General features: G+C 70.5%; 50 protein-coding genes and 4 pseudogenes (2 of these 54 cut by a window edge). 24 read left to right on the top strand and 30 right to left on the bottom strand.

The genetic code is table 11. The features are described from left to right. Positions 1-1,287: the 3' portion of a class I SAM-dependent RNA methyltransferase gene (locus ACWDAG_RS19340; RefSeq protein WP_450696799.1), read on the top strand. 42 nt of this gene lie to the left of the window's left edge; 1,287 of the gene's 1,329 nt are visible here — the last part of the coding sequence; its start codon lies beyond the left edge, outside the window; its stop codon occupies positions 1,285-1,287. 1,226 nt (positions 1,288-2,513) lie between these two features. Here ACWDAG_RS19340 and ACWDAG_RS19335 read toward each other — a convergent pair. After that, positions 2,514-3,852: pseudogene (locus tag ACWDAG_RS19335) on the bottom strand (MFS transporter). Further along, the gene (locus ACWDAG_RS19330) at positions 3,849-4,298 is read right to left on the bottom strand and encodes a hypothetical protein (protein ID WP_450696798.1); all 450 of its coding nucleotides are present in this window, start codon (positions 4,296-4,298) and stop codon (positions 3,849-3,851) included. Before ACWDAG_RS19330 ends, ACWDAG_RS19335 begins: the two are co-directional and overlap by 4 nt. Before the next feature lie 412 nt (positions 4,299-4,710). Between ACWDAG_RS19330 and ACWDAG_RS19325 the strand changes: the two genes are divergently transcribed. The 3 genes from ACWDAG_RS19325 to ACWDAG_RS19315 all read left to right on the top strand — a co-directional run bounded on the left by ACWDAG_RS19325 (position 4,711) and on the right by ACWDAG_RS19315 (position 8,516). Further along, positions 4,711-5,922 (top strand): sensor histidine kinase, encoded by a 1,212-nt coding sequence (locus tag ACWDAG_RS19325; protein WP_450696797.1) that lies wholly within the window; start codon positions 4,711-4,713, stop codon positions 5,920-5,922. Beyond that, positions 5,919-6,617: a response regulator gene (locus ACWDAG_RS19320; protein WP_450696796.1), complete on the top strand. Its 699-nt coding sequence runs from the start codon at positions 5,919-5,921 to the stop codon at positions 6,615-6,617. Before ACWDAG_RS19325 ends, ACWDAG_RS19320 begins: the two co-directional genes overlap by 4 nt. A 294-nt stretch (positions 6,618-6,911) precedes the next feature. Beyond that, the gene (locus ACWDAG_RS19315; protein ID WP_450696795.1) at positions 6,912-8,516 is read left to right on the top strand and encodes an alpha/beta fold hydrolase; all 1,605 of its coding nucleotides are present in this window, start codon (positions 6,912-6,914) and stop codon (positions 8,514-8,516) included. Here ACWDAG_RS19315 and ACWDAG_RS19310 read toward each other — a convergent pair. Next, positions 8,503-8,664 carry a hypothetical protein gene (locus tag ACWDAG_RS19310; protein ID WP_450696794.1) on the bottom strand — a complete coding sequence of 54 codons (162 nt, stop codon included), beginning with the start codon at positions 8,662-8,664 and terminating at the stop codon, positions 8,503-8,505. The genes ACWDAG_RS19315 and ACWDAG_RS19310 overlap by 14 nt on opposite strands. A gap of 256 nt (positions 8,665-8,920) precedes the next feature. Here ACWDAG_RS19310 and ACWDAG_RS19305 point away from each other — a divergent pair, with 256 nt between their 5' ends. Then, positions 8,921-9,451 (top strand): TerD family protein, encoded by a 531-nt coding sequence (locus ACWDAG_RS19305; protein WP_450696793.1) that lies wholly within the window; start codon positions 8,921-8,923, stop codon positions 9,449-9,451. A gap of 1,095 nt (positions 9,452-10,546) precedes the next feature. Here the strand turns inward: ACWDAG_RS19305 and ACWDAG_RS19300 are convergent. Next, positions 10,547-11,221: a hypothetical protein gene (locus ACWDAG_RS19300; RefSeq protein ID WP_450696792.1), complete on the bottom strand. Its 675-nt coding sequence runs from the start codon at positions 11,219-11,221 to the stop codon at positions 10,547-10,549. Positions 11,222-11,801: 580 nt separating this feature from the next. Here ACWDAG_RS19300 and ACWDAG_RS19295 point away from each other — a divergent pair. Both ACWDAG_RS19295 and ACWDAG_RS19290 read left to right on the top strand, forming a co-directional pair. Next, on the top strand, positions 11,802-12,164 hold the full coding sequence (locus ACWDAG_RS19295; RefSeq protein WP_450696791.1) for an ArsR/SmtB family transcription factor: 363 nt from the start codon (positions 11,802-11,804) through the stop codon (positions 12,162-12,164). Between the two features lie 227 nt (positions 12,165-12,391). Beyond that, entirely contained in the window at positions 12,392-12,742 is a 351-nt protein-coding gene (locus tag ACWDAG_RS19290; protein ID WP_450696790.1) for a hypothetical protein, read from the top strand. 40 nt (positions 12,743-12,782) lie between these two features. On the opposite strand, the gene ACWDAG_RS19285 is transcribed toward ACWDAG_RS19290, so the two are convergent. After that, the gene (locus ACWDAG_RS19285; protein ID WP_450696789.1) at positions 12,783-13,442 is read right to left on the bottom strand and encodes a zinc ribbon domain-containing protein; all 660 of its coding nucleotides are present in this window, start codon (positions 13,440-13,442) and stop codon (positions 12,783-12,785) included. A 440-nt stretch (positions 13,443-13,882) separates the two neighbouring features. Here ACWDAG_RS19285 and ACWDAG_RS19280 point away from each other — a divergent pair, with 440 nt between their 5' ends. The 3 genes from ACWDAG_RS19280 to ACWDAG_RS19270 all read left to right on the top strand — a co-directional run bounded on the left by ACWDAG_RS19280 (position 13,883) and on the right by ACWDAG_RS19270 (position 16,579). Then, entirely contained in the window at positions 13,883-14,458 is a 576-nt protein-coding gene (locus ACWDAG_RS19280) for a TerD family protein (RefSeq protein ID WP_450696788.1), read from the top strand. A gap of 529 nt (positions 14,459-14,987) precedes the next feature. After that, entirely contained in the window at positions 14,988-15,731 is a 744-nt protein-coding gene (locus tag ACWDAG_RS19275; RefSeq protein ID WP_450696787.1) for a hypothetical protein, read from the top strand. 152 nt (positions 15,732-15,883) lie between these two features. Further along, positions 15,884-16,579, top strand: a complete 696-nt coding sequence (locus tag ACWDAG_RS19270; protein ID WP_450696854.1) for a sigma-70 family RNA polymerase sigma factor — start codon at positions 15,884-15,886, stop codon at positions 16,577-16,579. Between the two features lie 301 nt (positions 16,580-16,880). On the opposite strand, the gene ACWDAG_RS19265 is transcribed toward ACWDAG_RS19270, so the two are convergent. The 11 genes from ACWDAG_RS19265 to ACWDAG_RS19215 form a co-directional block, all read right to left on the bottom strand. Continuing rightward, a complete protein-coding gene (locus ACWDAG_RS19265; protein ID WP_450696786.1) occupies positions 16,881-17,684 on the bottom strand; it encodes an ABC transporter ATP-binding protein in 804 nt (267 codons plus the stop codon). Beyond that, a complete protein-coding gene (locus ACWDAG_RS19260; protein ID WP_450696853.1) occupies positions 17,681-18,646 on the bottom strand; it encodes a FecCD family ABC transporter permease in 966 nt (321 codons plus the stop codon). Before ACWDAG_RS19260 ends, ACWDAG_RS19265 begins: the two co-directional genes overlap by 4 nt. Positions 18,647-18,720: 74 nt before the next feature. Continuing rightward, positions 18,721-19,749, bottom strand: coding sequence for an ABC transporter substrate-binding protein (locus ACWDAG_RS19255; RefSeq protein ID WP_450696785.1), 1,029 nt, complete (start codon positions 19,747-19,749; stop codon positions 18,721-18,723). Positions 19,750-19,819: 70 nt separating this feature from the next. Then, positions 19,820-24,076 (bottom strand): amino acid adenylation domain-containing protein, encoded by a 4,257-nt coding sequence (locus ACWDAG_RS19250; RefSeq protein ID WP_450696784.1) that lies wholly within the window; start codon positions 24,074-24,076, stop codon positions 19,820-19,822. Beyond that, on the bottom strand, positions 24,063-24,320 hold the full coding sequence (locus ACWDAG_RS19245; RefSeq protein WP_450696783.1) for a phosphopantetheine-binding protein: 258 nt from the start codon (positions 24,318-24,320) through the stop codon (positions 24,063-24,065). Before ACWDAG_RS19245 ends, ACWDAG_RS19250 begins: the two co-directional genes overlap by 14 nt. A 41-nt stretch (positions 24,321-24,361) precedes the next feature. Further along, a complete protein-coding gene (locus tag ACWDAG_RS19240; protein WP_450696782.1) occupies positions 24,362-25,954 on the bottom strand; it encodes a long-chain-fatty-acid--CoA ligase in 1,593 nt (530 codons plus the stop codon). Positions 25,955-26,047: 93 nt separating this feature from the next. Then, complete coding sequence (gene scoD / locus ACWDAG_RS19235; RefSeq protein ID WP_450696852.1) at positions 26,048-26,584, bottom strand: (2E)-enoyl-ACP glycyltransferase; 537 nt, start codon at positions 26,582-26,584, stop codon at positions 26,048-26,050. Between the two features lie 2 nt (positions 26,585-26,586). Further along, positions 26,587-27,471, bottom strand: a complete 885-nt coding sequence (gene scoE / locus ACWDAG_RS19230; RefSeq protein ID WP_450696781.1) for a (3R)-3-[(carboxymethyl)amino]fatty acid oxygenase/decarboxylase — start codon at positions 27,469-27,471, stop codon at positions 26,587-26,589. A 45-nt stretch (positions 27,472-27,516) separates the two neighbouring features. Then, positions 27,517-27,753, bottom strand: a complete 237-nt coding sequence (locus tag ACWDAG_RS19225) for an acyl carrier protein (RefSeq protein WP_450696780.1) — start codon at positions 27,751-27,753, stop codon at positions 27,517-27,519. Continuing rightward, complete coding sequence (locus ACWDAG_RS19220; RefSeq protein WP_450696851.1) at positions 27,750-28,811, bottom strand: beta-ketoacyl-ACP synthase III; 1,062 nt, start codon at positions 28,809-28,811, stop codon at positions 27,750-27,752. The genes ACWDAG_RS19225 and ACWDAG_RS19220 overlap by 4 nt, the downstream gene beginning before the upstream one ends. 108 nt (positions 28,812-28,919) lie before the next feature. Then, complete coding sequence (locus ACWDAG_RS19215; RefSeq protein WP_450696779.1) at positions 28,920-30,275, bottom strand: MFS transporter; 1,356 nt, start codon at positions 30,273-30,275, stop codon at positions 28,920-28,922. A gap of 601 nt (positions 30,276-30,876) precedes the next feature. Between ACWDAG_RS19215 and ACWDAG_RS19210 the strand changes: the two genes are divergently transcribed. From ACWDAG_RS19210 to ACWDAG_RS19200, 3 genes are read left to right on the top strand one after another with little or no spacing between them, the layout of a single operon-like run. Beyond that, positions 30,877-31,101, top strand: coding sequence for a hypothetical protein (locus tag ACWDAG_RS19210; protein ID WP_450696778.1), 225 nt, complete (start codon positions 30,877-30,879; stop codon positions 31,099-31,101). Then, a complete protein-coding gene (locus ACWDAG_RS19205; RefSeq protein WP_450696777.1) occupies positions 31,098-33,467 on the top strand; it encodes a heavy metal translocating P-type ATPase in 2,370 nt (789 codons plus the stop codon). The genes ACWDAG_RS19210 and ACWDAG_RS19205 overlap by 4 nt, the downstream gene beginning before the upstream one ends. After that, the gene (locus tag ACWDAG_RS19200) at positions 33,464-33,991 is read left to right on the top strand and encodes a copper chaperone PCu(A)C (RefSeq protein WP_450696776.1); all 528 of its coding nucleotides are present in this window, start codon (positions 33,464-33,466) and stop codon (positions 33,989-33,991) included. The genes ACWDAG_RS19205 and ACWDAG_RS19200 overlap by 4 nt, the downstream gene beginning before the upstream one ends. A gap of 25 nt (positions 33,992-34,016) precedes the next feature. Here the strand turns inward: ACWDAG_RS19200 and ACWDAG_RS19195 are convergent, their stop codons facing one another. Continuing rightward, a complete protein-coding gene (locus tag ACWDAG_RS19195; protein ID WP_450696775.1) occupies positions 34,017-34,769 on the bottom strand; it encodes an aspartyl/asparaginyl beta-hydroxylase domain-containing protein in 753 nt (250 codons plus the stop codon). A 478-nt stretch (positions 34,770-35,247) separates the two neighbouring features. On the opposite strand from ACWDAG_RS19195, the gene ACWDAG_RS19190 reads away from it, so the two are divergent. The 4 genes and pseudogenes from ACWDAG_RS19190 to ACWDAG_RS19175 form a co-directional block, all read left to right on the top strand. Next, the gene (locus tag ACWDAG_RS19190; protein WP_450696774.1) at positions 35,248-36,558 is read left to right on the top strand and encodes a beta-ketoacyl-ACP synthase 3; all 1,311 of its coding nucleotides are present in this window, start codon (positions 35,248-35,250) and stop codon (positions 36,556-36,558) included. Continuing rightward, on the top strand, positions 36,555-37,778 hold the full coding sequence (locus ACWDAG_RS19185) for a beta-ketoacyl-[acyl-carrier-protein] synthase family protein (RefSeq protein ID WP_450696773.1): 1,224 nt from the start codon (positions 36,555-36,557) through the stop codon (positions 37,776-37,778). The genes ACWDAG_RS19190 and ACWDAG_RS19185 overlap by 4 nt, the downstream gene beginning before the upstream one ends. Positions 37,779-37,813: 35 nt before the next feature. After that, positions 37,814-38,914: an SDR family oxidoreductase gene (locus tag ACWDAG_RS19180; protein ID WP_450696772.1), complete on the top strand. Its 1,101-nt coding sequence runs from the start codon at positions 37,814-37,816 to the stop codon at positions 38,912-38,914. Positions 38,915-38,956: 42 nt separating this feature from the next. Beyond that, a pseudogene (locus ACWDAG_RS19175) lies at positions 38,957-39,275 on the top strand (class I SAM-dependent methyltransferase); the annotation flags it as partial. A 191-nt stretch (positions 39,276-39,466) separates the two neighbouring features. On the opposite strand, the gene ACWDAG_RS19170 reads toward ACWDAG_RS19175, so the two are convergent. Together ACWDAG_RS19170 and ACWDAG_RS19165 are read right to left on the bottom strand one after the other, a co-directional pair. Beyond that, complete coding sequence (locus ACWDAG_RS19170; protein WP_450696771.1) at positions 39,467-40,387, bottom strand: hypothetical protein; 921 nt, start codon at positions 40,385-40,387, stop codon at positions 39,467-39,469. 96 nt (positions 40,388-40,483) lie between these two features. Further along, positions 40,484-40,939: a hypothetical protein gene (locus ACWDAG_RS19165; RefSeq protein WP_450696855.1), complete on the bottom strand. Its 456-nt coding sequence runs from the start codon at positions 40,937-40,939 to the stop codon at positions 40,484-40,486. A 30-nt stretch (positions 40,940-40,969) separates the two neighbouring features. On the opposite strand from ACWDAG_RS19165, the pseudogene ACWDAG_RS19160 reads away from it, so the two are divergent. Further along, positions 40,970-41,693 (top strand): annotated as a pseudogene (locus ACWDAG_RS19160) (HAD-IC family P-type ATPase); the annotation flags it as partial. A gap of 92 nt (positions 41,694-41,785) precedes the next feature. Next, the gene (locus ACWDAG_RS19155) at positions 41,786-42,550 is read left to right on the top strand and encodes a restriction endonuclease (protein ID WP_450696770.1); all 765 of its coding nucleotides are present in this window, start codon (positions 41,786-41,788) and stop codon (positions 42,548-42,550) included. 22 nt (positions 42,551-42,572) lie between these two features. On the opposite strand, the gene katG is transcribed toward ACWDAG_RS19155, so the two are convergent. Both katG and ACWDAG_RS19145 read right to left on the bottom strand, forming a co-directional pair. Then, on the bottom strand, positions 42,573-44,768 hold the full coding sequence (gene katG / locus ACWDAG_RS19150; RefSeq protein ID WP_450696769.1) for a catalase/peroxidase HPI: 2,196 nt from the start codon (positions 44,766-44,768) through the stop codon (positions 42,573-42,575). Between the two features lie 23 nt (positions 44,769-44,791). After that, positions 44,792-45,229, bottom strand: a complete 438-nt coding sequence (locus ACWDAG_RS19145) for a Fur family transcriptional regulator (RefSeq protein WP_351467940.1) — start codon at positions 45,227-45,229, stop codon at positions 44,792-44,794. Between the two features lie 194 nt (positions 45,230-45,423). Here ACWDAG_RS19145 and ACWDAG_RS19140 point away from each other — a divergent pair, with 194 nt between their 5' ends. Then, positions 45,424-45,834, top strand: coding sequence for a hypothetical protein (locus tag ACWDAG_RS19140; RefSeq protein ID WP_450696768.1), 411 nt, complete (start codon positions 45,424-45,426; stop codon positions 45,832-45,834). Positions 45,835-45,848: 14 nt separating this feature from the next. Here ACWDAG_RS19140 and ACWDAG_RS19135 read toward each other — a convergent pair whose 3' ends face one another. The 5 genes from ACWDAG_RS19135 to ACWDAG_RS19115 all read right to left on the bottom strand — a co-directional run bounded on the left by ACWDAG_RS19135 (position 45,849) and on the right by ACWDAG_RS19115 (position 50,156). Next, positions 45,849-46,532: a cupredoxin domain-containing protein gene (locus tag ACWDAG_RS19135; protein ID WP_450696767.1), complete on the bottom strand. Its 684-nt coding sequence runs from the start codon at positions 46,530-46,532 to the stop codon at positions 45,849-45,851. Next, on the bottom strand, positions 46,520-47,035 hold the full coding sequence (locus ACWDAG_RS19130) for a hypothetical protein (RefSeq protein WP_450696766.1): 516 nt from the start codon (positions 47,033-47,035) through the stop codon (positions 46,520-46,522). The genes ACWDAG_RS19135 and ACWDAG_RS19130 overlap by 13 nt, the downstream gene beginning before the upstream one ends. Before the next feature lie 120 nt (positions 47,036-47,155). Beyond that, a complete protein-coding gene (locus tag ACWDAG_RS19125; protein WP_450696765.1) occupies positions 47,156-48,157 on the bottom strand; it encodes a cupredoxin domain-containing protein in 1,002 nt (333 codons plus the stop codon). A 59-nt stretch (positions 48,158-48,216) separates the two neighbouring features. Continuing rightward, the gene (locus tag ACWDAG_RS19120) at positions 48,217-49,548 is read right to left on the bottom strand and encodes a copper resistance CopC/CopD family protein (protein ID WP_450696764.1); all 1,332 of its coding nucleotides are present in this window, start codon (positions 49,546-49,548) and stop codon (positions 48,217-48,219) included. After that, on the bottom strand, positions 49,545-50,156 hold the full coding sequence (locus tag ACWDAG_RS19115) for a hypothetical protein (RefSeq protein WP_450696763.1): 612 nt from the start codon (positions 50,154-50,156) through the stop codon (positions 49,545-49,547). The genes ACWDAG_RS19120 and ACWDAG_RS19115 overlap by 4 nt, the downstream gene beginning before the upstream one ends. 388 nt (positions 50,157-50,544) lie before the next feature. Between ACWDAG_RS19115 and ACWDAG_RS19110 the strand changes: the two are divergent. Both ACWDAG_RS19110 and ACWDAG_RS19105 read left to right on the top strand, forming a co-directional pair. Further along, positions 50,545-51,275 (top strand): annotated as a pseudogene (locus ACWDAG_RS19110) (reductase); the annotation flags it as partial. Between the two features lie 25 nt (positions 51,276-51,300). Continuing rightward, a complete protein-coding gene (locus tag ACWDAG_RS19105; protein ID WP_450696762.1) occupies positions 51,301-52,254 on the top strand; it encodes an XdhC family protein in 954 nt (317 codons plus the stop codon). Between the two features lie 119 nt (positions 52,255-52,373). On the opposite strand, the gene ACWDAG_RS19100 is transcribed toward ACWDAG_RS19105, so the two are convergent. From ACWDAG_RS19100 to ACWDAG_RS19090, 3 genes are all read right to left on the bottom strand, one after another. Continuing rightward, positions 52,374-53,012 carry a DUF305 domain-containing protein gene (locus ACWDAG_RS19100; protein WP_450696761.1) on the bottom strand — a complete coding sequence of 213 codons (639 nt, stop codon included), beginning with the start codon at positions 53,010-53,012 and terminating at the stop codon, positions 52,374-52,376. A gap of 93 nt (positions 53,013-53,105) precedes the next feature. Beyond that, on the bottom strand, positions 53,106-53,501 hold the full coding sequence (locus ACWDAG_RS19095) for a DUF6153 family protein (RefSeq protein WP_450696760.1): 396 nt from the start codon (positions 53,499-53,501) through the stop codon (positions 53,106-53,108). A gap of 159 nt (positions 53,502-53,660) precedes the next feature. Beyond that, positions 53,661-54,119, bottom strand: coding sequence for a DUF5990 family protein (locus ACWDAG_RS19090; RefSeq protein ID WP_450696759.1), 459 nt, complete (start codon positions 54,117-54,119; stop codon positions 53,661-53,663). Between the two features lie 105 nt (positions 54,120-54,224). Here ACWDAG_RS19090 and ACWDAG_RS19085 point away from each other — a divergent pair, with 105 nt between their 5' ends. Continuing rightward, positions 54,225-54,833 (top strand): hypothetical protein, encoded by a 609-nt coding sequence (locus ACWDAG_RS19085; protein WP_450696758.1) that lies wholly within the window; start codon positions 54,225-54,227, stop codon positions 54,831-54,833. 39 nt (positions 54,834-54,872) lie between these two features. Beyond that, positions 54,873-55,607 (top strand): YcnI family protein, encoded by a 735-nt coding sequence (locus ACWDAG_RS19080; protein ID WP_450696757.1) that lies wholly within the window; start codon positions 54,873-54,875, stop codon positions 55,605-55,607. 9 nt (positions 55,608-55,616) lie between these two features. Here ACWDAG_RS19080 and ACWDAG_RS19075 read toward each other — a convergent pair whose 3' ends face one another. Further along, positions 55,617-55,784: the final stretch of an FAD-binding and (Fe-S)-binding domain-containing protein gene (locus ACWDAG_RS19075; RefSeq protein ID WP_450696756.1), read on the bottom strand. 2,952 nt of this gene lie beyond the right edge of the window; 168 of the gene's 3,120 nt are visible here — the last part of the coding sequence; its start codon lies off the right edge, out of view; the stop codon is at positions 55,617-55,619.

Raw genomic sequence — 55,784 nt, 5'->3', positions numbered from 1 at the left:
GAGGTCGAGATCGGCCCCGTCGCCCACGGCGGGCACTGCATCGCCCGTACCGCCGAGGGCCAGGTGCTGTTCGTCCGGCACACGCTGCCCGGTGAGCGGGTCGTGGCGCGGGTCACGGAGGGCGAGGAGGGGGCCCGTTTCCTGCGCGCGGACGCGGTCGAGATCCTCTCGGCCTCGAAGGACCGCATCGAGGCACCCTGCCCCTACGCCGGCCCCGGCCGCTGCGGCGGCTGCGACTGGCAGCACGCCAAGCCGGGGGCGCAGCGGCGGCTGAAGGGCGAGGTGCTCGCCGAGCAACTGCAGCGGCTCGCGGGCCTGACGCCCGAGGAGGCCGGCTGGGACGGCACGGTGATGCCGGCCGAGGGCGACAAGCTGCCCGCGGGCGAGGTGCCTGCCTGGCGGACGCGTGTGCAGTACGCGGTGGACGCCGACGGCCGTGCCGGTCTGCGCCGGCACCGCTCGCACGAGGTCGAGGCGATCGACCACTGCATGATCGCGGCCGAGGGCGTCAGCGAGCTGGGCATCGAGAAGCGCGACTGGTCGGGCATGGCGTCGATCGACGCCATCGCGGCGACGGGATCGCAGGACCGCCAGGTGATCCTCACGCCGAAGCCGGGCGCGCGCCTGCCGATCGTGGAGCTGGACAAGCCGGTGTCCGTGATGCGGGTGGAGGAGAAGGACGGCGGAGTGCACCGCGTCCACGGCCGTCCCTTCGTCCGGGAGCGCGCGGACGGCCGTACCCACCGGGTCGGCAGCGGCGGCTTCTGGCAGGTCCACCCGAAGGCCGCCGACACCCTGGTGACCGCGGTCATGCAGGGCCTGCTGCCGCGCAAGGGCGAGATGGCGCTCGACCTGTACTGCGGTGTGGGCCTGTTCGCGGGTGCCCTGGCCGACCGGCTCGGCGACAAGGGCGCGGTGCTCGGCATCGAGTCCGGCAAGCGGGCCGTCGAGGACGCCCGGCACAACCTCGCCGACTTCGAGCGGGTGCGGATCGAACAGGGCAAGGTCGAAGCCGTACTGCCGCGCACCGGAATCACCGAGGTCGACCTCATCGTCCTCGACCCCCCGCGAGCGGGCGCAGGCCGCCAGACGGTGGCTCACCTGTCGTCCCTGGGCGCCCGGAGGATCGCGTATGTGGCTTGCGACCCGGCGGCTCTGGCGCGGGATCTGGGGTACTTCCGGGACGGGGGGTACCGGGTGCGGACGTTGCGGGCGTTCGATCTGTTTCCGATGACCGCGCACGTGGAGTGCGTCGCGATCCTGGACCCCGCTGATAAACGCTCTTGACCTGCAGTTTTCTGACTTCCTTCGTCGGCTCGACCTGTTTGGGGAGATGGGAACGGGTGAAGGCGGACGATGCCGCGTGACCTGCGCATTCGTCTGAGGGGAAGGGGTGCGTGGCGGTGGCGGAACCCGGTGGCTCTTGAGGCGTGACGCACGGATGACGCACGGGCTGAAAGGCCGTCAGGTCGTTGGAGGGCCTGGAAGAGGTGCGGAGACGAGCTGGTCGGCTTCCTCGTATGTTCACGTTTGTCTTGCTGCTGGGCCGCAGCAGGTAAGCCCACGTGCGATGCGTCTCCTGGCCCGGCTTGTCGCGGGCGGCGCGGCGGAGAACTGCAACGCCGCCCCCTGTGATTCGGTCGTGCTCAGCTGCTTTGCCGTCGTCGCGGACTCTGCCGAGTGGCAGCTCCACGATCCCGTGGGTCGGGCTGCGCAACTCGTCCAGCGACTCCGGCAGGCGCCGCCGGCATTTCTCCCGGGACAGCGCGAGGTCCTCGGCCTCCGCGCCCGAGGGGTTGCTCGGCGTGAGTGTGGGATGCCGTGGGCTGGAGGGGCATGACTCCCATATGGCGGTCAGAGAAGCGGTGAGGGCCCTGATGTGTGAGCCTGCGGGGGAATGAACGGGAGCGGGCCTCGTGGAGGGGAACTGGTCGGGGCAGCCTGTTCCCCGTAGTGGAGGGACGGGCGACGGAGCTGCCGGTTTCTGATGGTCAGATGTCCCGGAAGGGACCGGCGAGCCCTGTGACCTGCCGCTTTAGATGGGGCCGAGCAGCTGACCCGCGCACATTGCCTTTCCGCTGTTTCACGGCCATGCCCGTTGATGCAGCCGGAAGTCCCTGAAAAGTCCCAGGGGACTCCCATTGTCCGTGGCCACTCTTTCGGCTCTGTGCAGGATGTCGGGGAGATGTGCGCGATCGTCACAGCCGAGTGCTGGAGGAAGCCCTGGGCCTGATCCTCGGGGAGATTGACACGAGAGCGCCGGAGGATGCCAAGCGCGGGGCGAGCGGGGAGCAGGCCCGGGCCGGGCGTGAGGTCCGCCGGCGGGCGGCCGACTCCGCACGATCCGACTGTGCAGGGATGAGGGATGGAACCCCATCGGAGCGCCCTCGGCCCGGTCCTGTGGGATCGGCCGCGCGACGATGCTGGAGTTCGCCCGCAGCGCAGTCGGGTGTTCGAAGGAGGAGTGGGAGGGAGGAGGCAACCAGATGGTTCCCCCTGCCTCCCGTAAGCGGTCATGTCGTGGGATTCGTACTGGCTGGCTGAAGCGTTTCCTCGGGTTGCCGCTCCTGGGCGTCTCGCCCACTTACGCGGTCCATCTCGTGCCACTCCGGCCGCAGCCCGGTCAGGTTCGTGGTGAGGAAGTACGCAGCCCCGCCGGCGAGCAGCACCGGCGCAAGTCCGACGGAGGCCACCGCCGCCCCAGCGATCAGTCCACCGAGAGGGATGCCGGCCCAGGCCAGCGAGTCACCAAGGGCGTTGACCCGGCCCATCATCCGGCGCGGCACCCGCTCGAAGAGAACGGCACCCAGCACCGGGTTCAGGAAGCCCGCCCCGAATCCACTGACGGCGAACACGGCCAGTACCGCCCCCATCGGTGCATCGGAGGCGAGAATCAGGAATCTCGGCGCACCGGCCAACAGAAACCCGGTGAAGAAAACCATCCGGCGTCGTAGCCGGTGCGCGGCCGCCGCAGCGATCAGGCTCCCAGCCACCGCAGTGGCTCCCAGCACGCTGCCCATCAGGCCGATCGCAGTCGGCCCGTTGCCGGACTCTTTGGCCCAGACGGGCATGAGCACCGTGGTGAACCCCGCGTCCAGCAGATTGGTGACCCCGACCATGACGATGACGGTCAGCAGCAACAACTCGCCACGCAGGAACGCGAAGCCCTCGCCGAATCGTCGCCAGTAACCCGGTTTCGTCTCCCCAGCCTGGGAGGGGGCTTCCTCGACCGCATGTCCCATCCCGCGGGGCAGCGCCAGCGCGATGATCACCGATCCGAGCGCAAAGCAGCCCGCGTTGACGACAAGTCCCGTCAGGGGGCCCGAGCAGCGCCACCAGGGAGCCGCCGGCCGCCGGGCCGATGGTGGAGGCGAGCCGCTCGGTCACGCCGGCAAGACCGGTGGCCCGCTCCAGTTGCACCCCGCCGTGCTCGGCCGCCTCCGGGACCATGACTCCCTTGGCCAGGTCGCCGGGGCCTCGCACCGCGCCGACCAGCGCGACCAGGGCCAGCAGGAGCGGAAAGGACAGCAGCTCCAGGGCATGGAACAGAGGAACCGCGGCGGCAGCGGTTGCGCTGGCCAGATCCGTGGTCCAGGAAACGGCCCGCGGGCCGATCCGGTCCACCAACGGCCCGGTGAACGCTTTGACCACCACGTAGGGGGCCATCTCGCAGAAGGCCACCAGTCCGGTCTGGGTGGCACTGCCGGTCGTGACAAGAACGAACCAGGGCAGTGCCACGGCCGAGATCCGAGTACCGGTCAGCGATACGGCCATGGCCGCCAGCACCCCGCCCAGCGCCCGTACGGACCGCCTCCCGGGTATGCCGTCGGCCTCCAGGACATCCTCCGTCACGACGTCTCCGTTACTGTCGCTTCTTGAGAACCGGAACAGGTGGCCGACGGGGCGGACGCATCCAGCTCCGGCAGGAGGTGCGTGACCACGACGACCCGTTCCGCCCCCGCGGGGGCACTCGCCGCCGTCTCCGGCGTATCTCTGCGGTAACCGGCGATGACAGCCTTCAGCTCCTGATGCAAGGCGGCGGCCTCTGCGGTCGTGAGCCGCAGGCCCCAGTCCCTCATGTCGAACGTGTCCCGCCAGGCATTGACGCCCAGCCGCTCCGCAAGGCGGGTAGCCGTCGACGGGCCGTACTGCCGCAGCAACCCGACCAGCACCGGCAGACCCACCCGCGCGGACGTCGCCCACGGCACAGGGCGCCCGGTGTTCTTCTCGGCCGATCCGGTCGTGTCGACCCCGCGATCGGCGAGTTGCATCGGTGACTGACGGTGGTCGGACGACACGGCTTCCTCCTCAGGGCCCGCTCCCGGGTTCGGTCTGCGCTCTCGATGCCGGAAAGTTACGGGCCGCGACTCCTGCGCGTCGTCACCGACGGGTGGGCACTTACCGTCTTTGCGGGTCCCCCGAGCGAGCTACCCGGCTGTCCTCTCCCGGGGGACGCAGCCCCCGCCCCAGGACGCTAGGCTCACAGTGCAAGACTGTCCGGCCCGCAGCGCCGTGTGGTGTTCGATACCGAACAGGTCGTAGCGAACGGGCGGGCGGGTAGCGGACCACGGCCCGGTCCTCATGGCGCTCGGCGCCGGACGTACGGGATCGTGGATGATGATGACGGAAGACCGAGCGGCGCGTGAACCATCGTGCTCGGCATCCCCCGCGCCAACGGCGCGTGCGCAGGACAGGGGCCCCTCCGCACGCGTGAACCCGGTGGCCGTCGCAGCCGCACGGCTCCGCGTGCTGTCGCGGTGGTGGGGATCACGCCCTGCCGCCACCAGGGACCGCGGAGTCGCGCTTGTCTTCACGGTGCTGTCGTTCGCGGCGCCGCTGTCGCGGGTCGGGGCGCAGTTCGGCGGCCTCCCCACCCACGGCACCTCGGTCGCGAGTGTGCTGCTGACCCTGGGGCAGACCCTGCCGCTTGCGGTGCGCACCCGGTGGCCGGCCGCCTGCCTCGCGGTGGTGGGAGCCTCGTTCGCGGTGCACGAGTGCCTGGGCTACCCGCCGACCTTCGGCAGCCTGGGGCTGTACATCGCGCTGTACTCCGTGGGTGCCCACCAGGACCGCCTCCGGCGGGTCGTACCACTGGCGGCGACGGGCGGCTACGTGGTCTTCGGCGTCGTGCTGCATGTGCTGGGCTCGCCCGACGGACTGACCGACTACCTGCTCTATTACATGGTCCTGGCGGTGATGTGGGGCCTGGGTGTCCAGGTCCGCGGGCGGCGGGCGCAGGAGGCCGAGCATCGGCGCCTGTCCGTGCAGGTGGCCCTCGCGACGGAACGCAGCCGCCTGGCCCGGGAACTGCACGACGTGGTGACCCACCATGTGACCGCGATGGTGGTGCAGGCAGGCGCAGCACAGTACCTGACCGAGTCGCCGGACCGCCTCCACGAGTCCCTCGACGCCATCAACGGCACCGGCCGTCGCGCGCTGGCCGAACTCCGGTTCCTGCTCGGCGTGCTGGAGGCGACCGGTGATTCGGCGCCCCGGGAGCGGACGCCGCTGCCGGGCCGGGTGCCTGATCTCGTGGAGCAGACACGAGCGGGCGGCCAGCCGATCGAACTGGTCGAGGACGGAGAGCAGTCGGCCATGGCCATAGGTGCCCAACTCACGGCGTATCGCGTCGTGCAGGAATCCCTGACGAACGCCGTGAAATACGCCCCGGGCTGGCGGACGCTGGTACGGCTCGCGCACACCTCCGACTGGACGGACGTCGAGGTCACCACCGCCGGGACGGCCGACGGCGCTCCCGCGTCCGCCGCCCCGCCGGGCGGCGGCCCGCAGGTCTCGGGCGGCCGGGGCCTGACCGGGCTGCGGGAACGGGTGGAGATGCTGGGGGGCGAATTCGCGGCGGGGCCCAGCCCGGATGGCGGGTTCCGCGTGCACGCACGCATCCCCGCGGGAGGTGCCGCGTGAGTGTTCCGCCGGCTGCGATCAGGGTACTGGTGTGCGAGGACCAGGCCCTCGTGCGTGCCGGCTTCGTCACGATCTTCTCCGCCCAGCCCGACATGGAGGTCGTGGGCGAGGCCGTCGACGGCCGAGCGGCGATCCGCAGCGCGCAGGAGCTGAAGCCGGACGTCGTCGTCATGGACATCCGCATGCCCCTGCTCGACGGAATCGAGGCCACCCGGCGCCTGGCGGGGCCCGACTCCGCCAGCCCCGCCAGGATCCTCGTCGTGACGACCTTCAACGTCGACGAGTACGTGTACGAGGCCCTGCGCGCCGGCGCCAGCGGCTTCATTCTCAAGGACGCCCCACCGCCCGAACTGACCAACGCGGTACGCGTCGTCGCCCGCGGCGAGTCCCTCCTGGCCCCCGCCGTGACCCGCACCCTGATCGGCCGCTTCGCCGAACACGTACGCCCCTCCGCCGCCCACGCGTCCCCCGAGCGCGAGCGCCTCAAGGTTCTCACCCCCCGCGAGCACGAGGTCCTCCTCCTCATCAGCGAAGGCCTGTCAAACGCCGAAATCGCCACCGAGTTGGTCATCAGCCACGAGACCGTGAAGACCTACGTCTCGCGCATCCTCACCAAACTGGACCTCCGCGACCGCGTCCAGGCGGTGGTCCTGGCCTACCGGGCGGGGTTGGCAGGGGGCGGCAACCGAGCCTGACGGCCCTGAGATGCCGGCCGGGGCGGGCAAGTGCCACGGCCGCGCTCCTCCCCGACCGACCGCCTCGCCGAGGCGGTGTTCCAGACTCATGGACTGGCTGTCCGATCAGCGTGCTCCCCGCCCTGCGCAATGGCTCTCTCAGATGTTCCAAGGGTCCCCGCATCCCCCGAGCGAGCTACCGGATTTGTCCTCTCTGCGGTGACGCGCGCCACCGGCGGTCTCTTGTTGACTCGAACCGTCAACACAACGGCCGGACCAGGCAGGCCGACCAGCCGAGTAGCTAAGGACAACGCCATGACCACGATATGCAGTTCCGCGAAGCACGGTTTTCCCAGAGGCCGCCGGCTTGCCGCGGCTCTGCTGGTTTCCACGCTCGCAGGAACCGTACTGGCCGCGTGTGGCGCCGAGGCCCAGGGCGCGCAAACGGCCAAGGTCTCCGCCAGCACCGGCGAGACCGCGGGCGACGCCAAGATCACCTGGGGCAAGTGCCCGGCACTGGCCGAGGGACAAACCCGTAACCCCCACCTGGCCTGCGGGACGTTGGAGGTCCCACTGGACTACCAGAACCCGGGCGGCGCGAAGATCGACGTGGCGGTCTCCCGGCTGTCCACCGCCAAACCCGGGAAGCGACGTGGCGTCCTGCTGCTGAACCCCGGCGGGCCGGCGCTGGGCGGTCTCGACATGCCTGAAACCATGGCGTCCACACTGCCGAAGTCCGTGCTGGACCGTTACGACCTGATCGGCTTCGACCCGCGCGGCGTCGAACACAGCACCCCGCAAAGCTGCGGTCTGAAGGACCCGAGCGTGACCGGGCTGTTCCCCTATCCCGCCGCGGACGGCTCGATCACCAAGAACGTGGCCCTCGCCAAGGCCGACGCCAAGCAGTGCGCCGACACCGTGGGCAAGAACCTGCGGTACTACGACACCGCCAACACCGCCCGCGACATGGACCGCATCCGCCAGGCGCTCGGTGAGAAGAAGATCTCCTACTGGGGCCAGTCCTACGGCACCTACCTCGGCGCCGTCTACCGGTCCCTCTTCCAGAACCACACCGACCGGATGATCCTGGAAGGCAACGTCGACCCCACCAAGGTATGGGCCAACCAGGTCGCGGACACCTGGGGCAAGGGCATGGCCGACCGGTTCCCCGACGCCGCCCGCGTCGCCGCGGCGCAGAACAGCACACTCCAGCTGGGCACGAACGTCGCGCAGGTGACCCACACCTACCTCACCCTCGCCGACCGGCTAGACCGCACGCCCGCAGCGATTCCCGGCGCATCGGTGTCACTGGACGGGGCGCTGCTGCGGAACATGACCTACGCCCTGCTTCTGCACAACAACACCCTTCCCGTACTCGCCAAGTTCTGGAAGGCCGCCGACGACCTGTCCCACGGCAGCACCACGGCCGCCGACGCCGCGGTTCTCAAGGAGGTGTTCGCCGACTCACCGTCGTCCCCGGGCGTCCCCGCGGACAACCAGGCCACCATGTTCATGGCTCTGACCTGCGGCGACGCCGAATGGCCGCACGACGTCGACGGCTACGCCACCCGCACCGCCGCCGACCGCGAGAAGTGGCCGCTCACCGCGGGCATGCCCGCCAACATCTGGGCATGCGCCTTCTGGAACAAGCCTGCCGAGGCGACCGTCAAGGTCGTGGCCGGCGGCCCGCGCAACACCCTGATCCTGCAGAACCGCCGGGACAACGCCACCCCGTGGGAAGGCGGCGTCGGGCTGCACAAGGCCCTCGGCGACGGCTCCGCCTTCGTCGGCGTCGACAACGGCGGGCACTACGTCTACAACGAGGGCTCCGCCTGCATCGACAAGGCCACCGTCGGCTTCCTGACCACCGGCCACCTGCCGAAGAAGGACGTCTACTGCACCGACGTCACCCAGAAGTAACCCGCCGGAATCCGGTGGTCCCCGGATCGCGCATCACCCGCAGGTGCTCCTCGGCGCACCCGTCGAAGATGTCCGCGAGGTCGGTGACGAAGCGCATGACGATGGTGAACACGGCCCAAATCACCAGCCAGCGAGCCGCCTTGGCCATTCGCCCGTGTCGTCGCACAGCGAGAGCATATCCGCGGGCTTGAAGGGGAGCAGACGGAGGGCTGCGGCTCACCAGAGGTCAATTTCAGTGGCAATAGGTCAAGGAATGAGTGGAGGTGGACAATCGGGTCGCTGACTGAGGGGCTGGGCTTGGCAGCGTCAGGATGAGGCGTGCTAAGGAGGCATCAAAGCGCTGGTCACTGCACATACTTGTCGATGCGGGGGCGTCCCGCGGTGACTTGACGGGGAGCGGCAAGGTGAGCGGTGTTGGCAAGGGGCTGGCCAAGGTCGAGGTGAGGCTCAAGTGGGACCCGAGTCGCTACGGGGAGCCGGCGCGGCATCTGGACATCATCGCCGCGACCTATTCGGCGGATGACCCCTATGGGCGTCCGGTCTACGTAGTCCACTACGAGAGCCGCTCGCCGGACGGCACGATCAACATGACGCGGCACAGTGAGACCGGTATGGGGTTCGGCTTTGTCGAGGCGATGGTGCTGGAGTTCGAACGGATGTCGTCCGCCTACGGGCGGGTGGTGGTAGGCGTGGCCATCCACCAGGACGGTGGCCCCCGCACGTTCGGCGACATATCCAACGCCGGCGTGCTCGTCGTCGAGGGGTACCGGCAGCTGCTGACGGACGACTTCGCGGGTGTGGCCGACGCCACGGCCGCGACAGTCGCCGAGTTCGCCAGGGACGCATCGGGAGTATGGGAGTTCCGGGAGATGGTCCGCGGGTTCGACAGTGACCCGGTGCTGTTCACAGCGGAGATGGGCAGCGTCCGGCAATGACGCTGCCCCGGCGCCGGTCCGTAGGGAAGGCGCTGGTGCTCATCAGGGTGTTTCGGCTGACGGCCGCGAGGTTCGGGCGGCATGAGGGAAGGCTCCACGCGAGGGTGAGGCTCTGGCGGTGGAGATGCAACCCGCTGCGGCGGAGGGGCGATCTCGTCGAAGCCTGAGGGCTGCTCGTCGCGCGGATCCTTGGCATCCTGGGCGGTGCGACCGTGGGCCTGCGGCCGGTGGTGGTGGCGGACCGGAGCTTCGATGGGGGGGCGCACCGGGAGGTGACGGCGGTGCTCGTCGGGAACGCGACGGGTGCGGTGGCCATCCGGGAGAGCGAGAGCCAGCCCGGGTGGGCGCAGAACCAATGGACGACGCCGAATGGCCAGACCCGCACCTGCCGGTCGGACCAGGGCGCCTGATCATGCTTCTGCGGGGACACAGGTGCCGGTATGGACATGGGTCGGCGCGCGGGGCGCGCGTGCCCTGCTGGACCGGCGCCGCATGGACCAGCGGGCCCTGGGCTGGGAGCGCGCCGAGATCCGCCGAGGTGGAAGCCCCGCTGACTCGTTGCCCTCCGGTCGCAGGTGTTTCGCGCCGGAATTCGAGTTCCCAGCCTCCTGCTCGCGGGTGTGAAGAGCCTCACGAGCAGGAGTGCGTTGGAATGGGTGCGCCGTGAACCGGCGCGTGACGGTTGGCGGTCGCCGTTGTCGGTCAGGCCGCCTCTGCCTGAGCCTCGACGTCCTCGATGCCGGTGGGGCGGCCCGCACGGTTCCAGCGGATGGCTGCACCGGCACGACGGCTCGCGTGAACGTCTGCGCTCCGTGCACGGTCGACGCCCACATGCGCAAGGCGGTCGCCAAGGCCACGGCGGTCGGGCTTGCGGGGCGACCGGATGGGGCACGTCAGCGTGGACGTGGTCGGTCCGCGACGCACACGGACCGTTGCGAGCACCATGGCCGGGTCACCGTCGCGGACCCAGGGCTGCCACACGCCCAACAAGACCGAGGGGGACGGGAGATGACCGGAGATGACGGTGACACACGTGCGTGACCTGGTACGCCACATAGCGGCTGAGCAGGCGTCCCACGAGGTGTCTGTCGTCGGCTACGGCTTGGACAGGCGCAGTTTCCACGTCCCGTCCGACGTTACGTCGACGTAGTAAGGCCCACCGTTGATCATCTGCGAGACGGCTGATCCGTTGAAGGTGCCGATCTCGTTGAAGGGGAGGTCCTGCAGGGCTCCGTCGGCATCGAGGACCTCTACGGCGAAGTTGCCTTGGCCCCTGTTCGTACCTTGGATCTTGACCGAGTGGTCGGCGTTGAAGGGGCCTTCGACCTGATCGCCCTTGCCCTGGTAGGTGTGTGGGAGCGCGGCTGGGGATTGATGCCGAGGCTGTGTGATGCTGACTGACCATGCAGTGTCAGCGGTGATGTTCAGGCGGTAGCGACCGGCGCCGAGGCCCTCTGCCTTTGAGCCGTCGTACGCCCCGATGGTGTTGACCAACAGGTCTTTGGTCTGCCCCGACGAGTCCAGTAGCTCGACGGCGAAGTTGGCTGAACACGAGGAACATCTCGAGTGGAAGACAGCCAGGCCATCTGTCACGGTGAAGGACTGCGTCGCTTGCTTGCCGCTCCCCGCAAGGCGGATGGCTGGGATGGCGCTGGGAGACTTCTTGAGCGACGGTGACGGCCGGGACGACGCTGTTCCGGCTCCCCTTGAGGCGGGAGTCGTCGAGGTTGATGTCTTCTCTCCGCCGCTGTTGGCCACCAGGACGATCACCAGGATGACGACGACTGTCCCCGAGGGTGCCCAAGCAGCCCCAGAGGCAGCCGCGGCGGCGGCCTTTCGGCGGCGGGGCCGGCGGTCCTCCCGGTGGTGGTCCCCAGCTGTGGCTCCCGCCTTGGGCGCCGTCGGCCGCCCCTCCCGGAGGTTGCTCGGACGGGTCGATTGTGGCCATGAGGACCTCCTCCGCGGATGTCGCGACGGACAATTCCCCAAGTTAGGAGGGAGAGCGGCATCAGGCGCCCTGTGGCGGGCCGACCGAGTGATGCGAGCACGAGAGGGTTCGGCGACTTTCAACAACTGATTCCGAAGTACCCCCGACCCACAGCCGTGTCAAGGCGCCAGGTCTGCTCGAATCCTCTTCAGGCGCCATGGGCACGCTGCCTCGGCAGGGATACCCGCACCCCGCGCCGCAGGGGTATCCGCAGCAGGGCGGACGGCGCCGTTTCGGTGCTACGAGGACTGGCAACTGCTGTCAGGACCGACCGGCAGCCCGAGGGGCCCTTTCCTTCGCCCCTACACTGGGTGGCCGTATGAGTATCGGCTGTGACGCGGCCTGGACGGGAGAGGACCGACTGTGGCGGAGAAGGCCGGTGGCTACGAGGATCCGTCCGCCGAGGTCCTGGTGGAGGCGGCCGCGGCGTTCGGGCTGCTCGCCTCGTCGGCCCGGCTGCACCTCATGTGGGCCCTGTCCCAGGCGGAGAGCGACGTCACCCACCTCGCGGACCGGGTGGGCGGGGCGCTGCCGGCGGTCAGTCAGCACCTGGCCAAACTGAAGCTCGCCGGACTGGTTCGCGCCCGCCGTGAGGGCCGGCGTCAGGTCTACTACGTCGACGACCCCGACATCGTGACCGTGGTGCGCGTGATGGTCGGACAGCTGACCGCTCGCTCGCAGGCGACCGTGGCACCGGTGCATCGGCTCCACGGGACCGGCGGCTGAGACCACCCCGGGCCTGATGTACAAGGGTGTCGGCCGACGCGTGGGGGCCGCCTCCGGCACGGGGAACTGCCTCCCAGCCCACCTCGCCGACAGGATCGCCCGCTCCCTCGGCCTCGGCGCCGACCGCCTCGTCCTACGACCCCGCCGCCCAGGTCCGCCTCGTACACGAAGAACGAACTCATTGCGCAATCACGCAAGCGAGGTCGACCGTTTCATGGGAGTAGTGGGTGAGCGACCCGTGGGACGGCCCCACCGGGCAGGCGACGCGCGGTCGTACCGCCCGGGTGCCGGGACAGCGTACGGACGAGTTCGAGGGGGCGCCCCAGGGCACCGGCAAGGGCCTGACCCTGGTGATCGGCGGCGACTGGCCGAGCGGCACCAGCTACCCCGGCAACTCGTCCTCGCAGGCGCCCGCCGACGCGAAGGCCGCCGTCTCCGACGCGCACGCCTCGACCGCGGACCAGTCCAAGTCCTGCGCCAAGGTCAGCCCTTACAACACGGTCAGCCTGGGCGGCGTTCCCATGACCCCGGCGCAGGCGTACGCGGCCGCGAGCAGCGAGCCCGACTCCGACGCGTGAGCCGCTGACGGGAAAACGGAGGCCCGCAGCGGAGGTTGGGTCACCTCCGCGTGCCGCACCCCGGACAGAATGCCGCGCCCTCCGGCACGACGGCGGAGCAGGAGGCGCACTGGTTGGACTGGGCCAGGTGGTAGCCGCAGCCGGAGCAGTAGGCGGCTCCGTGGGTCTCGGTCCGGCACCGGGGGCAGACCAACTGCCGTGGCGTGGTGGGGTCGTAGGTCTGGCCGGCCTGCTGGCCCGCGGCGTACGCCCGCTGGGAGGCCATGTCGTTCAGGCCGCGCTGCTGGGCCGCCATGGCCTCGGCCGCGGTGTCCGGTGCGCAGTGCAGGCACAGTCCCTGCGCCGCGTTCCAGCAGCGTCCGCAGACGTAGTTCGTGCAGCGCGCGCAGCGGTTGAAATGCCCCTGCGCGTTGGCGATCGCCCGCTGGAAGGCATGGTCGCGGGCCTGTCCCCAGCCGGCCCCGGCGAGCCCGTCGGCCGCGGACGAGACCCCTCGACCGGCACTTCCCAGCAGGCTCCAGGCCATGTCGACGCCCTTGCCGAGCCAGGTGGCGGCCCGCTCACCGGCGTACGCCTCGAACGGCGACCGCCAGGTGTCGTAGCAGCGGGAACAGGAGAACTCGAACTGGAATCCGGCCCCGGTGCCGTTGCGCTCGCACAAGTCCCGGTAGTTGTGGCTGAAATAGATCTCGCTGCTCATGTGGTCCCCCCACAGTTTCAGGCCGTCGGCACCCCTGCCCTACGACGCTGGCGGAAGAGTACTGGTTCTCGCCAAGCGCCCGGCATCTGGCCGGGATCAGCCCCCGGAGCTGCCGGAGGCCGCCCGCGGGCTGGGCAAGTCGATGCGCGCTCTCGGAGATCTCCCGCACCTTGCGCAGGAGCCGGCCACGTTCTGGATCGTCTCCGGCAGCCTGTCCGGCCCGAAGAGCGGGACCGCGAGGACGGCCGGCGTGACGAGTTCCGGATCGGGTCCAGGTCGGAGAACATCTGCCATCCCTCGCCTTGTCGGCGCCGGTCCGCCCGGCGCGGAACCTCCGACGCCGATACTCTATGGGTTGCGCAAGCGGGGGAACCATCGCGGTGGGGTCTGCGTTGAAACCCGGTGACTGCACTGAAAGCCCACAACCGGGAGGAAGAGCCGTGGGAGTTTCCCTGGGCAAGGGTGGCAACGTGTCGCTGAGCAAGGAGGCCCCGGGTCTGACCGCGGTCCTCGTCGGTCTCGGCTGGGACGTGCGCACCACCACCGGCGCGGACTACGACCTCGACGCCTCCGCCCTGCTGCTGAACGCGTCCGGCAAGGTCGTCTCCGACCAGCACTTCGTCTTCTACAACAACCTCCGCAGCCCGGACGGTTCGGTCGAGCACACCGGTGACAACCTCACCGGTGAGGGTGAGGGCGACGACGAGAGCATCAAGGTGAACCTCGCGGCCGTACCCGTCGAGATCGACAAGATCGTCTTCCCGGTCTCGATCCACGAGGCGGAGGCGCGGGGCCAGAGCTTCGGGCAGGTGCGCAACGCGTTCATCCGGGTCGTGAACCAGGCGGGCGGCCAGGAGATCGCCCGCTACGACCTGTCCGAGGACGCCTCCACGGAGACCGCGATGGTCTTCGGCGAGTTGTACCGACACGGCGGCGAGTGGAAGTTCCGTGCGGTCGGACAGGGTTACGCCTCCGGGCTGGCCGGCATCGCCTCCGACTTCGGCGTCAACGTCTGACGGCGCCGCAGCGCCCGTCGCCCGCCTGACTGCCCCAATTCCCCGCGAGCGGGCGGCGGGTCCCCTCGGCCGTCGGGGGAGAGCCGAAGTCCGACTTCCATGCCCCCGCACCGCCGCCATCGGTGCGGGCAACCGGCTCCGCCGGCGCCGACGAAACCGCCGCCCCCCCCCACCGGCCGCTCGTCAGTCGTGGGTCTGCAAGCGGGCCGCGAGCGAGGTGACCCGCGCGGCCCGCGCCCCTGTCGTTGCGCAATCGGACGACTGCACGTCCGAGCGTCACGTGCAGCCGGCGCGAGCATGCAGCGGTGCACCGTGTCCCGCTCCGCGGGCGCCCTCGTTCTTTGCGCTTGGAAATGAGATCCAGGAGCCCGGAAGATGCCTTCCCCTTAAGGGGGTCGGCTCAAAGGCGCGATGAGTTCCCCGGATTGGCCAAGTACTGAATCACACCGGTCTCGTTGAGTGGCGCACCCGGTGAATTTGCGTACCGATCCGTAACGACCGCACTTCGGGTGCAAGGATGAAGCCTGTCATGGATGCCGGGTGGTGTGTGCGTACGGTACGGGCCGCAGTGTTCGCGGCCGTATGCGTGCTGCTCGCTGCCGTGGGGCACGTCATGATGTCGGGCTCTGCTGTGCCCTGGTGGGCCCTGCTGGCGGGGGCCGTGGCAACGGGTGGTGCAGGCTGGGTGTTGGCCGGGCGGGAACGCGGGCTGACGCTGATTGTGGCGCTCGTGGTCGGGGCCCAGACGGCGCTCCACTGGGGATTCTCGCTCGCCCAGTCCGCGACGGCGCCGACCGCCTCAGGTACGGCCGGCGGTGGAATGGGCTCGATGCCGATGGGTTCCATGGGGCACGACATGAGCTCCATGGATATGAGCTCCATGGATATGAGTGGCATGCACGCGCACTCCATGTCCATGGAGATGCACATGGGCATGAGCCACTCGGCTCACATGGGTGCAGGCGCTGAAGCCGACCTGGGGCACTGGCTGGTGAGCGGTATGCCGTCACTCGGCATGTCCGGGGCTCACCTGGTGGCCGCCGTGCTGTGCGGCCTGTGGCTGGGGTACGGCGAGCGTGTCGCGTACCGGCTGCTGCGCGCCGTGGGCGGGTGGCTGGCCGCGCCGTTGCGGCTGGTGCTCACCCTGCCCGCGCTGCCGCGTCGTCCGCGCCGTCTGGTGCGGCGGAGCCGTTCGCGCTGGGCGCCGAACCGTCTTCATCTCGTTCACGCGATCACTACTCGGGGACCTCCCTTGAGGGCCGCTGTCGTCTAGAACAGCAGGCTTCCCGAGGCGGTTCGAGGGTGTCGTGGACACCACGCCTCGGTTCGCGGTCGTGCCCGCGCACGGTCGCAGTCCCCTTGTTGCTGGAAGCGGCGTGTCTGTATGCCGCCGCCCTTCCATGCGTGAATCGCGAAGGACATCAGGTGTTTGCTCCTGCCCTGCCCGCCCTGCATGGGCGACGCAAGAAACGTAAGAAGCACGACAAGACCGAAGAAGTCGACCAATTGATCACCGGATGGGCGCTTGCCGCCCGAGGCGGCGATGCCGAGGCCGTCGAGCGGTTCGTCAACGCCCTGCACCGCGACGTGCTGCGCTACGTCGCACACTTGAGCGCGGACCCGCAGTCGGCGGACGATCTGACCCAGGAGACGTTCATACGGGCGTTGGGCAGCCTGCACCGGTTCGAGGGCCGTTCCTCGGCCAGGGCCTGGCTGCTGTCGATCGCCCGTCGGGCTGTGATCGACGACTTCCGGCGTGCCGCCGCGCGGCCCCGCCTGGCCGATCGTCATGACTGGCGGCAGGCCGCCGAACAGACCCAGCCGGTCGACGTGCCGGGGTTCGAGGAGGGCATCGCGCTCCTCGACCTGTTGGCCACGCTGCCCGACGAACGCCGCGAGGCGTTCGTCCTCACCCAGTTGACCGGCCTGTCGTACGCGGAAGCGGCCGATGTCACCGACTGCCCTGTCGGGACGATCCGTTCCCGCGTGGCCCGGGCCCGCGCGACACTTCTGGATCTGCTCGCGGAGCCGGAGGAGCCCTGTTCGGACGGCGACGATCCGCTGCCGGCCATCCGGCCGCGTCACGCGGCGGTGGCCGTCCTGGCTGCCACCGCGGCCTGACGGGAGGTTCGGTGCCTGCCTCGGCAGGCACCGAGCCTCGCCCGGGATCCCCGATACACCCGAGGGGACGGGCTCTTGAACGAGCGTCACTCCGCATCCCGTCCGCCTGGTCACGGTCGGGCGAGAGGAGGGGTGCGGTGACGGCACGCGTGTGCTGAAGAAGGGCAGTGGGTACCTGGACCGGCTCACACCGGCGCGGGCGTGTCCGCAGGCATCGACCTGGCCTTCCACCTGGTGGAGCGGCTCGACAGCGCGAAGGCGGCGACCCAGGTCCGCCAGGGGACGCAGTACGACCGGACCGTCAGCCGGCTTTGGCCTCCGACAGCCGCTCCAGGGCGAGAGGCTGGGCTCCGTAGGTGATGCGTACGACACCGTCGGCGTGGCGGTCGGCGGTGGCGGCAACGCCGAACACCTCGCGCAGGAGGTCGGGCGTCAGCACCTCCAGTACCTGGCCCGCGGCCACCACCTGCCCGGAGTGGAGTGCCACCAGGTGGTCGCACAGGCGGGCCGCCAGGTCGAGGTCGTGCAGGACGGCGAGGGTCGTGATGCCGGTCGCCCGGACGAGGTCGAGGAGCTCGAAGCGGGCGCGGATGTCGAGGTGGTTGGTGAGTTCGTCGAGGACGAGGAGCCGGGGTTGCTGAGCGAGTGCGCGCGCGAGCAGCACGCGTTGGCGTTCGCCTCCGGACAGGCTGGTGACGTCGCGTTCGGCCATGTGCCGGATACCGCACAGGTCGAGAGCCTCGTCCACGGCCTTGTGGTCCTCGGCGCTGTCGCGGCCGATGAGGCCGTGGTGCGGCGTGCGGCCGAGAGCCACGATCTCGGTGACACACATGCCCGTCGGACTGCTGGTGGCGTCCTGGAGGACGGCGGCGGTGCGGCGGGCGGCGCCGCGTGCGGTCAGCCCCCATACGTCCTCGCCGTCCACCCGCACCACGCCTCGGTGGGGGCGCAGTGACCGGTAGACGGTGCGCAGCAGTGTGGACTTGCCGCTGCCGTTGGGGCCGATGAGGCCGACGATGTCGCCCGGCTGGGCCTCCAGGTGCACGTCGTGGAGGATCGGGCGGTGGCCGAGTTCGACGTGGATCTGTTCGACGGTGAGCTTCATACGGTGTCCAGGCTCTTGTTGCGGCGCAGCAGCCACAGGAAGAAGGGCGCCCCGAACAGGGCGGTGAGGATGCCGAGGGGCAGTTCGTCGGGGCGGTTGACGGTGCGGGAGAGCAGGTCGACGACGACCAGGTAGATGGCGCCGACCAGGGCGGCCTGGGGGAGCAGTCTGCGATGGTCGGCGCCGGTCGTGAGGCGCACCAGGTGGGGGATCATCAGGCCGACGAAGCCGATCCCGCCGGCGACGGCGATGACCGTGCCGGTCACCAGGGAGGACAGCGCCAACAGCACGGCGCGCAGCCGGTGTACGTCGACGCCGAGGGCGGTGGCGGACTCGTCGCCCACGAGCAACGCGTTGAGACGGCGGCCGAAGAGCGCCAGGACCACGGTGGTGGTGAGGACGACGGTCGTCACAACGGGCAGCTGCCCCCACTGGGCGCCGGCGACGCTGCCCAGCATCCAGAACATCACCGTGCGCAACTCGGTTGGCGTCGCCCGCAGTTGCAGGTAGCTGGTGGCGGCGAGGAACAGGTAGCCCACGGCGACACCGGACAGGACCAGGCGGGTGGGGACGAGGCGTCCTTGCTTCTGCCCGAGGAGGAAGACGAGGGCAGCTGCCGCGGCGGCGCCGAGGAAGGCGGCCGAGGACACCCCGAGTCCGCCGAGCGCGCCGCTGGTGAGCGTGATGACGAGCACGGCCCCGAGCGAGGCGCCGGACGAGACGCCCAGCACATACGGGTCGGCGAGCGGGTTGGCGACCACGGCCTGCAGGACCACACCGGCGACGGCCAGCCCCGCGCCGACCAGTGCTGCCAGCACTACACGCGGAGTACGGAAGTTCCAGACGATCTGGTCCATGGCGGGGTTCGTGACTGTCCCCCCGCCGGTCAGATGGCGCCAGATGATCCGCCACACGTCACCCACCGGCACGGTCACGGCGCCGATGCTGATGGCCACGACCATGGCGGCAACGAGCACGGCGAGCAGCAGCACCAGCGCCAGGACGGGGTTCAGCCGCTTTCGCCGACCCGGTCCGGTCAGAAGGCGTCCGGGTGCAGCAGCCTGGCGATCTTCTCCACTGCGAGGTCGTTGCTGGGTCCGAGGTAGATCGAGTCGGACAGCACGAGGGAGCGCTTGTTCTTCGCGGCCGGCCACTGGGGGAACTCCTTGAGCAGTTTGCGGGCGTACGCCTCGGGGTTCGGGTCGTTGTAGCTGATCACCACGAGGGCATCCACCTGCTCGGCGGCGACCTTCTCCTTGCTCAGGTCGGCGAAGGCGGTCTTGGAAGCGGAGGAGAAGGCGTTGCTGCCGCCCGCCTTGGCGAGGATGTCGTTCCAGATGCCGCGGGCCGCGACGGAACTGAAGTCGTTGCCGCCCATGCTCATGTTGGAGAACACCACCATGACGTTGGGCTTCTTCTCGCCCTTCACCTTGGCCGACACGTCGCTGATCCGCTTGCGTGACTCGGTGACGAGCTTGTCTGCGCGCCCACTGACGTTGAAGATCTTCCCCAGGTCGCGCAGCAGTTGATAGCTGTCGTCGATCGTCATGTGGGAGGTGTCCTGGTCACAACCCTGCGGGGACACATAGGTGTTGGCGCCGACCGCCTTGAGGTCGTCACGGGTCGCGAAGCCGTTCTTGGCGTCGAACCCGTACGAGGTGGTGGACAGCACCAGGTCCGGGCTCAGGCCCAGCATGGCCTCGCGGGGGATGTCGTAGGCGTCGTTGAGCTTGATGTCGCCGGTGGGCAGCTCCTTGATGGCCGCGGCCCGGCCGGGGACCTCGGAGCGGCCGTAGGACTGCTCGTTCGCCACGATGCGGTCACCGAGCCCCAGCGCCAGTAACGAGGAGACCTCGGCGACAGAGGCACCGTTCATGGCGACCACCCGGCTGGGTGCCTTGGTGTACGTCGTGGTCTGTCCGCAGTTCTTGAGGGTGACCGGGTATCCGGGGTCGCTCGCGTCCGCCGCGGCCTTGGCCGTCGGGGACGACGAGGCCCCGCATGCCGTGGCGGCCAGGCACAGGGCGCCGGCCAGGGCCACGGCAGCGGGCCGTTTCGTCTGCACACGATCTCCTTGGGACGGGAAGGACTCCGCTCAAGTAGTCGGTGCGAGGTGGACCTGAGTTCCCAGGGGGTCAGGCGTTCCGCCCTCCGGGTGGCGGCAGGATTCCGTTTTTCACGCAGTGGTCCAGGTATCGGAACACCAGTGCCCGATCGGCCTCCGGGCATGAGATACCGGTGCCTTCGAGACCTCGCACCACGTTGTCCGCTCGGACCCGGCCCAGCGTGAGATCCGGCTCGGCGTCTTCGTCCCCGGTCAGGGAATCGAAGAACGCTCCGGTCGTCGCCGCCACGTCGGCGGAGCGGGGCAGGTCCCGGCGCCACTGCGTCAACGGGATCTGTTTGACGGCGTATCCGTACTCCCGCACCCAGCCGTATACGTCGGCCAGTCGTACGGGGGCGACAGGGGCGTGGTTGAAGACCGTACCGGGGGCGGCGGTCAGGGACAGCCGTACGACGGCGCGGGCGACGTAGTCCGCCGGGGTCCACACCTCGGCCTCGAACAGGTCGGGCACGATGCCGGCGGGGATGCCGGAGGCGAGAACGCTCCACAGGAAGTCCCGCCGGTTCACCTGGCCGGTGTCCGGTGCTCCCGTCACGCGGCCCAGGCGGTGCAGGGTGACGGGGAGACCGCGCTCGGCGGCCTGTTCCAGGAGGCGTTCGGATGCCCACTTGGACTGCTGGTAGCCGCTGACCAGCCCCGGGTGCGGCGGGAAGAACGTCTCGGGTACTTCCGGACTGTGGCTGCGGGGCGGAGCCACGGACAGGGTCGACACCAGATGGACCGGGATCGAGCGTGCGGAGGCCAGGCGCAGCAGCCGGCGGGTGGATTCGGTGTTGGCGGCGCGCAGGCTGCCGTACTCGCGCATGATGCTGACCGTCGCCGCGTTGTGGACGATGACGTCGCAGGTGTCGGCCAGTTCGGCGAACCGGTCGCCGGCCAGCCCCAGGTCCGGGCGGGCGAGGTCGGCGGGGACCGCGGTGATCCGCTCGGTGCCCGTCGGAAGCGGGATCTCCTGGGCGGCCAGGGCCTGGTGGATGCGGCCCGCGGCCTCGGCGGGGGTCGCGGCCCGGACCGGGCAGACGATCTCGGCGTCGGTGGCACGGAGCAGTTCGGCCAGCAGATGGGGGCCGACGAAGCCGGTGGCGCCGGTGAGCAGGACGATGCGTGGTGTTCCGGTCGTGCGGCGCGAGGCGCCGGGCCGGATGTCCTCGTCCAGGACGGCATCGGCCGGCACGGCCCCGGGCAACGCGGGCGCGGCGGCCGAGGCATTTTCGCGGTGTCCCAGGCGGTGTGCGAGTTCGGCGGCCGTCGGGTGCTCGAAGAGCCAGGCGACGCGGACCTCACGCTCCAGCTCCACGCCGAGCCGGTTGGCGACCTGGATCGCCTGGAGCGACTGGGCGCCGAGGTCGAAGAAGTCGTCGTCGGGCGCCATGCGGTCGACGCCCAGGATCTGGGCCCAGATAAGGGTGATGATCGCCTCCAGGCCGCTCGCCGGCTCGACCGGGACAGCCCGGTCTGCCACGACGGTGCTGAGGGCGTTCCTGTCGATCTTCCCGGTGCTGGTACGCGGCAGCCGGTCGGTGAACTCCACGGCCGACGGAACCATCGCCGCCGGCAGGACCTTCCGCAGCCCCTCACGCACCTGAGTGGCGGTGGGTCGGGGATCCTCCGCGACGACGTGGGCGGCAAGCCGCCGTGTCCCGTCCGGCAGCACCTGTCCGACCACGGCAGCTTCGCGGATGCCCGGTTGGGCGAGGAGGGCCGCCTCGACCTCGGAGGGATGGACGCGATGTCCGCTGATCTTGAACTCGTCGTCCGCCCGTCCGAGGAACCGCAGTTGTCCGTCGTCGCCGAGGCGCACCAGGTCGCCCGTGCGGAACGCCCGTGGACTGCCGGGCAGTTGGGGGAGTGGCGCGAACCGTGCGTCGTCCGGTGCGTCCGCGCCGCGGTACCCCAGGGCCAGTGCGTCTCCGAGGAGATGGAGTTCGCCGCCGACGATGGCTGTGCGCATGCCGGGCAGCGGGATACCGATCGGTACGTCACCGGGGTCCGCGCCGGCTTCGTGGAGTGCGGCGACGGTGGCGACGACCGTTGCCTCGGTCGGGCCGTAGGTGTTGAACAGCTGAACCGACGTGCCGACCGTGTTCCTCCAGCACTCGACGCGTTCGGGCAGGGCGGCCTCTCCGCCGATGATGACGGTCCGCACCCCGTCGGGCAGCGGAGTGGCAGCCGTGGAGACGGTGTAGGCCAGTTCGTGCCAGTAGGCCGTGGGCAGGTCCAGCACACTGATCCGCAACTGGTCGACCGCGCGCAGGAAGTGGGGCACCGACTCGGTCATCTCGCCGGTGCGCACGACGAGGGTGGCGCCCGTGCACAGGGTGAGGAAGACCTCCTCGACGCTGGCGTCGAAGTGCAGGGGCGCGAACTGCAGGACGCGGTCCTCGTGGCGAAGGCCGTAGCGGTGCGCGGCACCTGCGACGAAGGTGGCGAGCGCGCGGTGGCTGATCTCCACGCCCTTGGGGCGGCCGGTGGAGCCCGAGGTGTGGATGAGGTAGGCCAGTTCGTCCCCGATTCCGGCCGGGGCGAGCGGTGCCTCGGCGTCGTCGCCGGGGGCATCCAGCAGAAGGGCGGGCCGACCTGCGAAGCGAGCCGCGTACGCGCCGTGGGTGAGGATGAGCGAGGGCCGGGCGCTTTCCAGGAGCGCTTGCGTCCTCGAATCCGGGGCGTCGGGGTCGAGCGGGCAGTAGGCGGCGCCCGAGAGCAGGACGGCGAGGATGGCCTCGACGGCGCCGATGCCGCGTGGCAGGGCGACGGCCACGACCGCACCGGGGCCGACATGCCGGGCGGAGAGACGTCGGGCGAGCTGTCGCGCGGAGCCGAACAACTCCGCGTAGGTGACGCTCCGTCCGTCGTGTTCTACGGCGGTGGCGCCACCGCGCCGGGCGGCATGGTCGGCGATGAGGCTCAGCACAGGTCGGGCCGGGCCGGGCAGGGGTCCGCCGTCCAGGACGGTGCACGGGCGCCGGCCGATCGCCCGGTCCGGCTCGGCGAGGGCCTCGCGCAGCAAGGCCAGCAGTCCCTGCTGGTGTGTGGCCAGGTCTGCCTCGTCGTAGAGGTCCGGATTGGCATCGACGGCGATGCGCAGGCCCGCGCCCTCGGCGCGGTCGTACACATTGACCGCGAGGTCGTCGACGGGCCCCGCCGAGACGTTGTGGACCGTGCTGCGGTGCCCTGCGAACCGGAGGTCGTACTCGAAGGGCATGATGTTCACGCCCGGACCGGACAGCCGTCGCCTGCCGCCGACCAACTTCAGGTCCCGGCGCAGCTCTTCGTAGCGGTACCTCTGGTGCGGCCGGCCGGCCCGAAGCTCCTCGGCCACCCGGGCGGCGAGGTCCCGCAGGCCGTCCTGCTCGTCCACCGCGACACGCAGCGGCAGGATGTTGCGCACCATGCAGGGCACGCGCAGGGACACCGATCCGAGGCGGCCCATGGCCGGAAGGCTCAGCACGACCTCGGGGGCGCCGCTGACCCGGTGGATGTAAGCGGCGGTGACGGCGAGCAGGAGATCGGACCAGGTCACCGACAGATCGTCGGCGACGGCGCGCAGTCGCTGTGTCTCGTCGGGGTCCAGGTCGACGACGCGGCGCAGGAAGGTGCGGGCGGGAAGCGCCTGTCCGGAGGCGAGACTGGGGATGGCCGGGCGGTCCGCGAAACGCTGGGTCCAGTAGGCACGGTTCTTGGTGAAACGCTCCGAGGCGCGGTAGGTGGCTTCCTCCTGCCGGACCGATTCCAGGGGGCCGAAGCCGCTCTCGCCCAACGGGGCGTCCTCCACCAGGGCCGTGTACACCTCTGCCACGCGGCGCGCGACCAGCGACAGACCGAATCCGTCGAGTGCGATGTGGTGGACGCGGTGATACCAGAGGAATGCGTCGGGGGCCGTGCGCAGCAGGGCATGGCCGAAGACCGGGTCGCGTTCCAGGTCGAGGGGGCGGGCGATGTCCTGGGCCATCCATGCGAGGGCGGCCCGGTGTGGGTCGGCTGCGGTGGTCAGGTCGGCGATGTGCGGTTCCCACTCGATGCCGGGGAGGCTCACCTGCCAGGGGCGGCCCGTCTCGTCGGTGACGAAGCGGACGTTCAGGGCCTCGGCCTCCGCCACGGCGTGGCGCAGGGCCTTCTCGAAGGCTGTCGGGTCCACCTCGCCGTGGATGTGCACGTATTCGGCGGTGTTGTAGGCAGGGCTGTGCGGATCGAGGTGGTGGCCGGTCCAGATCCCCTCCTGGGCGGCGAGGAGCGGGTGGCGCTCGGCGCTCGGATCAGGCGTCGGCATGAGCCGCTCCCGCCTGGCGTTCGGACAGCAGCTGCCACCATTCGCCGAAGGAGGTGCGCTCGGCGAGCTCGATGAAGCTGACCTCCGCACCGGCGCTCCGCCACTTCTCGGCGAGGGTGGTGATGCGCAGCGAGTCCAGGCCCGCGTCCAGGGGGTTTTCGTCCAGGTCGACTTCGTCCGGTTGCTGGTGCAGGAACTCCGCCAGATCCGCGCGGAAGGCGTCCAGTGTCAGGGGCTCAGGCATGGTGTTCTCTCTTGGTGGCTGCACGGGATGGCGGGTGCCGGTCAGTTGACCTTGCGGTCGGCGTCGCTCCAGAAGCGGTCGCGCAGTTCACGGCGGAGGATCTTGCCGCTGGGATTGCGCGGGACGTGCTCGATGAACTCGTAGGCCGCGGGCAGTTTGAAGGCGGCCAGGCGGTCGACGAGGAACCGGTGCAGGTCCCGAGGGGTGGGCTCCTGCCCGGTCACCGGTACGACGAAGGCGTGGACCTTCTCGCCCCACCGTTCGTCGGGGGCGCCCACGATCACGGCTTCGGCCACGCCGGGGTGGCGCTCCAGGACGTTCTCGATCTCGGCGGGGTAGACGTTCTCGCCCGCGACGAGGATCGCGTCCTTGATGCGGTCCTGGATGAAGACGTAGCCGTCCTCGTCGACGTATCCGGCGTCGCCGGTGTGGATCCAGCCGTCCACGAGGGTCTCGGCGGTCTTGTCGGGCAGACCCCAGTACTCGACCATGTGGGCCGGTGTGGCCAGGCAGATCTCACCGACGGCACCCGCAGGCAGTTCCTTGCCGTCTCCGTCGATGACCTTGCTGCCGACCCCCGGGTACGGGTGGCCCGCGGCCTTCATACGGGGGTGGCCGGGGATGTGGTCGGCGGGCGGCAGGCACACGGCGGTGTTGCCGGTCTCGGTCAGGCCGTAGATCTGGGCGAACTCGCTGCCGAACATGGCGAGGCTCTCTTCGAGGAGGGCCTCGGAGATGGGTGAGCCGCCGTAGACGATCTTGCGGAGGGTGGTGAAGTCGTCCGGCTTCACGCCGGGTTCAGCGAGCATCATGCGCAGCATGGCGGGGACCACGCAGGCGGTGGTGATGCCCCTGTCACGGATGAGGTCGATCGCGTCCCGGGGCGCGAAGGCGCGCATCGCGACCACGGTCACGCCGGCGTTGAAGTTCTGGGTGGCCCACCACAGGCCACCGACGTGGAACCCGGGGATGCCGACCAGGGCGACGTCGCCGACTCGCCAGTCGATCCAGTCGAGTTGCTCGCTCGCCAGAGCGTCGCGGATGGCGAAGAAGCTCCGGTGGGCGAGGACAACTCCCTTGGGCAGGCCGGTCGTTCCGCTGGTGTAGAGCTGGGCGACCGGTGTGTCGGGGGTGGGGGAGGAGGCGGGTTCGGTGTCGGGGCGTTCCGCCTTCCAGGCGGCGAAGCCGTCTCCGGTGCCCAGCCGGACGACCGTCTTCGGCGGGGCGGTCGGCAGGTGGTCGAGGACGGGCGCGAACTCGTCCTCCAGGAAGAGCAGTTCGCTGCCGGAGTCCTGGAGGATATGGCTGACCTCCGGGGCGGTCAGCCGCCAGTTGATGGGGACCAGAACTGTCTCGCTCTTGGCGCAGCCGAAGAGGATCTCGTAGTAGTGCTCGGATTCCTTGCCCAGGTAGGCGACGCGGGCGCCGGGAGCGGCCCCGGTCTCGCGGATGGCGTGGGCGATGCGATTGCTCTCCCGGTGCAGCTGCGCGTAGGTGAGGTCGCGGTCCTCGCAGACGACGGCGGTGACCTGCGGGCTGTGCGCGGCGTGGAAGCGTGCCGTGTCGACGAGGGTCTTGAGTTGAGGGTGGTGGAGCCTCTTGCCGGGTGTCCCGGGCGCGGACGGTTCGGCCATGGCGGGTCTGCCTCTCGTTCTGCTCTCGGTCTGCCGGGAGGCGTGCCGCCACCCGACGGGGTGGCGGGCACGCCTTGGTGGTGCGGTCGCCGTCTACGGGGCGTTGACGAAGGCGAGCTTCACGGTGCCGTCGCACCGGCCGCCGGCGTCGTCCCAGTACCGGTAGGCGGTCTCGGCGACCAGCAGCGGTTCGCCGCCCGGCGCACGCCGCTCGACGGACAGGAACTCGATCTCTCCGGAGAAGGCGCGCGCGTTGATGGGGCGCCGGAAACTGCCGCTGAAGCGGGCGATCAGGATGTCCGGCAGCTGATGGCGCCAGTAGTCGTCCAGCGTCCAGCCGGCGAACTCCCCCAGCAGGCCCTCCTTCACCGCCTTGGCGACGGTGTAATACATCATCTGGTTGTAGCTGATGTTGACTTCGACGGCGTTGAGATGGCCGGTGTCGTCGATGTAGCAGGACTCCGGGATGGCCAGTTCGCAGCGCGCGGACACCAGACCGGACCGGGTGCTCACCGCCGCGGATCGCAGGTACTTGCAGTGCGCCTTGTACGGCCGCAGGACCTGGGGCAGCAGTTCGTCGTCGTTGTCGAAGTCCTGCGCGGGCGGCTTGTGCTGTACGGACGCCCGCATGGTCACGCGGCCTCGTCGTAGAGCTTGCGCGCGTCGTGCACGGTCACCCTGAAGGAAACGGTCGGCTCCGGGGTGGTGGTGTGCCGGGCGCGGTGGATCAGGCTGCGGTTGTCCCAGACCAGGAGATCGCCCTTCTCGAAGGTCTGCAGGTGGATGTTCGGGTGGTCGAAGGAGTCGTCGAGTTGGCCGGTGGCCTCGAAGAGTCGCTGGAGCAGGTCGGTCTCCAGCGGCTTGCCGTCCTCGTCCTCCATGCCGATGGTGAAGCCCTCGCTGATGTAGAGGATCGTTTCCCCGGTCATGGGGTGGATGAAGGTGCTGGGCTTGACCACCGGCGGCGTCTTGGTGTCGACCTCCTCGATGATCTCCGAGATCGGCCGGTAGACGTCCGAGGGGCGGATCTTGAAGTACTTGCGCACCGAGTGCTGGGCGAAGGTGCCCGCCACTTCCTTCCTGAGATCCTCGGGAAGCTGCTCGTACGCCCTGCCCATGTCGATGAAGTAGGTCCCCCGGTTCTTCTCCGGGATGACCTGTGGGTAGATGAAGGTCAGGCCGAAGGGGTCCGGCATGAACTGGTAGTCCGCGTGCCAGAACTTCCCGGTCTTCGGCACACCTATCTGCTTGCCGTCCTCGGGCACGTTGGAGGAGACGAATATCTCCTCGACCTCGGGGTGCTTGTACATCGGCTCGTAGTACGTCTCGGGGCGGCCGAACCGCTGCCCGAGCTCCAGGAACTGACGAGGCGCCAGATCCTGGTTCCTCAGGACGACGATCTTCTTCGTGTAGACGGCCGCCTTGATGGCGTCGATGTCCTCAGCGGAAGCAGCGGCGTGGTCGAACCCTTCGACCGTGGCGCCGATTTCCGTGCCCGTGACTTCCTTGATCTGCATGATCCCCGCTCTCGGTAGAGGTAGAGGTAGTGGTGGTGACGGCGGCTACTGGGCGAGCTTCGAGTCGATGAGCTTGGTGGTCGCGCCGAGGGTGAGGTCTTCCTCGAGTTCGTTGTCGTCGATGTGGACGCCGAGTTCGCGCTCGATGCGCATGCTGATCTCGACCATCGTCAGAGAGTCGACGTCGAGCTGGGCGAAGGTGACGTCCGGGCTGATCCGGTCGCGCGGTGCGTCGTGCAGTTTCATGACGATCTCGACCAGTTGGTCGTAGGTGGTGCTCATGGCTCCTGGGTTCCTCCCGTGTCGTGCGGGTGATCGGTCCGGGCGAGAGCGGGCCACGTAAGGAGGCAGGACCCCCAGGTGAGCCCGCCGCCGAACGCGGTGAGCAGCACGCGTTCGCCCGCGTGGACGGTGCGTTGGGCAGCCGCATCGGCCAGAGCGAGCGGGATCGATGCGGCGCCGGTGTTGCCCACGGACTCGACGTTGGTCACCAGTCGTTCCGGGGGCAGTCCGAGGTCCTCCGCCACCGAGCGCAGGATGCGCAGGTTGGCCTGGTGGGGGACGATGCGGTCGACGTCGTCGACCTTGCGGTCGGCCAGTGTGAGCGTGGCGCGGGCGGAGGCCGTCATCCGGGTGACCGCGTGACGGAAGACCTCCTTGCCGCGCATGGCGAAGTAGTGGTCCTGCGCGGCGACCGGACCGGAGGCCGAGCGCTGCCGTGAACCGCCGGCGGCCACCATGATCAGTTCCTCGCCGGTGCCGTCGCTGCCGAGGTCGAAGTGGCCGACGGCACCGGGTTCGTCCGCGTGGCCGGCGCGAAGGACGACGGCTCCGGCGCCGTCGCCGAAGATGATCGCGTTGGTCCGGTCGTACGGGTCGACGATCGTGGAGTAGGTGTCCGCACCGATCAGCAGCACGCGTTCGGCCACTTGGGCCGCGATGAGACCGGCGGCCGAGGCGAGCCCGTAGACGAACCCGGTGCACACGGCGCTGACATCGAAGGCCGCCGTCCCGGTCAGACCCAGACGGTCGGCCACGAGAGGGGCGGTCGCCGGGCAGGAGCGGTCGGGAGTGGTCGTCGTGACGACGACGGCGTCCACCTCGTCCACGCCCGCCGACCGCAGGGCCCGCCGACCTGCCTCGACCGCCAGATCGGAGGTGGCCTGGCCGGGTTCGGCGACGTGGCGGCGGCCGATTCCGGTACGGGCCCGGATCCAGGTGTCGCTGGTGTCGAGCCGTCGGGAGAGCTCCTCATTGGTCACGACACGTGGCGGGAGCCAGCCTGCGAGCCCGCACAGAACAGCAGCACGATCGAGAGGTGGGACGGGAGGGGCGGAGATGCTGGCCGGTCGGTCGAGGGTGCTGGACACAAGGGCTCCTAGGTCTCCAGGCGCGATGAGAGGACGTCTTGGACGGAACGGTCGTAGGAGGGGAGTGAGCGGGCGCGCTCAGACGTCCGCACGCCTCCGAAAGGGCAGCAGCGCCACGGCACCGAGACAGATCCCGGCGGCGATGACGTAGACGGCCGCCCGGAGTCCGTCCAGCAGACCGGCGGACGTCACGTCGTGGCTGCCCGTTCCTGCGACGGCCACCAGGACGGCCAGGCCCACGGCGCTGCCCACTTGAAGCGTGGTCGAGGCCAGGCCCGAGGCGATGCCCTGGTCGTGGGCCGGGATGCCGGTTGCGGCCGCGATCCACATGCCCGTCCAGGCGGCGCCCTGTCCCAGGCTGAGCAGCACGATCCCGGGCAGCAGACGCGCATAGGAGCCGTCGGCACTGAACGCGAGGGCGAGAAGCACGGCGCCGACGGCGCCGGCCGCCATGCCGCCCAGCAGCATGGTGCGCACGCCCAGCGCGGCAACGGCCTTCTCGCCCACCTTCGTTCCGGCGGCCACGACGAGTGCCGGTACGAGGAAGGCGGCCCCCGTGGCCATCGCGCTGTAGCCGTGCACGGTCTGGAAGTAGAGGGTCAGGAAGTACGGCAGCGAGCTGAACGTGGCACTGAACAGCGCGGTCAGCGCCATGGCGCCCAGCAGACCGCGGTGGCGGAAGAGGTGCCCCGGCGTCAGCGGGGCGTGGCTGCGGGTCTCGACGAGGACGAACAGGGACAGCGAGATCACCGAGAGGGCCGCGCACATGAGGACGCCACGGCTGCTCCAGCCGGCCTCCGGTGCATGGACGAGGACGAAGACAAGCAGGGTGATGCCCGCGGTGGCGGTCAGGGCGCCCGGGAGGTCGAAGTCCCGCTGCCGGGGCAGGGGGCCGTCCGCAGGGAAGAGGAACGTTCCGGCCAGGGCGATGGCGCCGGCCAGCGGCACGTTGACGAGAAACACCGCCGGCCAGCCGAAGGCGTCGACGAGCACTCCGCCCAGCAGAGACCCGAGGCACAGCCCGCCGGCCCCGGCGGCGCCCCACGCGGCCAGCGCCCGGTTACGGCTGGGGCCTTCCTCGTAAAGGGTGTTGATGAGTGAGAGAGCGGCGGGAAACAGCAGCGAACCGCCGACGCCCTGCACCGCGCGCACCGCGACCAGTACACCCGCCGACTCCGACAACCCGCCCACCAGCGAAGAGACCGCGTACAGCAGGGCGGCGACGACGAAGACCCTGCGCCGGCCCAGCAGGTCCGTCGCCCGGCCACCGAGGAGCAGGAACCCGCCGGTCGTCACGACGTAGGCGCTGACCACCCACTGCAGATCCTGACCGGAGAAGCCGAGCGCGCTGCCGATGCCGGGGAGGGCGACGTACACGATGTTGTAGTCGAGCGAGATGACCAGTTGCGCGGCGGCCAGAACCAGTAGCGGCAACCCGAGGCGCCGGCGCGACGGAACTGATGGCGAATTCACTGCAGGCATTGCGGAACGATTCCCCCTAAGAATCCGTCCCCTGGAACAGGACGGCGGCTCACCCCGGGATCGTGGCTCACTTCCTGCGCCCGCCACAAGCTCTCTTCCCTCACTTTCGGACTGGCTTGCGAGCCGGTTGTGAGAATCGTTCACTTCTTTATTGAAGGTCGAACATTCGAGACGGTTGCTGAGGGGGTCGGTGCTGGAACATGCCAGGTGGGCTTGCGGATTTTCGGGCTGAGGAGTCTGGTTGGTGCTGGCGCGGATGGTGGAGGGGTGGGTTCCCATTTGACAAGTCGGCTGGCGGTGTCCGTCGGTTCCAGCCTTCCAGGTCGAATCTCCACGCATCATGGATGGCTGATTTTAGCACCTTCATAATCGCGTGGACCGGGCCTTCGATATCGTCCGAGGCGATCCGGAGCGTGATATTTCGAAAGAGTGGAGAAGTGCTTATTAATAGGGAGTCGGATGGCGAAGGTTTCTGGTTCCCGGATGTGTCGAAGTTTTTTGTCACACGCGGGAGTCGGGCCATTGACCGGGTACCCCCCTACCGTATGTACGCATGGAGAAGTCGAAGCGTGGTCTTTTCGTCCCGCCGGCCTTACTGGGGTTCGTCGTGCTGCTCGTGTCATTGACGGCGGTGTCGTACGCCGTGGGACGCATGGCAGGTCCGGTGGCCCCAGGCGTGCACCGCACCGAGCCGGCGTCCGAGGAGTCGCAGGAGCCGGGTATGCCGGGCATGCATGGTCTCGGTCCGGTCGACCGTGAGGTACGGGTGAGCCGATGACCACCGCCGATCACCGTGAGACGGCCAAGGGGCCCGACGCGACCACCGATCTGCTGGTCGGCGGCATGACGTGCGCCGCGTGCGTGGGCCGGGTCGAGAAGAAGCTGGGCCGCGTCGAAGGCGTGACGGCAACCGTCAACCTGGCCACCGGTCGAGCCCGCGTCTCCCATCCGCTGTCGGTGACCCCCGAGCAGCTGATCGCCGTGGTGGAGAAGGCGGGTTATACGGCCGAACTCCCGCCGCCCGTCGAAGAGCAGGACGCGGAGGCGGCCCGCAAGCGGCGAACGAACGACGCGGGCATCAGCGACAGGGGCCGGTTGCTGATCACGGCGTCGCTGGCGCTGCCCGTGCTCGTGCTCTCCATGGTGCCCTCCCTGCAGTTCACCCACTGGCAGTGGCTGTGCTTCAACCTGGCCGTCCCGGTGGTGGGCTGGAGCGCGTGGCCGTTCCACGAGCGGGCCCTGAAGGGGCTGCGGCACGCCACGGCGACCATGGACACCCTGGTCTCCCTCGGCGTGCTCGCCTCCTTCGCCTGGTCCACGTACGCCCTGTACTTCGCAGGCGCGGGCCGGCCGGGCATGCGTATGCCGTTCAGCCTGGTGCCCGAGGCCGGCGGCGGAAGCGCCCATCTGTACCTGGAAGCGGCCGTGAGCGTGCCGCTGTTCGTGCTGGTCGGTCGCTACCTGGAGGCACGCGCCAAGCAGGGAACCGGATCGGCGCTGCGCGCGCTGGCCGAACTCGGCGCCAAGGACGTCGAGTTGAGGGAGGGCGACCGGGGCAGGCGGGTGCCCGTCTCCGAACTCCGGGTCGGCCAGGAGTTCCTGGTACGACCGGGCGAGAAGGTCGCCACGGACGGCGTCGTCACCGACGGCAGCTCCGCCCTGGACCTGTCACTGGTGACCGGCGAGAGCGTCCCGGTGGAGGTCGGGCCGGGGTCGGCCGTGGTGGGCGGTGCCGTCAACGCCGGTGGGCTGCTGGTGGTCCGGGCCACGGCGGTCGGCGCCGACACCCAGCTCGCCCGGATCACCAAGCTCGTGAGCGACGCACAGGCCGGCAAGGCCCGCATCCAGCGGCTGGCCGACGCCGTCGCGGGGGTCTTCGTACCCGCGATCGTGACCGTGGCCTGCACGGTGCTGGGGTTCTGGCTCGGTGCCGGGGCGGATGCCTCGGCCGCTGTGACCGCGGCGGTCGCCGTCCTCGTCGTCGCGTGTCCCTGTGCCCTCGGCCTGGCCACCCCTACCGCCTTCATGGCCGCCACCGGCCGCGGCGCGCAGCTCGGCGTCCTGCTCCGGGGACCGGAGGCGCTGGAGCGGCTGCGGCACATCGACACCGTGGTCTTCGACAAGACCGGCACCCTCACCACCGGACGCATGACCCTCGCCGCGACGACGGTGGTCGCTGACGAAGACGCGGGCGAGATCCTCCGGCTGGCCGGGGCGGTCGAGTACGGCTCCGAGCACCCCGTCGGCCGAGCCGTCGCCGCCGCCGCCCGCCAGGCCGCCGACGGCGCCGAGCTGCCGCCGGTGGCCGACTTCCGTGCCCTTCCCGGAGTCGGTGTCCACGGCCGAGTCGACGGCCATGAGCTCGTCGTAGGACGCCCGCGATCCGGCACCCCGCTCCCGGACACCCTTCAGCAGGCTCTGGACGACGCCCACGCCTCCGCTCGCACAGCCGTGGTCGTGGAGAAGGACGGCAACCCGGTCGGTGTCCTCGCGATCGGCGACACACTGCGGCCCTCCAGCTACGCCGCCGTACGACGCCTGCGCAAGCTCGGCATCGAGCCCATTCTGGTGACCGGCGACGGTCCGGCCGCCGCCCACGCCGTGGCCGAACAGGTCGGCATCGACGAGGTGCACGCCGAGGTCACCCCGGAGGGGAAGACCGACATCGTCGCGAGGCTGCGGGACGAAGGGTGCCGAGTGGCGGTGATCGGCGACGGGGTCAACGACGCCGCCGCCCTGGCCTCCGCCGACCTGGGCATCGCCATGGGCGGCGGGACCGACGCCGCGATCGGCGCCGCCGACATCACTCTCGTACGCGAGGACATGCAGGCGGTGGTGGCAGCAGTACAGCTCACCCGCCGGACGCTGAGCACCATCCGCGCCAACCTCGCCTGGGCCTTCGGCTACAACGTCGTCACCGTTCCGCTGGCCGCCACCGGCTGGCTCAATCCGATGTTCGCCGCCGTGGCCATGTCCGCCAGTTCGGTCCTCGTGGTCGTCAACAGCCTGCGGCTGCGGGCCTATTCGCCCGCCGGACCCGGCTACCGCTCCGGCTCCGCAACTGCCTCCGCCGACAAGACCGGTACGACGACACCGCCCGCGTCGGACCGCCACACCGCCTCGTCCCTGGAGGAGATCCGATGAGCTCCGCCTCGTCCGCCGACTCGGCCGAACGCTCCTCGCCGCCCTGGCGTCGCGTGACCGTCGGTGCGCTGAACGCCGCACTCGTCCCCGTGGTCACCTGTGTGACGGCCTTGATGCTCCTGACGGCCTACACGACAACGGGTGCGGCCGGTGAACCGCCGGCAAGGATCAGTGTCAGCAACGCCCGCGTCTTCGTGCCACCCAACTCCGAGAACACGGCCGCCTTCTTCGACATCGGCAACTCCGGGGCCGCCGACGACGTGCTGACGTCCGTCTCCTCGCCGCAGCTCGGGGTCACCATGCTGGGCCGGCGGGTCACGAAGGACGGAGCGGGACGGATGGAGCCGCTCGACTCCGTGAAGATCCCGGCCCGAAGCCGCGTGAAAATGACTCCGTACGGCGTCGACGTGATGGTCCTGGACCCGCCCAGGCTGAAGGCCGGGAACAAGGTCCGCTTCGACCTGTGGTTCCGCAGTTCCGGCCGGGTGACCGTCGATGCGGTGACTGTTCCTCCGGAGTCGTGAGGGACCGCGGGCAGAGGCTCCCTTGCTACTCCCCGCCCATCAGCTTGCGGATCTCGGTGATGGCCGCGACGAGCGCCTTGCGTTCGGGCACGGTGGTCTCCGGGTGCCACAGGTCGACGAGCAGGCAGGTGCGCGGACGCGTTCCGCGATTCCACGCCTCGTGCTCGAAGGAGTAGTCGAAGAGCAGGCACTTGCCCTCCTCCCACGACCGCGTCTCGCCCGCGACGGTGATGCCGCACTCCTCGGGGATGTCGACCGCCAGGTGCAGGTTGATGCTGAAGTTCCACAGGTCGCAGTGGGGAGCTATCGCCGCGCCGGGGAGCAGGGTCGAGAAGTGGCACTCCAGCAGGGGGCAGAGTTTCCCGGTGTCGACCGCCTCCTCCTTCAGCACCTGGAAGGCGGTCGGCACGGTGTCGGCCGACTCGCTCACGAGGCCGCCCTTGCGGAAGAGATAAAGGGCCTGCCAATCCGACTGGCGTGTGAGGTAGTGCTCGTAATCGGAGAATGCGTTCCGCCGGGCGCCCCAGGCGGTCTCCAACTCCTTCTTGATCCTGGCGTGGTTCGCTTCGAAGGCGTGCACCACGGGTGCCAACTCAGGGTGCCCGTAAGGATCGTGCCAGGGCTGCTGCGAAATCCCGGGTAAGATCCACTTGGCCCCCTTCTGTGACGGATGGCGATCTCCCTTTCCCGCTGCCAGCATCTGCTCGACCCGGGCGATCGAATCCGGTCCGTACTCACCCCTGATGACGGCGAAGGCGTTGTCTATCTCCGGGGTCATAAAATCTCCAGGATTTCGAACTTCGAGGTCCCCGCATACCGTGTGGAGAGTACCCAGGATGTACTCCTCTCGTCCCCCGGGAATGGCCACGGTGTGGCCGGTATCGGAGCACAGCAGATGACATGCGTGGTGTAGTGCGCCGGTAGTGCTTCCAATGCTTCGGAATTGTGGCTGTCGCCGGGAACTCGGGGGCGGCGCGAGCCGACCCCCTTTAGGGGAACCGTCTCAGAGGCCGAGTCGGATCTCGATGGCGGCAGCGCCGTCACCTCCGCCGTCGGGAGGGACACTCCCCCCTTCCGGCAGGATGCGGTCGGACCGGAAGCGGCTTCCCAGGCTTTGGTGAGTGCTCCTTTTCGCGCTCCCCTTCCGGCAGGCGTTCACTCCGTCTTCCCTCTTGTGAGTGATTGAGGTGCTGAAGTGTTGAGCGCTGCACTAATCCGTGCGGACGTCTCCTGGCGCCTCACGGATCGGGACTGGCATGTCTTCCATCCCTGCGTCGGTGGTCTGCGGTGTGGGTGCCTGCTTACCCGATGAGATCGTCACCAACGGTGATCTCATCCGGGAAGGGCTCGACACCTCCGACCGCTGGATTCTCTCTCGTACCGGCATCGCTCGCCGTCGTCGGGCCGGTCCCGGCACCAGCACCGGTGACCTGGCCGCCGGTGCCGCGGGTGCCGCGCTCGCTTCGGCCCGCACCGCTCAGGCCGAGCTGCTGGTCCTGGCCACCACCACACCGGATCACCCGTGTCCGGCGACGGCACCCGAGGTGGCGATGCGCCTCGGGCTGGCCGGCATCCCGGCTTTCGACCTGGCGGCCGTATGCTCCGGTTTCGTCTACGCCTTGGCCGTCGCCGACAGCTGGATCCGCGCCGGGGGTGCCTCCACGGTGCTCGTCATCGGCGCCGAGACCTACTCGACGATCGTCGACCCCACCGACCGCAACACCGCTGTCATCTTCGGTGACGGAGCCGGCGCCGTCCTGCTGCGCCGAGGGCGCCCCGACGAACCCGGTGCGATCGGCGCCGTCGATCTGGGCAGCGACGGCTCCGGTGCCGACTACGTGATGATCGAGGCCGGCGGCTCGCGCTGGCCCGACCCCGGCGGCCTCGACGGCCGGGCAGCCCACAGCCTGCAGATGAAGGGGCGCGAGGTCTACGGCCATGCGGTGCGCCGGATGACGGCCTCCGCCGAACGGGTCCTGAGCCGGCAGGGCTGGCCGGCGGCTTCGGTCGGCGCCTTCGTGGGCCACCAGGCCAACCAGCGGATCCTGGACGCGGTGGCCGACCGCCTGGGGATCAACCATCCGTGCCGCTTCGGCAACATCCGGGACGTCGGCAACACGGCCGCCGCCTCCATCCCGCTCGTCCTCGCCGACGTCGTCGCCGACCAGGCCGTCCCGAAGGGGACCCGCACGCTGCTCACCGCCTTCGGCGGCGGCCTCACCTGGGGCTCGGTCGCGCTGACCTGGCCCGACATCGCCGCCCCACCCACCGCCTCGACCACCACCGCAACCCCCGTGAAGGAGCCCGTCGTGACCGACACCGACTCACCCGTCCACGCCCATCTCGCCCAGGTCCTCGTCGAGAAGTTCGAGGTCGACCCCGGCGAGGTGCGTCCCGAAGCCGCCCTGCAGGACCTCGGCCTCGATTCGATCTCCGTCGTCGAACTCTTCCTCACCCTGTCCGACCACTGGCACATCGTCCTCGACGACAGCGACGCCGTACCGGGCCTGACCGTGTCCGCCACCGCTGCCCTGGTGGAGAGGGCGCGCGCCGAGGCCGCCGCGTGAGCGGCGCCGAAGTCGCGGTCACCGGCATCGGACTCGTCACCCCCGCCGGTGTCGGACGCGAGGCCAGCTGGCAGGGAGTACTGGACGGCCGCACCACCGCGGCGCAGGTCCCGGATCTTCGGGGTCTGCGTGTCGACCTGGCTTGTGCAGTCCCCGGTTATCAGCCCGCGCGGGACGTGCCCGGAGGGCGCAGCTGGCAGTACGACCGGCACACCCAGTTCGCGTTGACGGCGGCTCGGGAAGCGGTGGCCGACGCAGGGCTCGACCCGCACGGATGGGACGGCGAGCGTGTCGCGGTCGTCGTCGGCACCGCCTTCGGCGGCACCGGAGCCCAACTCGCCCAGCACCAAAGGTTCCTGGAGGACGGGCCGACCGCACTGTCACCGCTTCTGGTTCCCATGTTCCTGCCCAACATGGCGGCCGGGCAGGTCGCTCTGAGCCTCGGAGCCCGCGGACCGGTCCTGGCCACCTCCACCGCCTGCGCCTCCGGGGCCACCGCGATCGGCATCGCCTGGGACCTGCTGCGGTCCGACGCCTGCGACATCGCCGTGGCGGGCGGCACCGACGCCGCCATCCACCCGCTGTGGGCGGCCGGCTTCGACCGTATGGGCGCACTCTCGCGCAGCACGGACCCGCACTCGGCTTCCCGGCCCTTCGACGCCGGACGCGACGGTTTCGTCATGGGAGAGGGCGCGGGCATCGTCGTTCTCGAACGGGCCGCGGACGCCCGCGCCCGCGGACGGCCCGGCTACGCCCTGCTCAGCGGCTACGGGGCAACCGCGGACGCCCACCACGCGGTTGCCCCCGACCCGACGGGCGGCGGGGCGGAGCTGGCCACCCGGCGCGCCCTCGCCGCAGCCGACGCGAAACCGGGAGACGTCGACCACGTCAACGCCCACGGCACGTCCACCCCCCTCAACGACGCGGTGGAGGCGGACCTCATCGCCCGCTGTTTCCCCCACGGCCCGTCTGTGACCTCGGCCAAGGGAGCCCTCGGCCATCTGCTCGGTGCCGCCGGCGCGGTGGAGGCCGCCCTCACCGCGCTGAGCATGGCGCACCACGTGGTTCCGCCCACGGCCGGCCTCACCACCCCCGGCCCCGGAATCGAACTCGACCTGGTCACCCGGACCGCACGCGACCAGCCTTCCGCCCTCTCACTCAGCAACTCCTTCGGATTCGGCGGCCACAACACCGTCCTCGCGTTCCGCCCACCGCCCTGACACCCCAGCAACCTGCCCGTCCCAGGAGCCACCCCGTGTCCACGACCCACATCGTCACCGGTGCCACCGGTCTGATCGGCGCCGCACTGATCCTGACGGTCACCGAGCACAGCGACGACGAGATGGTGTGCCTCGTCCGCCCCACAGGCCTGAACCCCCAGACCCGCCTCCACGAGGTCCTGGAACGAGCGGGCGCCGCCTACGGCACCCCGCGCAGGACTCTCGACGCCGCCTTGAAACGGACCCGGGCCGTCACCGCTGATCTCACCGACGACCTCACCAGCCTGCGCCTACCTCTGCCTTCAGAGCCCCGCCGCGTGGAGGTCTGGCACTCGGCCGCACACATGAACTTCCGCCCAGGCGACTGGCGTACGACGTTCTCCGCCAACGTCAGAGGCACACGGCGCATGCTCGCCCTGGCACGCCGCCTCGACGCCGAGGCATTCAACTACCTCAGCACCGCCTACGTCGCGGGTTGGACCGAGGGCCTGATCCGGGAGGAGCCCGTCACACTCCCGGTAGCCAGGAATCCCTACGAACTCAGCAAGATCGCCGCCGAACGCATGCTGTCGGCCGCGAGCGACATGACCGTACGCATCCTGCGCCCCTCGGTCGTCGTCGGACACAGCCACACACTGCGCTACCCCGGGACACCGAGCGGTGCCTACCGAATCCAGCAACTCATCGCCGCCTACCACCGGACCCGCCCCCACGGGACACCCACACGGATACGGGCCCTGGCACACCAGCCCTTCAACCTCGTCCCGATCGACCAGGTGGTCCGCCAGGCGTACGCCCTCAGCCGACTCGGCCCCGCCGCCGACGGCGTCTTCCATCTCACCAACCCGACGCCGCCCACCACCGGGGACCTGCTGCGCGCACTGACCGCCAACTGCCACGCCCCGGAACCGGAGTTCACCACCGACGCCACCACGCTGACTCCGGCCGATCTCCGCCTGGACATGGCCCTGGGGGTCTACCGCCCCTTCCTCAACAACCCACAGGACTTCTCCCGCGATCGCATCGATGCCGCGCTCACCACACCGGACGCCTTCACCTGGACCCTGGACCAGGCCACCCTGCAAGCGCTCTTCCGTCCCTTCGCCCAGACACCATCGCGACACGAAACCGAGTGACAACGGCCCTCACCCTGAGCCTTTCCAGGCGCCGAAGCGGGCGACCGGGTCCTGGATGTCGGCTGCGGCACCGGCTGTCTGAGCCGGTGCATGGCGGCCCGGGTCGGCCCGGACGGGGAGGTGACCGGCGTCGACCCCTCGTCGCCGGTCCGACTACGCCCGCCGCAGGAAGCCGCGCCCGGGCAGCGCCCCCTGTACGTACCGGGAGGGCATCGCCGAGTCCCTCGACCTGCCGGACGCCCCCTTCGACACCGTCGTCACCAGCCTGATGCTCCGTCACCTGCCGGAGGACCTGAGGCCTGCCGCGCTGCGTGAGATGCACCGGGTCGTGCGTCCCGGCGGTCGGCTGCTGGTCGTGGAGTTCCGGCCGCCGAGGAGCCGGATCGGTCGTCATCTGGTGCACGGCGGAGCAGGTCACGCCATGGCCCACAACCGGGTCGACCTGCTGGAAGGGCTCATCGCGGACGCAGGCTTCGAGGTGAGCGGACAGGGCGAGCGGCGGCCCTGGCCGGCCCGTCCCCCCCAGCGGGGGGACGGGCCGGCGTTCGGCGGTCAGTTCACGTGCAGGGTGAGCGCTGCGGTGTGCAGCTTGCCGCCCGTCTGGAACTGCAGGAAGAGCCGCCAGTTTCCGGACTGGGCGAACTCGGCGTGGAAGGTGAGCGCGGGCCCGCCGTGGTCGCCGTCCACCCCGGTCTCCGGGTGGAGGTGGGCGAAGGAGAGGTCGCCCTGGTGGAAGGCGGTGAGGTGGGCGTAGGTGTCCAGGTAGGGCTGGAGATCGGTGACCGGCTTGCCGTTCCTGGTGACGGTGGCGGTCAGCCGGTGGGCCATGCCGGCCATCAGGTCGCCCTTCACGGCGATCGTGTAGCCGTCGGCGGTGGTAGTGCCGGACGCCTTGGGCAGGGACGTGGTCATCGGCATGCCGGGCACCTTCACGGTGCGGCTGAGGACGAGGTCCTTGCCCTTGCCGGAGCCGGTGCCCGGAGTGAAGGAGGCGTACAGCCGCCAGGTGCCCGGACTCAGCGAGGCGAGTGGCGCGGTCCAGGTGCCGTTCTTCGCCATGGTGGGGTGCAGGTGCTGGAAGCCCGTGAGGTCGGTGCGGACGGCGTAGAAGTGCATCCGCTTGGTCTGGTCGACGGTGAAGTCGGTCACCGGCCTGCCGTCCGGGCCGGTGACGGTGAAGCGGTAGTCGGCCGACCGGCCGGCGGGGACGGCGGCGGTTGTGGAGGTCATCCGGTAGCCGTCCCGGGCGGCGGCCAGGCCGTTGCCGGTGGAGGCGGCGTCCATGCCGGGCATCGACGCCATGGCGTCGGCGGATGCGGAGTGCGACGGCGTGCTGCTGTGGTCCATGCCGGGCATGGCGGAGCTGTGGCCGGAGTCGCTGTCCGAACCGCAGGCGGCCAGTGACAGGGCGAGGACCGAGGTGGTGGCAGCCGCCATGAGGATGCGGCGGGGCGTCCGAGAGCGCTTGGACATGAAGTGTCTTTCCAGGTGGGCGTCGCGATGCGGCGCGAGTGACGAACGTGGGACCTGTGCCGGACCGCGGCAGTGAGCCGGTGTCCGGGGGTCTCGTCACGTCCGTGCGATGCACGCCTGGAGGAGTAGTTCGCGTCCGCCTATGGGTGGCCCCCTGCGGCGGGTGCCCGCGTAGGCCCGCGGGGTCCGTGGCAGCAGGGCGGCGGCGGGAAGGACCACGGCGGCCGTGGCGAGCGGCGGCAGCGGGATCGCCGAGCGGGGCGAGGTGGCGAGGCACAGCGCGCCCCGCATGGTCTCGTCCGCGCGCGTCGTCGCCTTGTCTGCCGTGGTTCTGGAGTGGTCGGCCGGGTGCGAGGCCATCGTGTCCGGTACCGGTCGCGTGACCGCAGTGACCTTCGTATCCGCCATGGACCCGTGGCAGCCGCCGTCGGCCGCGGCCGGGCCGCCGTGCATGAGGAACAGCCCGAGCAGCACCGCGACCAGCACGGCCGGCCGCACCACTCTGCGGTGCCGGGCCCCGGCCGTGCTCAGGGCGGGCTGCTGGGAAAACACGGGTTCACCTTACGCGGCCGGGCGCACTGCGCCGTCATCCCCGGCCTCGGGGTGCAGGGCATCGTCGACGGGCACGCCGTCCTCGTCGGCCGGGAGCAGCTGCCGGCCGACTGGGCGAGGGGACTGCCGGCCGGTCTGCGGAGCGCCAAGGACGCGGCTGAGGAGTCCGGCCGTACGGCCATCACGGTTGCCTGGGACGGCGGGACCCGCGCGGTGCTCGACGTCGCCGACGCCGTCAAGGAGACCGGCCCGGAAGCCATCCGCCGCCTGCGGGCCCTCGGCCTGACCCCGGTTCTCCTCACCGGTGACAACCGGGCCGTCGCCGGGACCGTGGCCGCCGAGGCGGGTATCGCGCCGGAGCATGTGATCGCCGACGTCCTGCCCCAGGACAAGGTCGACGTCGTGCGCCTGCAGGGGGAGGGGCATTCGGTCGCCATGGTCGGCGGCGTCGGCCCGGGCCGGCCTGGGTCTTGCGACGGGTTCGGGCGCGGACGCCGCCATCGAGGCCGGCGACCTGACCCTCGTACGCGGCGACCTGCGTGTGGCCGCCGACGCTATCCGGCTCGCCCGCAGGACCCTGGGCACGATCCGGTCCAACCTGTTCTGGGCCTTCGCCCACGACATCGCCGCTCTCCCGCTCGCCGTGGCCGGACTGCTCAACCCGATGATCGCCGGGGCGGCCATGGCCTTCTCCTCGGTCTTCGGCGTCGGCAACAGCCCGCGGTTGCGGCGGTTCCGTGGCGCGGCTCACTGAGCGCGGCGTTCCGGCCGTCGTGGCCGGTATGCGGTCTTTCCGCCGGTCCTGCCCCTGTTCACACTTCCTGTGAGGGACCGGGGGTGGTGCGGATGGCCACGCAGCGCAGGGGGCGACGGAGGCGGCGTACGGCGCGGCGGGACGCGCTCTCGCGCCGGGCGGGTGCCGGACTGGTCGGAGTGCTGGTACTGGCCGTGTTCTGGTCCGCGATCTGGATGTACGTCGTCGGGGTCGTCGTCGCGGCCGCTCTCGGCGGCCTCGGCTGGTGGCTGTGGCGTACGGACCGGATCCTGCGCGGGCGGGACCGGGCCTGGCGGCAGCAGGACGCGGTCGCCGCCGGTCATCGGTCGTTGGCGGCCGTGGACGCCATGAGCGGTACGGAGTTCGAGGAGCTGGTCGCCGCGCTGTGCCGCCGGGACGGGTGCCGTGAGGTGCGGCGCGTGGGTGGATCGGGGGATCAAGGGGCCGATGTGGTCGGGCGGTTGCCGGACGGGCGGGCGATGGTCGTGCAGTGCAAGCGGTACAGGCCGAGTGCGGTCATCGCCAGCCGGGAGGTGCGGGATCTGCTCGGGTCCAAGGTGCACTTCGGGGCGGATGTCGCGGTGTTCGTGACGACGACCCGGTTCAGCAGGCAGGCCATGGACGTCGTGGTCAGGAGCGGCATCGTCGCCGTCAACCGCGACCTGCTGGGGGCGTGGAACAGCGGTGCCTCGTTGCCCTCGCTGATGGGGGTCAGCGGTCACGGACAGGGCGATGCCCGTCACCTGGCGCGGTGGCGGAAGACGTACGGGCCGAAAAGGCGACGTCCGGGCCGCCCCCTGGGGGACGGCCCGGACGTCACTGGCCTCGCTCAGTGAGTGAGCTCGGTGAGCGTGCTGATCAGGCGATGTCGAAGCGGTCCGCGTTCGACACCTTGACCCACGCCGCGACGAAGTCGTTCACGAACTTCTCCTTCGCGTCGTCGGCCGCGTAGACCTCGGCGAGCGCACGCAGCTCCGAGTTCGAGCCGAAGACCAGGTCGGCACGGGTACCGGTCCACTTGACCTCGCCGGTCGCGTCGTCACGGCACTCGAAGACCGTCTGGTCCTCGGAGACCGGCGACCACGTGTGGCCCAGGTCGAGCAGGTTGACGAAGAAGTCGTTCGTCAGCTTGCCCGGGGTGTCGGTGAAGACGCCGTGCGCGGTCTGCTGGTAGTTGGCGCCGAGGACGCGCAGACCACCGACGAGGACGGTCAGCTCGGGGGCGCTCAGGCCCAGCAGGTTGGCCTTGTCGAGCAGCAGGTACTCGGCCGGCAGGCGGTTGCCCTTGCCCAGGTAGTTGCGGAAGCCGTCGGCGGTGGGCTCCAGCGCGGCGAAGGACTCCGCGTCGGTGTGCTCCTCCGTGGCGTCCACACGACCCGGGGTGAAGGGCACCTCGATGTCGTGACCGGCGTCCTTGGCGGCCTTCTCCACGGCGGCGGCACCACCGAGGACGATCAGGTCGGCCAGGGAGACCTTCTTGGCGCCGGAGTTCGCGTTGAACTCCGCCTGGATGCCCTCGAGGACACGCAGCACCTGAGCGAGCTGGTCGGGCTCGTTGACGTCCCAGCCGGCCTGCGGCTGCAGACGGATACGGGCGCCGTTGGCACCGCCGCGCTTGTCGCTGTTGCGGTACGTCGAGGCCGACGCCCACGCGGTGGACACCAGCTGGGCCACGGACAGACCCGAGTCGAGCAGCTTGGCCTTCAGCGCCGCGACATCGGCGGCGTCGATGGGCTCGCCCTCGGCCTCCGGCAGCGGGTCCTGCCACAGCAGGGTCTCCTCCGGGACCTCCGGGCCGAGGTACAGCGACTTCGGACCCATGTCACGGTGGGTCAGCTTGTACCAGGCGCGGGCGAAGGCGTCCGCGAACTCCTCCGGGTTCTCGTAGAAGCGGCGCGAGATCGGCCCGTAGACCGGGTCGAAGCGCAGCGAGAGGTCGGTGGTGAGCATCGTCGGAAGCTTCTTCTTCGACGCGTCGTGGGCGTCGGGGATGATCGCCTCGGCGTCCTTCGCCACCCACTGCTTCGCGCCGGCCGGGCTCTCGGTGAGCTCGTACTCGTACTCGAAGAGGTTCTTGAAGAAGCCGTTGCTCCACTGGGTCGGCGTGGCGGTCCAGGTGACCTCCAGACCGGAGGTGATCGCGTCGCCGGCCTTGCCGGAGCCGTAGGTGCTCTTCCAGCCGAGGCCCTGGTCCTCGATCGGGGCGGCCTCGGGGTCGGCGCCGACGTGGTCGGCCGGGCCCGCGCCGTGGGTCTTGCCGAAGGTGTGGCCACCGGCGATGAGGGCGACGGTCTCCTCGTCGTCCATCGCCATGCGGCGGAAGGTCTCGCGGATGTCGCGGGCCGCGGCGATCGGGTCCGGGTTGCCGTTCGGGCCCTCAGGGTTGACGTAGATCAGACCCATCTGGACCGCGCCGAGCGGGCTCTCCAGCTCACGGTCGCCGGTGTAGCGCTGGTCGTCCAGCCAGACCTTCTCGGGACCCCAGTAGACGTCCTCCTCCGACTCCCAGACGTCCTCACGGCCACCGCCGAAGCCGAAGGTCGTGAAGCCCATGGACTCCAGCGCCACGTTGCCCGCGAGGATCATGAGGTCGGCCCAGGACAGGCTCTTGCCGTACTTCTTCTTGACCGGCCACAGCAGACGGCGGGCCTTGTCCAGGTTGCCGTTGTCCGGCCAGCTGTTGAGCGGGGCGAAGCGCTGCTGACCGGCACCGGCGCCGCCACGGCCGTCGCTGATGCGGTAGGTGCCCGCGCTGTGCCATGCCATACGGATCATGAACGGGCCGTAGTGCCCGAAGTCGGCCGGCCACCAGTCCTTGGAGTCCGTCAGGATCTCGGCGATGTCCTGTTTCACGGCCGGCAGGTCGAGGCTCTTGAACGCCTCGGCGTAGTCGAACTCCTCACCGAGGGGGTTCGCCACGGCAGGGTTCTTGGCAAGGATCTTCAGGTTGAGCCGCTCCGGCCACCACTGGCGGTTTCCTCCGCCCTGGGTCGGGTGCAGAGCGCGATCGTGCGCCACCGGGCACTTCGCTTCAGCGGCGTTGTTCTCAGACATGGGAATCCTTCCGGGGTTGGTGCTCAGGCCGTGCGAGCGGTGGAACAGTCGGGGCACAGGCCCCAGTAGATGACCTCGGCCTCGTCGATCGCGAAGCCTCGGTCGTCCGAAGCGGTGAGACAGGGGGCATGACCGACCGCGCAGTCGACGTCGAGGACGGCGCCGCACGACCGGCACACGAGGTGGTGATGGTTGTCCCCGACCCTGCCCTCGAACCGGGCCGGGCTGCCCGGCGGCTCGATGCGGCGTACGAGTCCGGCCGTGGTCAGCGCGTGCAGCGCCTCGTACACGGCTTGCAGGGATATGTGGCCCACACGGTCCCGCACACCCGAGGCGATCGCCTCGACGCCGAGGTGGTCACCCTCGCGGACGGTCTCGAGCAGCGCGACGCGGGCGGCCGTCACCCGCAGGCCGGCACCGCGGAGCTCCTCGGCGGTGGTCGGAGTCTGGGGTGAAGTCATGGGACCCAAGCTACCCGCACAAACACGAATGATTCAAGAAAACGAACGAGACAGGTTTGGTGGCCGGTCGATGACCTCCGGGAGAATCCCCGCAGATCAGGCTGGCAAGGGAATCGCACCACTGTTCACGCCTACGGGTGAATCGGTGAATGGACGTCCGGCCTGTGCCGGTTCGCTGCGCTGTGCTGGAACGCGTGGGTGTCTTCGTACTGTGCGCGTGGCTGCTGACCGCGGGGCTCGGCGGCTGTCTGGCCTCGGTGTGGATCCGCCACGGCGGCCTGCGGCAGCGCACGCCGGGGGTGACGCGGCTGCCGCTGTGGCTCGTCATGGGGCATGTCGTGCTGGCCGTCGCCGGTCTGGCCTGCTGGACGGCGTATCTCGCGGGCGCGGTACGGGGCACGGCCTGGGCGGCCTGTGCCGTGGTGCTGGTGGTCGCCGCGTTCGGCTTCATGATGCTGCTGCGCCGGCTGCCCAGCTCGGGACGGCACTCCCGGGGCGGGCGGACCGCCGAGCGCCACTTTCCGCTGACGGCGGTCGTCGCCCACGGGACGAGCGCGGGCGCAACCGTGCTGCTGGTCGTGCTCGTGGTGCTGCGCCGGGCGTGAGGCCCGGTGAGAGGTCAGCTCGTCCCCGGCCCGTCGTTCCGGGACGCGGCGGCGGCCGAGCGGGAGCCGACCAGGAGCAGGCACAGGACGGCTACGCCCGCGACGAGGCCGGTGAGGAGAAGAAGGGGGCTGAGAGGACGGGTGGCGGAGGCGGCGTTCTGGGGGTTCACGGCGGGCTGTGCCGCCGAGGGGGCGGATGCTGAGGCGGTGGGGGACGGGGTCTTGGCGGCTCCGGGGGCGGCGGCCTCGGAGCTGTGGTCCATGTGCATGGACGACGGCATGGTGGCGGCGGGCCGGGTGGTGGGTGCGGCGGCCGTCGGGTGCTGGTGCTGAGGGACGGTGGGCGCGGGTGCGGCGGCCGCCTGCACCACGAGCTGGGCCGTCATGTCCGGGTGCACGGTGCAGACGTAGCCGTAGGTCCCCGGCGTGGTGAACGTGTGGCTCCAGCTGCCGCCCTTGCTGAGCATCGGGGAGTGGACGGAGGAGGGGCCGGAGGTGGTCTCGACGTCATGCGGCGCCTGGTCCTGGTTGGTCCAGGTGACCGTGTCCCCGGCGGTGATGGTCAGGGTGCGGGGCGAGAACGCGTAGCCGGACATGAGGACCTGGTGGCCGGCGGCCGCCTGCACCGCGGGGGCGGGCAGGACGAGCGCGGCGCCCGCCAGGAAGAGGGCGCCGAGGAGGGCGGTCAGACGGGGCATGTGAACTCCGCGGCTACGAGCAGCCGGATGCGGTCTGCGGGACGGATACGGGGCAGGGTGAGGCCGGTCGTACGGCGCAGGGGGCGGTACGGCAGCCGGAGCGTGCCGAGGACCAGGAGCCGGTCGGCGGTGCGCTCGACGACGCGGAAGCTGAAGAGGGCCGGGGCCGGATCACTGGCCAGGTCCAGTTCGCCGGGGACGTGCAGCCGGGTGGCCTCGTCCGTGGGCGTGAGGCTCGTACTGACGAAGGTGAGCACCCTGCCGCCCAGCGGCCGGCCGGCCAGCTCAAGGCTCAGCATGCAGTCCTCGGAGTCGGGCGCCACGGTGAGGGTCGCGTCCAGGGCGGTGAGCCGGCGGCGCAGGGTGGTCAACGGGCCGAAACGCGCGGTCAGTTCGACGATGCAGCGGTCCGGGGCGGCACCGTACGTGCCGGGGTCGGGCAGCCAGTCGGGGCCCGGGCGCGGCGGGGGCAGGACGGCGGTGGGGTGGGTCTCGGTGGTCATCTCGGCACCTCGATGGGCTGGCTGAGTGACGGGCGGGGAGAATGGAGCGAGCGGCGGGCCGGCCGACTGCGACTCGGCCGGCCCGCCGCGTCCTGCTGAGGAAAGCCAACAGGAGTTGGTTCAGCAGGAGTTGGTGATGTAGTTCTCGGTCGGAGCGAGCAGGTGCTCGGCCCAGACCGTGTGCATCTTCACGTAGGCGTCCGGGTTGAGGATGTCCGCGAGCTGCTGCCCCGGAGACTCCTCCAGGTGCGCCTTGTTGATGTGCTGCAGGAGCACGCCGAGGGTGTCGTCGACCGTGCTGCCGGTGCCGTTCACCGCGGGGGTGATGATCGACTCCAGCCAGACGGTGTGCATCTTGAGGTAGCTGTCGAGCTTCAGCGCGTCCTGGACCTGCTGGCCCGGGGACTGCTCCAGGTGCGCCTTGTCGATGTGCTGCAGGATCGGCAGCAGGACCTGCTGGACGCTGACGCAGTCGCCGTCGCCCCCGCCGCCGGTACCGCCGGAGCTGCTGCCCCCACCGGTCGAGCCGCCGGTCGAGCCGCCGGTGGAACCACCGGTCGAGCCCCCCGTGCCGCCGCCGCTGGAACCGCCCGTGGAGCCGCCGGAGCTGCCCCCGGTGGAGCCGCCCGAGCCGCCGCCGCTGTCCGCGACCACGGTGATCGACGCCGTCATGTCAGGGTGGACCGCGCAGTAGTACTCGTACGTACCGGCCTTGGTGAAGGTGTACGACCAGCTGTCGCCCTTCTGCAGCGTGCCGGAGTCGAACTTGGCCGGGCCGCTGCTGGTGGTGACCGTGTGCGGAGCGGAGTCCTCGTTGACCCACTTCACGGTGTCGCCGACCTTCACCGTCAGCTTCGGCTGCGCGAACTTGTAGTTCTTGATCTCGATGGTGTGGTCGGCCGCCGCGGCCTTGCCGGACGAGTGGTCCATGTCCGGCATCGACCGGGCCTCGGCCGCCGGGGTGGCGGTCTGCGGGGCCGCGGCCCCGGCGGACGCCTGGAGCAGGCCGAGTCCGGCGACGGCGGCGAGGCCGGCACCGAGTCCGGTGGCCAGCAGCACCCGGTTGCCCGCACGGGAGCGCCGGTGGTGCGACGCGGGTGCGGTGGTTTCCTCTGTGTGCATGGTGGTGCTTCTCCCTTGTGAGATCCCTGGTGAGGGGAGAGGGGTGGGACAGGCGCGGGTCAGCGGCCTGGGGCGGACGTGACCAGCAGACTCGTCGCGGCGAGAACGACGAGGACGAGCCCCGTCTCGGCCGCGACCGAGTGGACGAAGGGCCGTACGGTGGCACGGTCGCCGCGCAGCAGCACGGCGATGTCGAGCCGCGTCCGCACCCAGCCGCGGCTGCGTTGGGCGATCAGCAACACGGCGGCCAGTACGGCGAGTTTGACCAGCAGCAGCTGCCCGTAGCCGGTGTGGAACAGGGCGTCGAACGACCCGACGACCTGCCAGGTCAGCACCGCCCCCGCCGCCACGATCGCCGCGACCGACACCCCGGCGAGCGTGGAGTAGCCGGTCACGACGGCCGACAGCTCGTCGGGACGGCGCCGGGGCAGCACCCCGAGCAGCAGCACCGTCAGACCGCCGAGCCACAGCGAGACGCCGAGCAGATGGACCAGGTCGGCCACCGCCCCCCAACCGGGGTGTGTGCCCTCGGAGTTGTGGCCGGTCATGCTCGTCGTACGCAGCAGTCCGAGGCCGACGGCGAGCGCACCGACGCGCCAGCCGGGCGACCGTGCGGCCCGGTCGCCGCTCTGCAGCAGGGCGGTCAGTGCGATGGCGGCGAGCACCCACATCAGCACCCGGCAGGCGGCCACGACACCGACCTCGGTGGTCAACAGGTCGGTGTAGGTGCCGGGTCGGAACACGTCGCCGAGCGTTCTCATCGTTCCGTACGCGCCCTGCAGTCCCGGCGCGAGCAGACTCGCCGCGAGACCGGCGGTCCAGGAGAGGGTGAGGACGCGGCGGGTACGACGGTCCCACGCGCCCTGCGGCCAGAGCAGTGCGAGGAACGCCAGGCCGCCGACGAACAGGGCGAGCGAGAGATAACCGGCCCAGCGGGCGGTGACCCAGGCGGAGTGCACCTCCTCGGACGGTTTCGGGACCGCCGCTTCGGCCGGGCGACCCGCCTTCGCGGTGAGGCGGTAGGAGAGCGTCCCGGACGTGAGATGCCCGTCCTCCATGTCAAGTACCTGCCAAATGAGTCTCAGATCGCCGTGGTCCGTGCTCTGTCCCTGCTCCGGGATCCTCGGGACGGTGACCTCGATGGTGTCGTTGCCGTCGTCGCCCCGGGACACGGCCAGCTGTTTGCCGACCGCCCTGATGTGCACGTCGGTGGGATCGACCGGCTCGCTGAAGGTGAGCCGCACGGTGGCGGGGGTGTGCGGGAGCCGGGTGCCGTCCTTCGGGGCGGAGGACTCCAGCTCCGTGTGGGCCGAGGCGGGAGGTGCGGCGAACAGCAGGGCCGCGAGCGCGGCCAGGAGGAGAGCGAGCAGGGACGGGGCGCGGCGTCTCACCGGAGCACCTCCGGGACGACCGAGGGCGAGGCGGCGACGCCGATGCACAGCGAGGAGAGGGTGTCGGTCGACGACGACGGGGAGGCGGAGGGCGACGGACTCGGGGAGGCCGGGGTCAGGAGCCCGTCCAGCAGGCCGGTGACCGGCGTGGCCACGCCGTTCAACAGCGGTTGTACGAGGCGGACTTCGCCCTCGTCGCAATTGTCCGAAGGGGTGGGGTTCGGAGTGGGGGAGGGTGAGGGGCCGGTGGTGGGTCCGCCCCCCGGCCCGCCCTTACCGTGATCGTGGCCGCTTTCCCCGCCTGTGGACGGCGTGCCGCCCGGCGCGGGAATTCCGACGTCGTTGCCGCCTTGCCAATATCCGCCCCCCGCGGAGCCGTAATTCCCGGCGGCGGTGTCGGGAGGTCCGGTTGCGGAGCGGGCCGTCGGTCGGTGCGGTTGGGGAGAGGTCTCGGACGCCGGCGGGGACGCGGTGTCGACGGTCGTCGGTGCCGGGGCTCCGATGCCCGAGGCGTATCCGAGGACGACGACCACGGCCGCGACGAGCGCGCCCGCGACGATCTCGTCGCGATGATCTGCTGGCCAGGACACCCTGGCGGAGAAGGACATGGTCCCTCCTGACACTGTGTGCGAACGGCGGTGACGAGGAGTGCACCGGTGCGACGATTCCCGTCCGCTACGCGTCAGTTAATCGGTCGTTTCGTTGCCTCATTTCCGACCGGGGGGTGACTGTGAGAACGGACCTCCCCGCCCCAATGCACGCATTGCATTCCGGTGGCATTCCGTGGAGAAAACGAAGGGACCGTGAATTCGAACGCGCACGGCATTTCCCTGCCGGGCCTTTGCCGGTTTCTTGCCTGTCCTTCTGCGCCCTTCCCCGTCCTTACCGGTCGGTGCGCAACTCGACGCAGCAGATGCCCGGTTGGGGGGTCAGCACGGCCGTCGTCGCGGGATGGCCGGACGCGGCGAGGCAGCCGCGCAGGAAGGCGAGGTCCGCGGCCGGCAGGCCGTGGACGTGGTCGCCGAGCACGGCGTGCGCGCCGACGCCCGGGAATGGGCCGAGGTGCTGGGACGGCCGCAGCCCCGTCTGTACTCCATATCGTCCAGCCCGCTCACCGACCCCCACCTGGTCTCGCTGACCGTCTCCGTCGTCCGCTACGAGAACCTGCGCGGCCGCCCCCGCCAGGGCGTCCGCTCCCCCTCCCTGGCCGACGCCGAGCAGGACACCCCCGTACCGGTCACGTCCAGCGCACCGCGCACTTTCGCCCACCGGCCGACCCCGCCACCCCGATGGTCATGGTGAGCCCCGGCACCGGCGTCGCCCCCTTCCTCGGCTTCCTGGAACAGCGCCGCGCCCACGGCCACCGGGACCCCAACTGGCTGTTCTTCGGTGAGCAGCACCGGGCCGGCGACTTCTCCTACGAGGAGGAGCTCACCGCCTTCCTCGCCGACGGCACCCTGGCCCGACTGGACACCGCCTTCTCCCGCGACCGGCGCGCCAAGGTCTACGTCCAGGACCGGATGCGCGAACAGGGTCCGCTGCGGTGGTCCTGGCTCCAGGACGGCGCCCGCTTCTACGTCTGCGGCGACGCCTCCCGCATGGCCAAGGACGTCGACCAGGCCCTGCGCGACGTCGCGGTGGTCCACGGCGGCCTGGACGTGGCGGGCGCGGCGGCGTACGTCAAACAGCTCGCGAGCGAGAAGCGCTACGTCAGGGACGTGTACTGACTGACCTGCGGACTACGCTGGAATCATGCGTGAACTGGCGGACACGGCACGACAGTGGGCGGCGCAGGGCCGTGCGGCGGTCCTTGCGCGGCCGCTCAGCGAGCGGGGCTTCGGGCCGCGGCATCCGGCCGACGCGATCCTCGTCGACGAGGACGGCCACTGTCACGGCCGGCTCTACCGGGGCGCCTTCGACCGGCAGCTGGCCGCCGAGGCCGCCTCGCTGCCGCCCGGTCACACCGCCCGGGTGGTCGAGGTGGCCGTGCACGACGACGGCGTGAAGGAGGCGGGGCTGACCTGCGGAGGCCAGGCCGAGATCCTGCTCCAGCCCCTGGCCGCCGTTCCGGGCCGCTGGTGGGAGCTCCTCGGTGCGGATGCCGACGCGGCGCTGGTGACCTGGCTGGACGAGCGGCGTACCCATGCCGTCAGCGCCGTCGTGACCCTGGACGGCAGGGCCGACGGCCCCGACGTGCCGCCCCAGGCCGCCGCCCGGGCCCGCGACCTGCTCGCCGGCCACCGTGCGGGCCGCGAGGTGCACGCGACCGAGGCCGGGCTCTGCCTCGTCGAGACCTGCCCCGCCGTACCCCACCTCGTGATCGTCGGCGGCGGTGAACTCGCCGAACTCCTCGTCGCCCAGGCCGGGTTGCTCGGCTGGCAGGCCACGGTGACGTCCACCGCCCGGGACGCGGGCAAGCTACTTGTTGCGCATCCGGCCGCCGCCTGTCTGATCATGTTGAGCCATGAGCCCGATGTGGACGTGCCTACTCTGCACACCGCGCTGACCTCCGGTATCCCGTACGTCGGTGCGTTGGGCTCCCGCCATACGCAGGAGCGGCGCGCCGCCGGGCTGGTCGAGGCGGGTCTGGACGAGGGGCAGCTCGGGCGTGTTCATGGGCCGATCGGGCTGGACATCGGGGCGCGGACGCCGACGGAGACCGCCATGGCCATCTGTGCGGAGGTGCTTGCAGCGCTTGTGCGGTGAGCTCCGTGGGGGTGCGGTGTGTATTTGTCTGCGGCGCCAATGTGGCTGGTCGCGCCCCGCGGCGGAGCCGCATATGCATACAGCCCCGCGCCCCTGTGGGGCGCGGGGAACTCAGGACGTCAGCTCTTGCCGAGGAGCTGGTTCATCTCCTTGATCTCGGCGTTCTGACCCGTGATGATGGCGTCTGCCATGGAGGTGGCGGGGGTGTAAGTGCCCTTTGACTTCTCCGTGGTGGCCATCTGGACGGCGCCCTTGTGGTGTTCGATCATCATGGTCAGGAACATGGTGTCGAACTCCGCGCCGGACGCCTTCGCCAGCTTGTCCATGTCCTGGCCGTCCATCATTCCGGCCATGCCCGAGTGGGCCGAGTGGTCCATGCCGGGCATCGCCGAGGGCACGGTCTGGCCCCAGGACTTCAGCCAGCCGCTCATCGTGCGGATCTCCGGGTCCTGGGCCTTCTCGATGCGGGAGGCGAGATCCTTGACCTTGGCGGACGAGGCGCGGCCTGCGGCCAGCTTCGCCATCTCCAGGGCCTGCTGGTGGTGGGGGATCATGCCCTGAGCGAAGGACATGTCCTGAGCGTTGTGAGCGGCGGTGCTCGACGAAGGCGAGGACGAGGACGAGCCGGAGGTGTGGCCGTCGTGGCCGCCGCTGTCGCTGCCGCTGTTGCCGCCGCAGGCGGCGAGGACGAGTCCGGCGGTGACGGTCGCGGCCACCAGGGCGGTGCGACGGGCCATGGACGTACGGGTGTTGCGCATGCTGGAACTCCTGCGTTGCTGCGGGAAAGGGATCTGGACGTGCCGAAGCGCACCGCGTCGCCGGTCGGGCATGGGCGCGGTGCCGCGTGGTGTCTAGATCCGCAGGAGCTGCAGTTCCGCCAGGGAGGGTGGCGCGCGTGCACCGTCCGGGGCCGTGCCCGCGTAGGGGCACGGGGCGTCGGAGAGCGCGGGCACGGCCACCGGGTCGGCGACCAGCGCGGGCAGCGAAGGCCCGCCGCTCAGGGCGCCGGACGCACAGGTCTGGTCGGCGTGATGGACATGGCCGCCACCGCAGTCGTGGCCCGCACAGTCGCCGTGCACGGCGACCGCCGCCGTCATGTGCCGTGCAGCGGAGTGCTCGACGACACCGCCACCGGGCGCCAGGCCATGCATGGCGAGCAGCCCGGCCAGCAGCCCGAGCATGAGGCAGACGGTGCGAAGCCCCCTACGGTTCGGCAGCGCCCTGAAGGGGCGTGGGGCTGTATCCATGTGCGGCTCCGCCGCGGGGCGCGACCAGCCCCCACGATGCCACAGACGATCGACGGTCCATCGCGGCACAGCCCGCGGAGCGCTTGGCGGCGCGTCGCGATGCTGTGCACGGGCTGTCACGGCGCCCATGTTACGCAGACCGTTGCTGGCGCCGGGCCCTCACCCCTGTTCCGCGCTCCAGGCGATGTGCGGCGGTACCACCCGTGCGCACAGCGGGTTCCCGCCGCCGTCGGTCAGCCGCAGCCGCCCCACCAGCAGTCCCTCACGCACGGCGGTGTCGAGCACCTCGGCGGGCACGGCGTCCAGCATCAGTTTGGCGCGGCGGAACATGCCGAAGGCACCGGAGCCGTCGACCGTCCCCCAGGACAGATAGACGAACCGCCCACCCGGACGCCCTTGAACATACGGCCCCTTGACGTCCGTACCTGTGACCGTGCACTCCAGCGTCCAACTCACGGACCCGGCGTCGCCGGGCTGCGGATCGAGAAGCTCGCCCGGCCGGTCCCGGCGCTGCACGGCCACATGGATGTTCGGGTACGACGGCACTCCGTCGTCGGCCCCGCACGCACGGCCCGGCAGGCCGACGCCGTCGATACGGATGCGCAGACCGGCCGTCACCCCGTCACCTCCGCTCGGCACTTCTTCGTGGGTCTCCAGTCTGCACCTGTGTGCTCGGGGATCCGCCGGGCGGAGCCACTCCGGCGCGTGGCAGGATCGGGCGCCATGACGGCGTCTCCTTCGGTACGCGTGCTGCGCGCGGCGGTGTTCGCCGCGCTGTGCGTGCTGCTCGCCGCCGGGGGACACGCACTGGCGACGGGGACGGCACCGCCCGTGTGGGTGCAGGCCGCGGGGTTCGTACCGGTCTTCGGGGCCGGGTGTCTGCTGGGCGCCCGGGAGCGCTCGCTGGCCGCGATCGGCGCGGGCACGCTCACGGCCCAGGGCGGGCTGCACCTCGCCTTCGACGCCGTCCGCCCCCACCCCATGATGTTCATGCGCGGCATGTACGGCATGCATGACATGAGCGCCATGCACATGGGCCACTCCCACGCCCTGACCCCGCACGCCACCGCCGCCCATGTCGGCGCGGCCGTGGTGCTGACCTGGTGGCTGCGGCGCGGTGAGGCCGCGCTGTGGTCGCTGCTGCGGCGGGCCGCCACGCTCGTACCCGGCCTTGCGGCCTGGTGGCGGGTGCGCGGCGGGGCGGGGACCCTGCCGGACGCGCCGGACGCCGTATGTCTGTGTGCCGACGGCCCGCGGTCGCTGCGACGGCTGCTGCTGCGGCACGCGGTGCAGCGGCGTGGTCCGCCGCCGGGGATGTCGTACGCCTTCTGACCTCGACATCCCTTCCTCAGTACGGAGATCAGCTCACCCATGTCCACTGCACGTACCGCCCTGCGCCGCGCCGGCACCGTCGCCGCTCTGACCGCCGCCGGGCTCCTGGCCGCCGCGGGAATGGCCTCCGCGCACGTGACCGTCCACCCCGAGAGCTACGCGAAGGGCGCCACGGACGGCGTTCTCACCTTCCGCGTCCCCAATGAGGAGGACACCGCGAGCACCACCAAGGTGCAGGTGTTCCTGCCCACCGACCACCCCGTCCTCGGTGTGCTCGTCTCGCCGCCGCAGAACGGCTGGACGGCGAAGGTCACGAACACGAAGCTGAAGACGCCGGTGAAGACGGACGACGGAACCATCACCGACGCCGTCTCCGAGATCACCTGGACCGGCGGGAAAATCGGGGCCGGGCAGTACCAGGACTTCAACGTCGCCTTCGGTCAACTGCCCGACGACACCGACCAGTTGACCTTCAAGACCCTGCAGACGTACTCCGACGGCAAGACCGTCCGCTGGATCGACCTGGCCCAGTCCGGCGCTGACGAGCCGGAGAACCCGGCGCCGGTCCTCAAGCTGGCCGCCAAGGGCGCCGAGGAGGGCAGCGCCTCGACCTCGTCGGCGGCACCCAAGAGTGCCGACAGCTCCACGTCGAGCGCGGCGGGCAGCGACTCCACCGCCCGCGGACTCGGTGTCGCCGGGCTGGTCGTCGGCGTACTGGGCCTGGCGGCAGCGGCGTTCGCGATCGTCCGCAACCGCTCGGCCAAGGCCTCCTGACCGCTGCCCTCACCGCCGCAGCACGCGGGTCAAGCCGGCTACGGCGGCCGCCGCGCTCAGCCCGGCTCCGGCCAGGGCGAGGGACTGGGCGCGGCGGCCCGGCGGGGTCGGCCGTACGCCCGCGCCGACGCCGTAGGCGCTGCCGTGCGCTGCGTCGGGCAGCGCGGAGGCCAGCAG

Source organism: Streptomyces sp. NPDC001157, from assembly GCF_053598255.1.
Note: the sequence above shows the minus strand (reverse complement) of the source record. Positions and strands in the feature narration are given on the sequence as shown.

What these genes read in the sequence shown, in the direction of transcription:
- ACWDAG_RS19315 (WP_450696795.1), top strand. Translation starts at nt 6,912, where the DNA reads ATGACCACGATATGCAGTTCCGCGAAGCACGGTTTTCCCAGAGGCCGC.
- ACWDAG_RS19310 (WP_450696794.1), bottom strand. Translation starts at nt 8,664, where the DNA reads ATGGCCAAGGCGGCTCGCTGGCTGGTGATTTGGGCCGTGTTCACCATC.
- ACWDAG_RS19285 (WP_450696789.1), bottom strand. Translation starts at nt 13,442, where the DNA reads ATGAGCAGCGAGATCTATTTCAGCCACAACTACCGGGACTTGTGCGAG.
- ACWDAG_RS19275 (WP_450696787.1), top strand. Translation starts at nt 14,988, where the DNA reads ATGGATGCCGGGTGGTGTGTGCGTACGGTACGGGCCGCAGTGTTCGCG.
- ACWDAG_RS19265 (WP_450696786.1), bottom strand. Translation starts at nt 17,684, where the DNA reads ATGAAGCTCACCGTCGAACAGATCCACGTCGAACTCGGCCACCGCCCG.
- ACWDAG_RS19260 (WP_450696853.1), bottom strand. Translation starts at nt 18,646, where the DNA reads ATGGTCGTGGCCATCAGCATCGGCGCCGTGACCGTGCCGGTGGGTGAC.
- ACWDAG_RS19250 (WP_450696784.1), bottom strand. Translation starts at nt 24,076, where the DNA reads ATGCCGACGCCTGATCCGAGCGCCGAGCGCCACCCGCTCCTCGCCGCC.
- ACWDAG_RS19245 (WP_450696783.1), bottom strand. Translation starts at nt 24,320, where the DNA reads ATGCCTGAGCCCCTGACACTGGACGCCTTCCGCGCGGATCTGGCGGAG.
- ACWDAG_RS19240 (WP_450696782.1), bottom strand. Translation starts at nt 25,954, where the DNA reads ATGGCCGAACCGTCCGCGCCCGGGACACCCGGCAAGAGGCTCCACCAC.
- scoD (WP_450696852.1), bottom strand. Translation starts at nt 26,584, where the DNA reads ATGCGGGCGTCCGTACAGCACAAGCCGCCCGCGCAGGACTTCGACAAC.
- scoE (WP_450696781.1), bottom strand. Translation starts at nt 27,471, where the DNA reads ATGCAGATCAAGGAAGTCACGGGCACGGAAATCGGCGCCACGGTCGAA.
- ACWDAG_RS19225 (WP_450696780.1), bottom strand. Translation starts at nt 27,753, where the DNA reads ATGAGCACCACCTACGACCAACTGGTCGAGATCGTCATGAAACTGCAC.
- ACWDAG_RS19210 (WP_450696778.1), top strand. Translation starts at nt 30,877, where the DNA reads ATGGAGAAGTCGAAGCGTGGTCTTTTCGTCCCGCCGGCCTTACTGGGG.
- ACWDAG_RS19205 (WP_450696777.1), top strand. Translation starts at nt 31,098, where the DNA reads ATGACCACCGCCGATCACCGTGAGACGGCCAAGGGGCCCGACGCGACC.
- ACWDAG_RS19200 (WP_450696776.1), top strand. Translation starts at nt 33,464, where the DNA reads ATGAGCTCCGCCTCGTCCGCCGACTCGGCCGAACGCTCCTCGCCGCCC.
- ACWDAG_RS19195 (WP_450696775.1), bottom strand. Translation starts at nt 34,769, where the DNA reads ATGACCCCGGAGATAGACAACGCCTTCGCCGTCATCAGGGGTGAGTAC.
- ACWDAG_RS19190 (WP_450696774.1), top strand. Translation starts at nt 35,248, where the DNA reads ATGTCTTCCATCCCTGCGTCGGTGGTCTGCGGTGTGGGTGCCTGCTTA.
- ACWDAG_RS19170 (WP_450696771.1), bottom strand. Translation starts at nt 40,387, where the DNA reads ATGTCCAAGCGCTCTCGGACGCCCCGCCGCATCCTCATGGCGGCTGCC.
- ACWDAG_RS19155 (WP_450696770.1), top strand. Translation starts at nt 41,786, where the DNA reads ATGGCCACGCAGCGCAGGGGGCGACGGAGGCGGCGTACGGCGCGGCGG.
- katG (WP_450696769.1), bottom strand. Translation starts at nt 44,768, where the DNA reads ATGTCTGAGAACAACGCCGCTGAAGCGAAGTGCCCGGTGGCGCACGAT.
- ACWDAG_RS19145 (WP_351467940.1), bottom strand. Translation starts at nt 45,229, where the DNA reads ATGACTTCACCCCAGACTCCGACCACCGCCGAGGAGCTCCGCGGTGCC.
- ACWDAG_RS19135 (WP_450696767.1), bottom strand. Translation starts at nt 46,532, where the DNA reads ATGCCCCGTCTGACCGCCCTCCTCGGCGCCCTCTTCCTGGCGGGCGCC.
- ACWDAG_RS19130 (WP_450696766.1), bottom strand. Translation starts at nt 47,035, where the DNA reads ATGACCACCGAGACCCACCCCACCGCCGTCCTGCCCCCGCCGCGCCCG.
- ACWDAG_RS19125 (WP_450696765.1), bottom strand. Translation starts at nt 48,157, where the DNA reads ATGCACACAGAGGAAACCACCGCACCCGCGTCGCACCACCGGCGCTCC.
- ACWDAG_RS19115 (WP_450696763.1), bottom strand. Translation starts at nt 50,156, where the DNA reads ATGTCCTTCTCCGCCAGGGTGTCCTGGCCAGCAGATCATCGCGACGAG.
- ACWDAG_RS19105 (WP_450696762.1), top strand. Translation starts at nt 51,301, where the DNA reads ATGCGTGAACTGGCGGACACGGCACGACAGTGGGCGGCGCAGGGCCGT.
- ACWDAG_RS19100 (WP_450696761.1), bottom strand. Translation starts at nt 53,012, where the DNA reads ATGCGCAACACCCGTACGTCCATGGCCCGTCGCACCGCCCTGGTGGCC.
- ACWDAG_RS19095 (WP_450696760.1), bottom strand. Translation starts at nt 53,501, where the DNA reads ATGGATACAGCCCCACGCCCCTTCAGGGCGCTGCCGAACCGTAGGGGG.
- ACWDAG_RS19085 (WP_450696758.1), top strand. Translation starts at nt 54,225, where the DNA reads ATGACGGCGTCTCCTTCGGTACGCGTGCTGCGCGCGGCGGTGTTCGCC.
- ACWDAG_RS19080 (WP_450696757.1), top strand. Translation starts at nt 54,873, where the DNA reads ATGTCCACTGCACGTACCGCCCTGCGCCGCGCCGGCACCGTCGCCGCT.